This window comes from Undibacterium sp. Rencai35W (assembly GCF_049340185.1).
Classification (GTDB): Bacteria; Pseudomonadota; Gammaproteobacteria; order Burkholderiales; family Burkholderiaceae_D; genus Undibacterium.
In genome coordinates, this window is the sequence record NZ_JBMPPC010000007.1 from 1 (window position 1) to 57,671 (window position 57,671).

The 57,671-nt window shown below is 49.9% G+C and carries 55 protein-coding genes and 1 tRNA gene (1 of these 56 running past the window's edge); 31 read left to right on the plus strand and 25 right to left on the minus strand.

The genetic code is table 11. From position 1 onward, the window contains the following. Window positions 1-259: 259 nt before the first annotated feature. Entirely contained in the window at window positions 260-1,036 is a 777-nt protein-coding gene (locus ACO0K3_RS15105) for an enoyl-CoA hydratase (protein ID WP_422985978.1), read from the minus strand. A gap of 114 nt (window positions 1,037-1,150) precedes the next feature. Continuing rightward, window positions 1,151-2,353 (minus strand): murein transglycosylase A, encoded by a 1,203-nt coding sequence (locus tag ACO0K3_RS15110; protein WP_422985980.1) that lies wholly within the window; start codon window positions 2,351-2,353, stop codon window positions 1,151-1,153. Between the two features lie 12 nt (window positions 2,354-2,365). Between ACO0K3_RS15110 and ACO0K3_RS15115 the strand changes: the two genes are divergently transcribed. Beyond that, complete coding sequence (locus ACO0K3_RS15115) at window positions 2,366-2,497, plus strand: hypothetical protein (protein WP_422985982.1); 132 nt, start codon at window positions 2,366-2,368, stop codon at window positions 2,495-2,497. 73 nt (window positions 2,498-2,570) lie between these two features. Here the strand turns inward: ACO0K3_RS15115 and apaG are convergent, their stop codons facing one another. Next, window positions 2,571-2,945, minus strand: a complete 375-nt coding sequence (gene apaG / locus ACO0K3_RS15120) for a Co2+/Mg2+ efflux protein ApaG (protein ID WP_422986387.1) — start codon at window positions 2,943-2,945, stop codon at window positions 2,571-2,573. A gap of 150 nt (window positions 2,946-3,095) precedes the next feature. Between apaG and rpe the strand changes: the two genes are divergently transcribed. The 6 genes from rpe to trpC all read left to right on the plus strand — a co-directional run bounded on the left by rpe (window position 3,096) and on the right by trpC (window position 8,829). After that, on the plus strand, window positions 3,096-3,764 hold the full coding sequence (gene rpe / locus ACO0K3_RS15125) for a ribulose-phosphate 3-epimerase (protein WP_422985984.1): 669 nt from the start codon (window positions 3,096-3,098) through the stop codon (window positions 3,762-3,764). A 251-nt stretch (window positions 3,765-4,015) separates the two neighbouring features. Next, the gene (locus ACO0K3_RS15130; RefSeq protein ID WP_422985986.1) at window positions 4,016-4,687 is read left to right on the plus strand and encodes a phosphoglycolate phosphatase; all 672 of its coding nucleotides are present in this window, start codon (window positions 4,016-4,018) and stop codon (window positions 4,685-4,687) included. 236 nt (window positions 4,688-4,923) lie between these two features. Further along, window positions 4,924-6,420 carry an anthranilate synthase component I gene (gene trpE / locus ACO0K3_RS15135; protein WP_422985988.1) on the plus strand — a complete coding sequence of 499 codons (1,497 nt, stop codon included), beginning with the start codon at window positions 4,924-4,926 and terminating at the stop codon, window positions 6,418-6,420. After that, on the plus strand, window positions 6,421-6,987 hold the full coding sequence (locus ACO0K3_RS15140; RefSeq protein ID WP_422985990.1) for an aminodeoxychorismate/anthranilate synthase component II: 567 nt from the start codon (window positions 6,421-6,423) through the stop codon (window positions 6,985-6,987). Window position 6,988: 1 nt separating this feature from the next. Next, a complete protein-coding gene (gene trpD / locus ACO0K3_RS15145; protein WP_422985992.1) occupies window positions 6,989-8,026 on the plus strand; it encodes an anthranilate phosphoribosyltransferase in 1,038 nt (345 codons plus the stop codon). A gap of 2 nt (window positions 8,027-8,028) precedes the next feature. Then, on the plus strand, window positions 8,029-8,829 hold the full coding sequence (trpC, locus tag ACO0K3_RS15150; RefSeq protein ID WP_422985994.1) for an indole-3-glycerol phosphate synthase TrpC: 801 nt from the start codon (window positions 8,029-8,031) through the stop codon (window positions 8,827-8,829). A gap of 156 nt (window positions 8,830-8,985) precedes the next feature. Here trpC and ACO0K3_RS15155 read toward each other — a convergent pair whose 3' ends face one another. The 3 genes from ACO0K3_RS15155 to ACO0K3_RS15165 form a co-directional block, all read right to left on the minus strand. Continuing rightward, window positions 8,986-9,612: a hypothetical protein gene (locus ACO0K3_RS15155; protein ID WP_422985996.1), complete on the minus strand. Its 627-nt coding sequence runs from the start codon at window positions 9,610-9,612 to the stop codon at window positions 8,986-8,988. Between the two features lie 195 nt (window positions 9,613-9,807). Further along, window positions 9,808-11,715, minus strand: coding sequence for a M61 family metallopeptidase (locus tag ACO0K3_RS15160; RefSeq protein ID WP_422985998.1), 1,908 nt, complete (start codon window positions 11,713-11,715; stop codon window positions 9,808-9,810). Between the two features lie 33 nt (window positions 11,716-11,748). Beyond that, window positions 11,749-12,198, minus strand: a complete 450-nt coding sequence (locus ACO0K3_RS15165) for a DUF3429 domain-containing protein (RefSeq protein ID WP_422962017.1) — start codon at window positions 12,196-12,198, stop codon at window positions 11,749-11,751. Window positions 12,199-12,540: 342 nt separating this feature from the next. Here ACO0K3_RS15165 and ACO0K3_RS15170 point away from each other — a divergent pair, with 342 nt between their 5' ends. Then, a complete protein-coding gene (locus tag ACO0K3_RS15170) occupies window positions 12,541-15,219 on the plus strand; it encodes a PAS domain-containing sensor histidine kinase (protein WP_422986000.1) in 2,679 nt (892 codons plus the stop codon). Between the two features lie 13 nt (window positions 15,220-15,232). On the opposite strand, the gene ACO0K3_RS15175 is transcribed toward ACO0K3_RS15170, so the two are convergent. From ACO0K3_RS15175 to ACO0K3_RS15185, 3 genes are all read right to left on the minus strand, one after another. Further along, complete coding sequence (locus tag ACO0K3_RS15175; RefSeq protein ID WP_422986002.1) at window positions 15,233-15,868, minus strand: nucleotidyltransferase family protein; 636 nt, start codon at window positions 15,866-15,868, stop codon at window positions 15,233-15,235. A gap of 77 nt (window positions 15,869-15,945) precedes the next feature. Next, on the minus strand, window positions 15,946-16,662 hold the full coding sequence (locus tag ACO0K3_RS15180) for a DsbC family protein (RefSeq protein ID WP_422986004.1): 717 nt from the start codon (window positions 16,660-16,662) through the stop codon (window positions 15,946-15,948). 46 nt (window positions 16,663-16,708) lie between these two features. Continuing rightward, window positions 16,709-17,923, minus strand: coding sequence for an FAD-dependent monooxygenase (locus ACO0K3_RS15185; protein ID WP_422986007.1), 1,215 nt, complete (start codon window positions 17,921-17,923; stop codon window positions 16,709-16,711). A 149-nt stretch (window positions 17,924-18,072) separates the two neighbouring features. Between ACO0K3_RS15185 and ACO0K3_RS15190 the strand changes: the two genes are divergently transcribed. After that, window positions 18,073-18,148 (plus strand) — tRNA-Phe (locus ACO0K3_RS15190). A 98-nt stretch (window positions 18,149-18,246) separates the two neighbouring features. On the opposite strand, the gene ACO0K3_RS15195 is transcribed toward ACO0K3_RS15190, so the two are convergent. From ACO0K3_RS15195 to ACO0K3_RS15205, 3 genes are all read right to left on the minus strand, one after another. Beyond that, window positions 18,247-18,873 (minus strand): tyrosine-type recombinase/integrase, encoded by a 627-nt coding sequence (locus ACO0K3_RS15195; RefSeq protein ID WP_422986008.1) that lies wholly within the window; start codon window positions 18,871-18,873, stop codon window positions 18,247-18,249. Between the two features lie 73 nt (window positions 18,874-18,946). Beyond that, entirely contained in the window at window positions 18,947-19,435 is a 489-nt protein-coding gene (locus tag ACO0K3_RS15200; RefSeq protein WP_422986010.1) for a hypothetical protein, read from the minus strand. A gap of 596 nt (window positions 19,436-20,031) precedes the next feature. After that, complete coding sequence (locus tag ACO0K3_RS15205; protein ID WP_422986012.1) at window positions 20,032-20,322, minus strand: tyrosine-type recombinase/integrase; 291 nt, start codon at window positions 20,320-20,322, stop codon at window positions 20,032-20,034. Window positions 20,323-21,097: 775 nt separating this feature from the next. Between ACO0K3_RS15205 and ACO0K3_RS15210 the strand changes: the two genes are divergently transcribed. Next, entirely contained in the window at window positions 21,098-21,238 is a 141-nt protein-coding gene (locus tag ACO0K3_RS15210; protein WP_422986014.1) for a hypothetical protein, read from the plus strand. Between the two features lie 622 nt (window positions 21,239-21,860). Here ACO0K3_RS15210 and ACO0K3_RS15215 read toward each other — a convergent pair. The 4 genes from ACO0K3_RS15215 to ACO0K3_RS15230 all read right to left on the minus strand — a co-directional run bounded on the left by ACO0K3_RS15215 (window position 21,861) and on the right by ACO0K3_RS15230 (window position 25,931). Further along, the gene (locus tag ACO0K3_RS15215; protein WP_422986016.1) at window positions 21,861-22,250 is read right to left on the minus strand and encodes a hypothetical protein; all 390 of its coding nucleotides are present in this window, start codon (window positions 22,248-22,250) and stop codon (window positions 21,861-21,863) included. A gap of 40 nt (window positions 22,251-22,290) precedes the next feature. Next, on the minus strand, window positions 22,291-24,882 hold the full coding sequence (locus ACO0K3_RS15220) for an RHS repeat-associated core domain-containing protein (protein WP_422986018.1): 2,592 nt from the start codon (window positions 24,880-24,882) through the stop codon (window positions 22,291-22,293). Window positions 24,883-24,884: 2 nt separating this feature from the next. After that, window positions 24,885-25,235 carry a hypothetical protein gene (locus tag ACO0K3_RS15225; RefSeq protein WP_422986020.1) on the minus strand — a complete coding sequence of 117 codons (351 nt, stop codon included), beginning with the start codon at window positions 25,233-25,235 and terminating at the stop codon, window positions 24,885-24,887. Between the two features lie 315 nt (window positions 25,236-25,550). After that, the gene (locus tag ACO0K3_RS15230) at window positions 25,551-25,931 is read right to left on the minus strand and encodes a hypothetical protein (RefSeq protein WP_422986022.1); all 381 of its coding nucleotides are present in this window, start codon (window positions 25,929-25,931) and stop codon (window positions 25,551-25,553) included. Window positions 25,932-26,161: 230 nt separating this feature from the next. Here ACO0K3_RS15230 and ACO0K3_RS15235 point away from each other — a divergent pair, with 230 nt between their 5' ends. From ACO0K3_RS15235 to ACO0K3_RS15250, 4 genes are all read left to right on the plus strand, one after another. Then, window positions 26,162-26,374 (plus strand): hypothetical protein, encoded by a 213-nt coding sequence (locus ACO0K3_RS15235; RefSeq protein ID WP_422986024.1) that lies wholly within the window; start codon window positions 26,162-26,164, stop codon window positions 26,372-26,374. A gap of 355 nt (window positions 26,375-26,729) precedes the next feature. Then, window positions 26,730-26,855, plus strand: coding sequence for a hypothetical protein (locus tag ACO0K3_RS15240; protein ID WP_422986026.1), 126 nt, complete (start codon window positions 26,730-26,732; stop codon window positions 26,853-26,855). Window positions 26,856-27,320: 465 nt separating this feature from the next. Next, on the plus strand, window positions 27,321-28,067 hold the full coding sequence (locus tag ACO0K3_RS15245; protein WP_422986028.1) for a hypothetical protein: 747 nt from the start codon (window positions 27,321-27,323) through the stop codon (window positions 28,065-28,067). A 61-nt stretch (window positions 28,068-28,128) separates the two neighbouring features. Further along, the gene (locus tag ACO0K3_RS15250) at window positions 28,129-29,442 is read left to right on the plus strand and encodes an amidohydrolase family protein (RefSeq protein WP_422986030.1); all 1,314 of its coding nucleotides are present in this window, start codon (window positions 28,129-28,131) and stop codon (window positions 29,440-29,442) included. Window positions 29,443-29,546: 104 nt separating this feature from the next. On the opposite strand, the gene ACO0K3_RS15255 is transcribed toward ACO0K3_RS15250, so the two are convergent. Beyond that, window positions 29,547-30,677 carry a YeiH family protein gene (locus tag ACO0K3_RS15255; protein WP_422986032.1) on the minus strand — a complete coding sequence of 377 codons (1,131 nt, stop codon included), beginning with the start codon at window positions 30,675-30,677 and terminating at the stop codon, window positions 29,547-29,549. Window positions 30,678-30,832: 155 nt separating this feature from the next. On the opposite strand from ACO0K3_RS15255, the gene ACO0K3_RS15260 reads away from it, so the two are divergent. The 12 genes from ACO0K3_RS15260 (at window position 30,833) to prmC (ending at window position 44,425) form a co-directional block, all read left to right on the plus strand. Beyond that, window positions 30,833-31,765 (plus strand): LysR family transcriptional regulator, encoded by a 933-nt coding sequence (locus ACO0K3_RS15260; protein ID WP_422986034.1) that lies wholly within the window; start codon window positions 30,833-30,835, stop codon window positions 31,763-31,765. Between the two features lie 120 nt (window positions 31,766-31,885). Continuing rightward, complete coding sequence (locus ACO0K3_RS15265; RefSeq protein WP_422986036.1) at window positions 31,886-32,734, plus strand: hypothetical protein; 849 nt, start codon at window positions 31,886-31,888, stop codon at window positions 32,732-32,734. A 243-nt stretch (window positions 32,735-32,977) separates the two neighbouring features. Then, window positions 32,978-33,745: a septum site-determining protein MinC gene (gene minC, locus ACO0K3_RS15270; protein WP_422986038.1), complete on the plus strand. Its 768-nt coding sequence runs from the start codon at window positions 32,978-32,980 to the stop codon at window positions 33,743-33,745. Between the two features lie 65 nt (window positions 33,746-33,810). Continuing rightward, on the plus strand, window positions 33,811-34,626 hold the full coding sequence (gene minD, locus ACO0K3_RS15275) for a septum site-determining protein MinD (RefSeq protein ID WP_422957289.1): 816 nt from the start codon (window positions 33,811-33,813) through the stop codon (window positions 34,624-34,626). Window position 34,627: 1 nt separating this feature from the next. Then, on the plus strand, window positions 34,628-34,891 hold the full coding sequence (minE, locus tag ACO0K3_RS15280) for a cell division topological specificity factor MinE (protein ID WP_422957290.1): 264 nt from the start codon (window positions 34,628-34,630) through the stop codon (window positions 34,889-34,891). Window positions 34,892-35,302: 411 nt separating this feature from the next. Continuing rightward, a complete protein-coding gene (locus ACO0K3_RS15285; protein ID WP_262838145.1) occupies window positions 35,303-35,995 on the plus strand; it encodes a response regulator transcription factor in 693 nt (230 codons plus the stop codon). A 67-nt stretch (window positions 35,996-36,062) separates the two neighbouring features. Further along, a complete protein-coding gene (locus ACO0K3_RS15290; RefSeq protein WP_422986041.1) occupies window positions 36,063-37,766 on the plus strand; it encodes a FecR domain-containing protein in 1,704 nt (567 codons plus the stop codon). A 22-nt stretch (window positions 37,767-37,788) separates the two neighbouring features. Continuing rightward, window positions 37,789-40,197 carry a CHASE2 domain-containing protein gene (locus ACO0K3_RS15295; RefSeq protein WP_422986043.1) on the plus strand — a complete coding sequence of 803 codons (2,409 nt, stop codon included), beginning with the start codon at window positions 37,789-37,791 and terminating at the stop codon, window positions 40,195-40,197. Between the two features lie 91 nt (window positions 40,198-40,288). Next, window positions 40,289-41,578, plus strand: coding sequence for a glutamyl-tRNA reductase (hemA, locus tag ACO0K3_RS15300; protein WP_422986045.1), 1,290 nt, complete (start codon window positions 40,289-40,291; stop codon window positions 41,576-41,578). Window positions 41,579-41,685: 107 nt separating this feature from the next. Beyond that, window positions 41,686-42,765 (plus strand): peptide chain release factor 1, encoded by a 1,080-nt coding sequence (gene prfA, locus ACO0K3_RS15305; protein ID WP_422957295.1) that lies wholly within the window; start codon window positions 41,686-41,688, stop codon window positions 42,763-42,765. A gap of 308 nt (window positions 42,766-43,073) precedes the next feature. Next, a complete protein-coding gene (locus ACO0K3_RS15310) occupies window positions 43,074-43,580 on the plus strand; it encodes a disulfide bond formation protein B (RefSeq protein WP_422986047.1) in 507 nt (168 codons plus the stop codon). Further along, window positions 43,580-44,425: a peptide chain release factor N(5)-glutamine methyltransferase gene (prmC, locus tag ACO0K3_RS15315; protein ID WP_422986049.1), complete on the plus strand. Its 846-nt coding sequence runs from the start codon at window positions 43,580-43,582 to the stop codon at window positions 44,423-44,425. The genes ACO0K3_RS15310 and prmC overlap by 1 nt, the downstream gene beginning before the upstream one ends. A 43-nt stretch (window positions 44,426-44,468) precedes the next feature. Here prmC and ACO0K3_RS15320 read toward each other — a convergent pair whose 3' ends face one another. Beyond that, a complete protein-coding gene (locus ACO0K3_RS15320; RefSeq protein WP_422986051.1) occupies window positions 44,469-45,866 on the minus strand; it encodes an ATP-binding protein in 1,398 nt (465 codons plus the stop codon). Between the two features lie 3 nt (window positions 45,867-45,869). Continuing rightward, a complete protein-coding gene (locus ACO0K3_RS15325; protein ID WP_422986053.1) occupies window positions 45,870-46,559 on the minus strand; it encodes a response regulator in 690 nt (229 codons plus the stop codon). 235 nt (window positions 46,560-46,794) lie between these two features. Here ACO0K3_RS15325 and ACO0K3_RS15330 point away from each other — a divergent pair, with 235 nt between their 5' ends. Beyond that, a complete protein-coding gene (locus tag ACO0K3_RS15330) occupies window positions 46,795-47,676 on the plus strand; it encodes an intradiol ring-cleavage dioxygenase (protein WP_422986055.1) in 882 nt (293 codons plus the stop codon). 206 nt (window positions 47,677-47,882) lie between these two features. Then, entirely contained in the window at window positions 47,883-48,329 is a 447-nt protein-coding gene (locus ACO0K3_RS15335; protein ID WP_422986057.1) for a GNAT family N-acetyltransferase, read from the plus strand. Here ACO0K3_RS15335 and ACO0K3_RS15340 read toward each other — a convergent pair. From ACO0K3_RS15340 to ACO0K3_RS15365, 6 genes are all read right to left on the minus strand, one after another. Further along, a complete protein-coding gene (locus ACO0K3_RS15340) occupies window positions 48,300-48,785 on the minus strand; it encodes an acyl-CoA thioesterase (RefSeq protein WP_422986059.1) in 486 nt (161 codons plus the stop codon). The two genes, ACO0K3_RS15335 and ACO0K3_RS15340, sit on opposite strands and share 30 nt — an antisense overlap. A 130-nt stretch (window positions 48,786-48,915) precedes the next feature. Next, entirely contained in the window at window positions 48,916-49,740 is an 825-nt protein-coding gene (locus ACO0K3_RS15345) for a hypothetical protein (RefSeq protein ID WP_422986061.1), read from the minus strand. Window positions 49,741-49,817: 77 nt separating this feature from the next. Further along, window positions 49,818-50,444: a penicillin-binding protein activator LpoB gene (lpoB, locus tag ACO0K3_RS15350; RefSeq protein WP_422986063.1), complete on the minus strand. Its 627-nt coding sequence runs from the start codon at window positions 50,442-50,444 to the stop codon at window positions 49,818-49,820. Between the two features lie 63 nt (window positions 50,445-50,507). Further along, entirely contained in the window at window positions 50,508-50,906 is a 399-nt protein-coding gene (locus ACO0K3_RS15355) for a YcfL family protein (RefSeq protein ID WP_422986065.1), read from the minus strand. Between the two features lie 47 nt (window positions 50,907-50,953). Continuing rightward, complete coding sequence (locus tag ACO0K3_RS15360; RefSeq protein WP_422986067.1) at window positions 50,954-52,447, minus strand: COG3014 family protein; 1,494 nt, start codon at window positions 52,445-52,447, stop codon at window positions 50,954-50,956. Between the two features lie 256 nt (window positions 52,448-52,703). Next, window positions 52,704-53,726, minus strand: coding sequence for an alpha/beta hydrolase family protein (locus ACO0K3_RS15365; protein WP_422986069.1), 1,023 nt, complete (start codon window positions 53,724-53,726; stop codon window positions 52,704-52,706). A 316-nt stretch (window positions 53,727-54,042) separates the two neighbouring features. Between ACO0K3_RS15365 and ACO0K3_RS15370 the strand changes: the two genes are divergently transcribed. The 3 genes from ACO0K3_RS15370 to ACO0K3_RS15380 all read left to right on the plus strand — a co-directional run. Then, a complete protein-coding gene (locus ACO0K3_RS15370) occupies window positions 54,043-56,391 on the plus strand; it encodes a Tex family protein (protein WP_422986071.1) in 2,349 nt (782 codons plus the stop codon). Window positions 56,392-56,760: 369 nt separating this feature from the next. Continuing rightward, entirely contained in the window at window positions 56,761-57,072 is a 312-nt protein-coding gene (gene grxD, locus ACO0K3_RS15375) for a Grx4 family monothiol glutaredoxin (RefSeq protein WP_422986073.1), read from the plus strand. Between the two features lie 34 nt (window positions 57,073-57,106). After that, window positions 57,107-57,671, plus strand: the 5' portion of a protein-coding gene (locus tag ACO0K3_RS15380) for a UbiX family flavin prenyltransferase (RefSeq protein ID WP_422986075.1). Its footprint extends 23 nt past the window's final position; 565 of the gene's 588 nt are visible here — the first part of the coding sequence; its start codon is at window positions 57,107-57,109; its stop codon lies beyond the right edge, outside the window.

The following is a 57,671-nucleotide window of genomic DNA, read 5'->3' on the forward strand; positions in this document are numbered from 1 at the left end:
AATCGTTTTGTTTGTCAGCAGCAAAGAAGCGAGATTATGAAGCACTTCCTACTTTTCGTCAACACCTTTTTTAGCCGCTTTCGCTAAACACGCTTACTACGCGCACTTAACTCTTCACTTCTAAAACCTGCATTAACTGCTTCACTTTCTTTTCTTGCCTTCCCCGCCTCTCGACGGGAGCCGAACTATAGCAAATCTCCCCCTACCTTGCAAGAACTTTTGACCGATATTTTATAAATAATATGCGGCCAACTGCTCCCTACTGGTTTTTGAAATTCGCCGGACGCTTTTCCATGAAGGCTTTCATACCTTCTTTCTGATCCTCCGTACCAAAGCTGCTATGAAACAGACGGCGCTCATACTGAACGCCTTCGGATAATGTCGTCTCATAAGCACGGTTCACTGAATCTTTAACCATCATGACGATGGGCAGAGACATGGATGCAATCACCATTGCAGCGCCGATGGCTTCTTCCAGTAATTTATCCAGTGGCACAATACGCGATACCAATCCCGCACGCTCAGCCTCAGCAGCATCCATCATGCGCGCCGTCAGGCACATATCCATGGCCTTGGATTTCGAAATCGCTCTTGGCAATCTTTGTGTGCCACCTGCGCCAGGCAAGGTTCCCAATTTAATTTCCGGCTGACCGAATTTTGCATTTTCTGCCGCGATAATAAAGTCACACATCATCGCAAGCTCACATCCACCACCCAAAGCATAGCCGGCAACTGCCGCAATCACTGGCTTGCGAATTTGACGAATTTGCTCCCAGTTACGGGTAATGTAATCATTCTTATAGGCATCCATATAAGAATAATTCGCCATCGCACCGATATCCGCACCCGCAGCAAATGCTTTTTCGCTGCCGATAATTACGATACAGCCAATCGCCTCATTCAAATCGAATGCCTTCAGTGCAGCACCCAATTCATCCATGAGCTGATCATTTAAAGCATTTAAGGCCTTAGGCCGGTTTAGTGTAATGACACCGACCTTATCCTTCGTCTCAACAATAATATTTTGGTATTCCATGCAAGCCTCCTTATTTATATGAGCTATATACATTAGCTATTGATACACACTTTAAATTAACGATGACATCTGAGTCACTACTGAACGGGCCTGTCAGCAGCTTCGCAGCTAAGTTCAATTAATAGATTTCGGCAGCAATACCCACAACATGCCGCGTTGTTTCATACGACCAGCCTGCTCACCGGCTTCGTTACCAAAACCCCAAAAATAATCCGCACGCACAGCGCCTCGAATCGCACCACCGGTATCTTGTGCCACTACGAGCTTTTGCAAAGCACGTGTACTGTTAGGCTGTGTGGTCGACAAAAAGACCGGAACACCCAGAGGCAAAAATTGCGGGTCAATCGCGATTGAACGCTGTCCCGTCAAGGGAACACCCAAAGCCCCCTTTGGCCCTATCGCCGGATCAAGAATTTTTTCCTCTTTAAAAAATACCACGCTAGGATTGACGTTCAATAACTCATCCTGGCGACTTGGATTTTTAAGCAACCATTCCTTAATGCCTTGAGCAGATGCCTGCTCCAGTTTGAGTTCGCCTTTATCGACCAGATAGCGTCCGATCGATTTATATGGATGCCCGTTCTGATCGGCATACGCGAGCCTAATGACTTCATTTGTGTCGCTCAACGCAACGCGCCCGGAACCCTGTATCTGCAAAAAGAAAGCGTCGATCGCGTCATCGACCCAAACCAATTCCTTGCCCGCAATAGCAGGCAAAATCTCAGCACGCGATGCATACGGCACGACTTTATTTCCGACAACCCGCCCGCGCAGCCGCAAATTTTTCAACTCCGGATACAAACCAGACAAATCAATCGTCAACAAATCAGGAGGCGTACGATATAGAGGCGTCTGAAATGCACCGCCACGTTTTCGCGAGCCCTTTAACAAAGGCTCATAATATCCAGTAATCATACCCTCGCCAGTCCCATCGGGATTACTTACCTGATGCGGCACAAAGAAAGATTCAAAAAAAAGTCGCACAGCCGCATTATCTTTTGCCTCGACCTCTTTAGCGATAGAGCATGGCTCTTTCCACTCAGGTTTAGTGCGCAATGCAGAACAAGATGCCATAAATGCAGGCCAAGCCTCGGTCAAATCATCCTGCTGCCACCCAGGTAAAGCGCTAAAACTTGCTGGCTTCAATATGTCTGTATTTTTTATCGCCGCAGGCGTTGTCCCGGTAGTGACCGGAGCCGGTATGGCTGAAGTTACAGGCGAAATCGCCACAGACGTTCTATCAATCGGGGCTGACGTACATGCAGCCAGCAATACGGCAACAGCAGTCAGGGGTAGAATTGCGGAAAATTTCAACATAAGGAAATCAACATGTGGTTATTAGCAATAGAAGCCGGTGTAGCAATGTTCTTGCTCGTATTTATTGTCTGGTGGACGATGTTCCAGGGACGCGGCTCTGAGAAACCGCCAGTAAAAAAAGAGCAAAAATCCGATCCAGAATAGATCTGGCTACCGTCTGGCAGTCAGCGCATCGAAACTGACTCTGGTAATCGCATCAAGCTAGCCATAACGGCGACTAATGCAAAGTACGCGGCAAGGACAGAACGAACTCCGGGATCGGTGCATCAAAGCGATGGCCATCTTCCGCAACACAAAAGTAGCTCCCTTTCATACTACCTTGCGGCGTCTTCAGCTCGCTACCGCTGCTGTATTCAAAACTCTGCCCGGGTTGCAAAAACGGCTGATGTCCAACGACACCAAGCCCTTTCACTTCCTCCACATGATCTTTCGCATCAGTAATAATCCAGTGACGTGCAATCAGCTGCGCTGGCACTGTGCCGGTGTTTTTGATCGTCACCGTATAGGCAAACACAAAACTCGAATGATCAGGATTCGATTGTTCTTCTAAATATTTCGTTATTACGGAAATCTGCATTTCATACGCTGCCATAGGTTCTTTCAACGGTTCTGTTCCTTATCATGATTACGCATATTGTAGTCTGACGACGCATCGGCCACATCGCTCCTAGTCATCATTCATCATCATCTTACCGCGGGCAGAAGAGTAAAATAGCGCATCTCGACTCCACTTGCATTGACTATGACCACTTATCGTATCGCTCCTAGCATTCTCTCAGCCGATTTTGCTCGCTTGGGGGAAGAAGTTCGCAACGTTGTCGCCGCTGGCGCTGACATGATTCATTTCGACGTCATGGACAACCATTATGTTCCCAATCTGACCATCGGCCCGCTCGTCTGCGAGGCCATACGCCCGCACGTTCAGGTACCGATTGATGTACATCTGATGGTCAAACCCGTAGATCGCATTATTCCCGATTTTGCCAAAGCCGGTGCAAACCTGATTAGCTTCCACCCAGAGGGCTCCGAGCATATTGATCGTAGTTTACAACTGATCCGCGATCACGGCTGCAAAGCGGGTCTGGTGTTTAACCCGGCGACACCACTGCATGTGCTGGAACACGTCATGGACAAACTCGATCTGATTTTACTGATGTCAGTCAACCCGGGCTTCGGCGGTCAATCGTTTATTCCTCACACCCTGAAAAAAATCGCTGCTGTCAGAAAACTGATCGACGAATCAGGTCGCGACATCCTGCTGCAAGTCGACGGCGGCGTCAAAGTTGACAACATTGCCGACATTGCCCGCGCCGGCGCAGACACGTTTGTTGCAGGCTCGGCCATCTTTGGCAAACCGGACTACACGGCAGTGATCAACGCGATGCGCGCTGAATTGGCAACAGTGGGATAAATTCAGGACAAACACGCAGTGTTTATGCGCCTTATCGAGCACTATTGCCCGCAAAGGCGCATGGATACTGCGGGTTCGATCTTAGAAAATTTTCAAATTAGTTAATTCTCTCTTTCTGACAAAAGATCTCATTAGATGTACTCATGTTAAATACCGCCAGCTCATTTACATCGTTGGTTACATCGTTGCTTACTTCTTCAGCCATATCGTTTTACTAGATAAGCCCCGTCCCCTTAAGCACACACAACTCCATGCTCAATCATATCCATGCCGTCATCATTGATCTCGATGGCACAATGCTCGATACCGCACCTGATTTTCTGATCGCGATTAATCGTATGCGCGCCGAGCTGGGATTGGCACCGCTGGATATCACAACGATTACCAACTTTGTTGGTAAAGGTTCTGAAAATCTGATTCATCGCGTGCTGGCAGTGGATTTTGATGAAGCGGCTATTACCATTCGCTTTGAAGCCGCACTGGCCGCTTATCAGCGCCATTACCTTGCGATTAACGGTGATTACAGTACGCTTTATCCCAAAGTGCTCGAAGGCTTGGATGCGATGCGTGACCGCGGTTTGCGGCTCGCCTGCGTGACGAATAAGCCAATGAATTTCACGCTGCCTTTGCTGGAGAAAAAAGGCTTGCGCGACTATTTTGAAATCGTTTATGGCGGCGACTCTTTCCCACGCAAAAAACCGGATCCGATGGCGCTATTACAAGTCTGTAGCGATTTTGCGCTGAGTCCTGCGCAAGTCTTGGCCATCGGCGACTCATCGAACGACGCACAAGCGGCTCGTGCAGCAGGCTGCCCCGTGTTGCATGTACCCTACGGCTACAATCACGGCGAGGCTATACAAAATGTTGATACTGATGGTATAGTCGGCAACCTGTGGGAAGCAGCACAACTACTTTCTGCATGAAATTCACACTGAATTCAACTAACGTTCTCACTCTAACGAATGTTTCCCGATATAAAACGTCTCGCAATCACACCAGGCACCTTTGAGGCCTGGCTATGGCGATGCTGGCAATCTACCTGATGCCGCGCAGGCGTTTGCTCGCCCTTATCCCTTGAGCAAATGTCTGAACACGTTTTTTTCATCTAGTCTTATCCGCCTTCATCCTCAAATTGTATAGAGGCGGCTGAAAGCACATCATGACCGAACTCGAATTTAAATCGCTGGCCGCGCAAGGCTACAACCGTATCCCTATGATCGCGGAAGCTTTCGCCGATCTGGAAACGCCTTTAACTCTTTATCTGAAATTGGCGCAAACCCAGAACACTGGCAAGAATACCTTCCTGCTGGAATCCGTCATGGGCGGCGAGCGCTTTGGCCGCTACTCCTTTATCGGCCTGCCAGCCAATACTCTGATGCGTAGCTACGGTAACCGCAGCGAAGTCGTCAAAGACGGTAAAGTGATTGAAACCGTTGAAGGAAATCCACTCGAATTCATCGCCGAATTCCAGTCGCGCTTCAAGGTTGCGCTGCGCCCCGGATTACCGCGTTTCTGTGGAGGACTTGCGGGCTATTTTGGCTACGATGCGGTGCGCTATGTCGAAAAACGACTGGAACACAGTGCCCCCAAAGATGATCTCGGCTTACCCGATATTCAATTGCTGGTGACTGAAGAACTCGCCGTCATCGACAATCTGTCAGGCAAATTGTATTTAATCGTGTATGCCGATCCCACTCAGCCCGAAGCCTGGTCCAAAGCCCGACAGCGGCTGAAAGATTTGCGCGCCATGCTACGCCGCAGCGTGGACGCGCCAGTCACATCAGCATCCGTCCGTACCGAATCAATTCGTGATTTCGCCAAAGCTGATTACCTTAAAGCAGTCGAAAAAGCAAAAGAATACGTCATGGCAGGTGACCTGATGCAAGTACAAATCGGTCAACGCATACGCAAGCCTTATGTTGATTCACCGCTGTCACTGTATCGTGCATTACGCTCGCTGAATCCATCGCCGTACATGTATTTCTACAATTTTGGCGATATGCAGATCATCGGTGCGTCACCAGAAATCTTAGTCCGTAACGAACAACTCAGTGACGGCAATAAAAAAGTCACAATACGCCCATTAGCAGGTACGCGGTCACGCGGCAGTACACCAGAACTCGATGCACAACTTGCCAAAGAATTGCTGGCAGATCCGAAAGAAATCGCCGAGCACGTCATGCTTATTGATCTGGCACGCAACGACGTCGGCCGTATCGCGAAAACCGGCAGCGTCAAAGTGACTGACCAGATGGTGATCGAAAAATACTCCCACGTACAGCACATCGTCTCCAACGTCGAAGGCATTCTGCAAGACGGTTTATCGAATCTCGATGTCCTGAAAGCGACCTTCCCTGCCGGTACTTTATCCGGTGCGCCGAAGGTCAGAGCCATGGAACTCATCGATCAGTTAGAGCCGACCAAGCGCGGCATTTACGGTGGTGCTTGTGGTTACTTATCCTTCGGTGGCGAAATGGATTTAGCCATCGCCATTCGTACTGGTGTTTTAAAAGATGGCATGCTGCATGTGCAGGCGGCAGCAGGGATCGTTGCCGACTCTGTGCCGGAAATGGAATGGCAAGAAACCGAAAACAAAGCACGCGCTGTTTTACGCGCGGCAGAACAAGTGCAGGATGGCCTGGACGGGGAGATATAAATGTTACTCATGATAGACAACTACGATTCCTTCACCTACAACCTGGTGCAATATTTTGCTGAGTTGGGTGAAGAGGTCCGCACCTATCGCAATGATGAAATAACGCTAGATGAAATCGCTGCGATGAAGCCCGACCGCATCTGTATTTCTCCCGGCCCTTGCACGCCGCATGAGGCCGGTATCTCGGTGCCTTTGATCGAACGCTTTTCCGGGCAACTTCCGATTCTTGGCGTGTGCCTGGGACATCAAAGTATCGGTGCCGCCTTCGGTGGCAAGATCATCCGCGCCAAAGAGGTGATGCATGGTAAAACCTCGCCGATTGCGCACACTGGTGTCGGCGTGTTTAGCGACTTACCCAGCCCCTACATCATCACACGCTACCACTCACTGGCGATTGAGCGCTCAAGCTTACCCGCTTGCCTGGAAGTCACCGCGTGGGCCGAAGACGGCGAAATCATGGGTGTGCGCCATAAGGAATTTGATTTGCAGGGTGTGCAATTCCATCCCGAATCAATTCTGTCTGAACATGGTCACGCGCTGTTGAAAAACTTTTTGATCGGAAAATAAGATGACCATCTCCCAACAAGAAGCATTGACGCGATTGATCGAACACCGTGAAATTTTTCACGACGAAATGCTGTATCTATTCCGCAAAATCATGGGCGGCGAAATGTCTCCTGTGATGATCACCGCACTGACCATGGGTCTGCGGGTGAAAAAAGAAAGCATAGGGGAAATCACCGCAGCAGCGCAGGTCATGCGCGAGTTCTCGACCAAAGTCCCGCTGGCAAATACCACGAACATGATCGACATCGTCGGTACCGGTGGCGACGGCGCGCATACTTTTAACATCTCTACCGCATCGATGTTTGTGACTGCTGCGGCAGGTGCGCGTGTCGCCAAACATGGTGGTCGTAGCGTGTCGTCGTCGTCTGGTAGTGCAGACGTATTGGAATCTCTGGGCGTAAATATCAATTTGCAGCCAGAACAAATTGCGCAATCCATCGCGCAAACTGGTATCGGCTTTATGTTCGCACCGAATCATCACGCTGCGATGAAACACGCTGCGCCGGTGCGCAAAGAACTTGGCGTGCGGACGATATTCAATATCCTCGGACCGCTAACTAATCCGGCTGGCGCACCTAATATTTTGATGGGCGTATTCCACCCCGATCTGGTCGGTATTCAAGTCCGCGTATTGCAACGCCTGGGCGCGCAACATGCGCTGGTAGTGTGGGGACGTGACAATATGGATGAAGTCTCACTCGGTGCACCCACCATGGTCGGCGAACTGGTGAATGGCGAAATCCGTGAATATGATATTCATCCCGAGGATTTTGGCCTGAACATGGTCTCCAACCGTCAGCTCAGAGTATCTGGCGCAGAAGAATCCAAAGCCAAAATCATGGAAGTCATGCACAACGTACCTGGTGCTGCGACCGATATCGTGAGCCTGAACGCCGGTGCGGCGCTATATGGTGCAGGTATCGCCGACTCGATCGCCGATGGCGTCAAAAAAGCACAAGCAGCCATCGCCTCCGGGGCTGCTCTCGCGAAGCTGGAGCAATTAGTACAGGTCACGCAGCAATTAGGTAAAGGGGCGTAATCGTGTCAGATATTCTGAATAAAATTCTGGCAGTCAAAGTCGATGAAGTCGCTGCTGCTAAAAAAGTTCAACCGTACACTAGCCTGCGTGGCGAAGTAGAAAGCGATACCGAAGCACGTACAACGATACGCGGATTTGAAGCCAGTCTACGAAATAAAATCAACGCCGGTCAGGCAGGTGTGATTGCTGAAATCAAAAAAGCGTCACCGTCCAAAGGTGTATTACGTGCTGACTTTAAACCTGCTGACATCGCGGTAAGTTATGCAGACCACGGCGCAGCTTGCCTGTCTGTGTTGACCGATGAACAGTTTTTCCAAGGTGCGCCAGACTATCTGAAACAAGCACGCGCGGCTTGCCGCATTCCCGCTCTACGCAAAGATTTCCTGATCGATCCTTATCAGGTATATCAGGCTCGTAGCTGGGGGGCCGACTGTATTCTGCTGATCGTCTCGGCACTCGATCACGGTCTGATGGCAGAACTCGAAGCTTGCGCGCATGAATTGGGGATGGATGTGCTGGTCGAGGTGCATGACGGCGAAGAACTCGACGCCGCCTTAAAACTAAAAACCAATCTATTAGGCATCAACAACCGTAATCTGCGCACTTTTGATGTGACGCTGGATACAACGATTGGTTTATTGCCACGCATCTCACCAGACAAATTAGTCATCACCGAATCGGGCATCATGGGCAACGCCGACGTCAAACGCATGCGGGATGCAAACGTCCATGGCTTCCTGGTTGGCGAAGCATTTATGCGGGCAGAAAATCCTGGGCTAGAATTACAGAAACTGTTTTTTTAATGTTGGTTAATGTTGATTGCGCAGTATTCATGCGGCTGATGGCGTGTTTTTGGCCTGCGAGGCGCATGAATACTGCGTGATTACATTGAAATTTAATCTCATAATTTGACGTCAGAGATACAGAAGCACGGCCCGAACTGGGACAGCGCTATAGCGCTACCACTTGCATCCTTTGCCCTTGATCGTATCGACCAGAACGGGTGCAATGATCAGCAACCCCTTCACCGTGACATTGCCGAATTTCATCCCTTCCGAACGCGCCATCATGCAGTCCTCACGATGTGCTTTGTCCAGTTCGGTTTGTAGTTTCATTTCTGGCGTCACGGTTATTTGCGCCAGTTGCTGTTGCTCCATTAAATCATGCTGACGCGTCTTTTCGCTTTGCTGAAAGTGTTGACGGATGCGTTCCAGATCTAAGGCTGAACTAGAAGCTGAGCTACGGGCTGAACCAAGCGCCTGAGCAGAGACTTTTTGGTCTTGATGTTCCGGATCTCGTGTGTGCTGCGGCGGTTGATCAACGCTGGGACGATCAGAGGCAGAATTCGGCGCGATTGCCCCACGTGTTTTGCGCTGAACAGCAAGAGAAGTCGCTTGCTCCGGTGCTGACGCAGACAATGGCGATGCTGCGTCTGGCCGGAGCTGCAATAGCGGTAGATAACACATACTTTTCGCCTCTGAATACACTACTGGCTCACGCATCAGAAGCAGTAAGCCCATGTGCAAGAGAAAAATCGGTAGCAGGATCAACAGACGCTGGCGATTGAAGGAAATTGGTTTATGCATCAGGATTTTCTGGATGATAAATCTCTGATATAGATTGCTTTAAAAAGTTTCCAATTAATCACATAAATATGCTGTTCGCATATTGAAGATTTCTCTATAAAAACAATAAAAATAGGGAGTATCCATAAAAAAATGGCTAATCCGCTCGTCTGATATGCGGATTAGCCATCTATATTCCCATACTACTACTCAGTATTATTTCTTCACGGGCTTTTGATAACTAGGCCGATGAGTTAACAAACGGGCTTTACTGTTCTCTTGTAAAGTCAGCGACAACGCAGGGATATCGTCGGCTTGCAGCTTGGCATGAACTAGCAGCAACTCATCACGACGGAAGGCATGCAATTGCACAGTCTCACCTACCGCATAACGACTCAGAGCGTTCGACAATCCATCGGCTGCATCGGCTGCGGTCACACGCAAATCATTGATGGCAATCAGAACGTCACCAGCGGATAAACCGGCGCGATGCGCGGCACGCGTTTCGTGGACATTCGCGAGTTTGCAATCATTGCCGTCTTTCGCCACGCGCACGCCGAGTGAGGCTTTGGCACGCTTGGCTCCTTTGCTTGCATCATTGAGTATGACACCAAAGTCTTCATACAAGCCCGCCAATGGCAGGTCATCGGTACCGCGTACAAAGCGGTCGAGAAAACGCTTAACCTTGACGCCTGTGGCTTGCTCGATGATCGCTTCGATTTCTGTTTCACTGAGACCTTGCTGTTTGCCGGACAAGGTTTTTTCATAGAAATCACGGCCGTATTTTTGCCATAAAGCGCGCATCACATCGTCTAAGGATTTTTTACCTGCGGTCTCTGCACGAATCATCAGATCCAGTCCCAGGCCGACTAAAGAACCTTTGGTGTAGTAGCTGACAATCGCATTCGGTGAGTTCTCATCCTGACGATAGTATTTGGTCCAGGCATCAAAACTGGAGTCAGCAACGCTTTGTTTTTTGCGTCCGGATCCGCGCGTCACCATATTGATGGTTTTTGATAGCAGTTTGAAATAACTGGCTTCATCAATCATGCCGGAACGTACCAGCATCAGATCGTCGTAATAACTGGTGAACCCCTCAAACAACCAGAGCAGGCTGGTGTAATTCTCTTGCCGCAAATCGTAATGGGCAAATGCTGCTGGCTTGATACGCTTGACGTTCCAGGTATGGAAATATTCATGGCTGCATAAACCAAGGAAGCTGCGATAGCCATCACTCATCTCAATCTGATTCTTCGACGGCAAATCAGCGCGATTGCAAATCAAGGCAGTCGAGGCGCGATGTTCCAGTCCGCCATAGCCATCACCGACAGCCATCGTCATGAAAACATAGCGATCCATCGGTGCGCGTCTGGCCTTTGGCTCAAAGAAGCTGATTTGCGCTTCACAGATTTTTTTCAGATCAGCGACGATGCGCGGCAAATCCAGATTCGGCACAATGCCCGTCACGACAAAATCATGTGGCACGCCATGGGCATCAAAACTCGCCATGACGAAATTGCCCATCTCGACCGGATGATCAATCAGCTCATCATAGTTGGCAGCAATATACGTTCCAAAGCCATAGCGCTTGGCTTTTAACTCCGGCAATGCTGTCGCGACGCGCCAGTTTTTGCATGCGATGTCATCCGCACGCTGAATGTCCACGATATGTGGCGCCATCTCCTGCCCGGCAACTTGCAAAAATACGCTGGTGCCGTTAAAGAAGCCGTGTTGCTGATCGAGATGCGCAGCACGTACCGACAAGTCCCAGGCATAAACCTCGTACTCAATCGTCAATGCGCCTTCGCAGGGAGCGGCTTGCCAGGTATGCTTATCACGCTTTTTCAGCGGCACTTTTTTACCTGCATTGTGCGCATGGATCTGTACGATATTGCGAGCAAACTCGCGGATCATATAGCTGCCAGGAATCCAGGCAGGTAGCGTGAGTATTTGCCCCGCAGGATCGGGGCGGGCGATACTCAGACGCACCTGATACAAGTGTCCGGCCAGATCTTTGGGGACGATATGATAGTGAATCGCGGAGTCAGTGGCGGCCTGGTTGGCCTTGGCTTGGCTCTTCGCAGTTAATTTGACAGAGGTCTTCTTGTCAGCGGCATTGGTCATGCTCTTTATTCTTTCTTGAAACGGTGATAATAATTAACGCACATTCGCGGCAACAAAAGTCAAGGCCAGCGCCGTCACCACCACGACGGTCAGGCGTAGCCGCAAGATAATAAACCAGTCTGGCAATTCGTAGCTGAGATACAGACGTTTATCGACTTGATAGGCAACGACAAAACCAACGATCTGCACCAGAAAACCGACACCCATGTTCACCATTGAACACCAAGCAATCATGGTCGGGATTACCCCCCAGATCAGTGCCTTACGGGTATCGGCTGTATCGCGATTCTGAGACATCAGAGCGACACCCCAATGCAGTCCTCCTAAAAACGACAAGATGATAATGCCGTAAGAAAGTTGCGCCTTGATAAAGTAACCCAACCAGTCAGGGTGCACGATCCAGCATGCCAGACTGAGCAGAATAAAAGGAATCAAACCGGAAAAACCGAGTTTATTCACCAGTTGTTTATTTGGAATATCCATTAATGATGTCGTTGTCTGCTTCGATTGTTAGTTTTATGAGCGCATTCTGTGTGCACCGGGCGAATCATCAAATTGATAAAACGCTAGCTTGATATTTTTTATGCTGCGACATAAAAGCCGATATTTTATGTGGATTTACCGACATTAGATATATTTAGACTAAGAACATCGCTAGCAAATGTCGTCGAGAGATGCCTGAAACAACGCTTTGTTCGTTAAAAATGGTGTACTGGTCACTTTTTATATGATTTGGCAGTTAAGATAAGAAAAAAATCAGGCATTGCTGGTGCTGATTTTATTTTTACTATTTACTCTCTGGCGACGCCCTCCCACACTGCGCAAATGACAGCTTTCAGCACGCCACTCCCTACGCATCAATCGGTCAGATTGCCTGTTGTGATGCGGCGTATTCTGGGAATTATCACCTTGCTTATCGCCGTACCGGCACTAGCGGTACAAGACTTGTCACGCCCGGTCAACATTACTGTCGCAACGGATAGCTTTGTGCTGTTCGGCATTGACGATCAGTTAATCGCAGTCACGCTGATCAGTCTGATTACCTTATTTGGCATGTTGTTATTTCTGATCCATATCCGAAAGAATGGACAGAAAGCATTAGAGCGTAGCGAAAATAATTATCGGGAATTATTCAATTTCAGCAGTGAAGCGATTGTGATCCGCGATCTGGAGAACGGTGATCTGATCGATATCAATATGCGCTTTACTGAGCTATACGGCTTCACAAAGACAGAAGCAAGCACGCTAAATATCGAGAGTTTCAGCGCGAATTATCCACCCTACACCGAAACCGAGGGACAGGCCTGGCTCAATAAAGCCATCAACGACGGCCCGCAGCTTTTTGAATGGCATGCACGGCACGCCGACGGCTGCCTGTTTTGGGTAGAAGTCTCCTTGCATATCGAAGAGCTCAACGGCAAACGCCGCTCCATCGCATCTGCCAGAGATATTACTGATCGCAAGCTGGCAGTCGCTCGTGTCAGCGCGATCGAACATCAGATGCAGCAGACTTACCAAAGCCTGCCAGTGGCGTTGTTCACCATCAATGCGGGCCATGTCGTCACGCAGTGGAATGCCTTGCTGGAGCAAATGACCCATACCAAGGCCGGTGACATCATAGGCACGACTCAGGCGTGGCGCGGCTTTTATCACGACGCACGTCCATGTCTTGCCAATCTGATTTTGAGCGGCTTGAGCATCGAGGCGATACAGTCACATTATCAAAGCAATGTTTTTTTAAGCAAAAACGTGGTCGGTGCGATCGAGACAGAGGGCTACTTTAGCCGTATCGGTGAGCATGGCAAGTGGCTGCATTTCACGGCCGTGCCACTGGTCGATGAGGTCGGCAATACGGTCGGCGCTTTAGAGACATTAATCGATATTACGGAACGAAAATTTGCAGAAATCGCCTTGCAAAATAGTGAGGCGACTTATCGCACGCTGATTGATCATGCACCTGAAGCGATCCTGGTACTCGATGTCGTCCAGAATAGATTTGTTGAAGCGAACCGGCATGCAGCAAAATTGTTTGGCTACTCGCAACTGGAGTTACTCAATCTCAATGCGCGGCAACTTAGTTCAGTGTTACAAGAGGATGGACAGGACGCCGCCGAGGTCATCAGAGGACATGTGGCATCCGCCTTATCGGGGCAGGACGTCCGTTTTGAATGGCTGTGTAAAAATGCAGGCGGCGCATCGGTTCCATGCGAAATTCAGCTCATCAAACTCCCTGGCAAACAAGAGGCTCAGCTAGTACGTTGCAGCATCCACGACATCACTGAACGGAACGCGGCGAAGCTCGCCATTCTGCGGGAAAGAAACTTCCTTGAGACCTTGCTCGAAGCGATGCCTATTCCGATTTTTTATAAAGATCGTGAGGGACGTTATCTCGGTTTTAATGACGCCTTTCTCAGCATGATGCATCTGCGCAGAGACGATATTATTCATAAAAAACTGGAAGACTGGGTAGACCAGGAGAGGCTTGCGTTTTATAGAGAAAAAGATCTGCAGCTATACGGGACTCAGGAAAAACAAATCTTCCAGCGACGCATCAATGAAACGTCCAGTGATCCCCGTTACGTGATTTTCCATCGCGCTGTCTTCAAAAATCAGCTGGGTGAGGTCGATGGCATGATTGGTGCAATTCTGGATATCACTGAATTAGAAAATACCAAAATCGCGCTGGAAAATTTGAATCAGGTGCTGGAGCATCGCGTCCTCGAACGCACGGAAGAATTGCAACAGGCGATGGAGCATCTGGTGCAATCCGAGAAACTCGCTGCGCTAGGCAATCTCGTCGCTGGTATCGCGCATGAACTGAATACGCCGATTGGCAATATCGTGACCGTCGCATCCACTTTAAAAGATGAGAGCACCGCGTTCCTGACTCAGCTCAATAGCGGCCAACTAAGGCGCAGTGAAGCGATTCATTCTGCCGAACTCATGAAACAAGCGGGTACGATGATTGAGCATAATGCGATACGCAGTGCGAAACTGATTTCTGATTTTAAGCAGGTCGCTGTCGATCAGTCGAGCGCACGTCGTCGCCTGTTTGATCTGGAAGCAACTATCAATGAAGTCATGACCACGCTGATGCCCATGCTCAAGCGCACCAGTCATCACGTCGATATCCAGATTCGGGAAAAGATTCAGCTCGATAGCTATCCGGGGCCGATAGAACAGATCATCACGAATTTAATTTCGAATTCTTTACTGCACGGCTTTGATCGTACGGAAAATGGCAAGATCACGATCTCAGCTCACACATTTGACAATGAGATTCTGCTGGATTATCGGGACAATGGTCAGGGTATGGGTGCCGATACCCTCGCACATTTATTCGACCCGTTCTTTACGACCAAACTTGGTCAAGGCGGCAGCGGCTTAGGTTTATATATCGTGTACAACCTGGTCACAGGTGTACTGGGTGGACGCATCACGGTGAACAGCAGTCCCGATGCGGGCGCACATTTTGCAATCGTCTTGCCGCAAAGCGCACCTTAAGTTTGAAACGAACTTAAGGCAGCAAATCTTCTGGTCGGTCGATGTCTTGCAAAATCCCCGGATCATCGACATCGATTTCAACAACAGGATAGCGTCGTAATAAATCTCTGGCACCCTGGTCACCGGACAACAAAAGCAACTCTGCCAAATGGGTACGCGAAAATGCCACGGGATTACCGCGCTTCCCCTGATAACACAACACGGCAATATCGGCACCAGACTCTAAAGCATATAGCAACTGACAGATCGTTGACGGCTGCACATAGGGCATATCCGCTAAGGCAATGACCCATCCTTGATAATCGAGACTCTGTTGCAAGCCATACACCAACGATGCCGCCATCCCCTGCTCTGCATGCGGGCAAACACCAATGTAGCATCCTGTATCTCGCAGTGACTGTGCAAGAACAGTCGTTGCCGGAGCTTGGGGGATTGCAGAGATTGAACAAGCTGAGGATGCTGGAATAACTGCCATGCTATCAGGCAGCGCCGCCAATAAGTGCCTGGCGCTGCTGACTGCCACGGTCTGCTGATCACTAACAGGCTGCAACAATTTGTTGCGCTGCCCGCTCTGATCAAACCGCCGGCCTTGTCCCGCAGCGAGCAAAATACCTCGCCACTTTTTGAGGAACTGTTGGCTCTCACTCATGCAGTAATATTAAAGAGGCTGAAGTGGCGGACGTAATGAAAGTGATACGAACGAGTAATCACTCTTAGTAGTCACTCTTATTTCAGGCTAGAGAATTTCTCTTCCAGACCTTTGACATCAACAGCACCAGGAATACGTGAACCATCGGCAAAGAAAATCGTCGGTGTACCATTAATACGTAACTTCTTACCGAGTTCAAAAATTTTCTCGTTCGGTGTATTACAGTTCGCCGCTGCAGTCGGTGCGACCTTGCCGTTCAACATCCATTCATCCCATGCTTTATTGCGGTCTGCAGTGCACCAGATGTTTTTAGATTTAACGCTGGAGTCTTCCGACAAGATGTTGTACATGAAAGTGTAAACCGTGACGTTGTCAACATCCTGCAAATTCTTACGGAAACGCTTGCAGTAACCACAGTTCGGATCTTCAAAAATCGCGATCACGCGTTTGCCATTTCCTTTAACTGTTTTAAGCGCCGATTCAAGAGGCAGGTCAGCAAACTTAACCCGGCTGAGTTCATCGACACGCACCTTGGTGTAGTTCGTCGCATTGCGGGCATCAATGACATTACCGATAAACAGATACTGGGCTTTTTCATCGGTATAAATGACATCGCTACCGACTCGCACTTCGAACAATCCTGCATAAGGGGTCTTGGTCACTGAATCGACTTTGGTGCCGTCATTCAAGCGAGGCTCTACCAATTTTTTTACAGCGGCTTCTTGAGCAGTCTCTGCCATGACACAAGTTGCCGATAACATCAGCAAAGCAGCGATAAGTGATTTGATTTTCATTAGTGTTCGTGTCCGTCAATTAAATACAAAAAAACAAAATAGGATGCTATTTACCCATTGCATGAGAAATCAGCTTTCTCTTTATGACAGGCAAACTATCCAGCAAGTTCAATCCCAGATTACGCACCAGACGCAGCGGCGCCAGATCAGTACCAAATAATCGTGCCAGACCATCTGTCGTCAACTGCATTAATGCCACCTCTTCCGTGCGTGCGCGCTGATAACGGCGCAAGACACGCGCATCGCCACAATCGCGATGCTCTTCACGTGCGGAGAGTACCGACAATAAAGCCTGTACATCACCAAAACCCAGATTCATCCCATGTCCGGCCATCGGGTGCACGACATGCCCGGCATCGCCAATCAAAGCCACCCGCGCTGCGATCATCGAATGTGGTCGCATCAAACGCAAAGGAAACGCTTTAACCACCTCTGGAACCAAAGGTGTTAAACGCCCGAGCACCTCACCACAATACGCAAATAAACGATCCGCCAGCGCCGTTAAAGGCTCACGCAACAACTGCTCAGCCAAAGGATCAGGTGCAGACCATACCAGAGACACGCGCTGCCCCGGCAGAGGCAAGAGCGCAATAATACCCAGATCCTCAACAAACCATTGATGCGCAATCCCGCGATGCGGTTTTTCACAAGCGAAATTCGTCACAACTCCCTGCTGCCCGTAAGAGCGATAGTCCAGTCCGATATCTGCCTGCCCGCGCACCCATGACTGAGCCCCGTCAGCACCGATCAACAAAGCGGTAGTTAGCTGATCACCCTTCTCAAGTTGAATACTAACTTCAGTGTCATTTACTGACATACGCGATGCACGTCCGGCGACTTGCGTAATGTTCTGCGCAAACTTCAATGCATTATCTAAAGCCTGGTTCAGATTTTTATCCTCAACAATCCAGGCCAGCTCTTGTACATGCGCGCCATACGCATCAAAGCCCAACTTACCATCCGACGCCGCGTTACCGCCAAACACCTGCATCGCCTCGACATTGGCAATCCGCTCATGATCCAGCGCACCCCAGACTTTTAAATCACTCAGCAAATCATGCGCCACGTGATTGAGCGCAAACACCCGCACATCCCAATCCTCAGAAACAGGTGCCGCAGATGCCGGCAAATGAGAAGGCGCATGCGAAGGTGCGAGCAAAGTCACACGCAAACCTTGCTGAGACAAACCCAAGGCAGCAGCTTTACCAACTGCACCATCACCAACAATACAAATATCGCTATGCACAGATTGAGTCGCCATCGCGCTATAAACCTTACAAACAGAGAAATAATCACTCCATTATACGGCAGCCAAAAAAGCAGCGAATTGACTCACAACAGGATGAGGGCGCAAGTTAATTCATAAAAAGCTTGCATATTAACGCCCACATCTCTATAATTCTTGGTCTTGGCCTGGTAGCTCAGTCGGTAGAGCAGAGGATTGAAAATCCTTGTGTCGGTGGTTCGATTCCGCCCCGGGCCACCAAGGAATATGCGGCTCACAGCAATGTGAGCCGTTTTTTTGCTCCGCAATTCTTGGCTTGCTCCGCAATTTCCATTTCATTCTTCAATTTTCTAAAATTATTACCTTGTCGGATTAACACGATCACCACGTCTTTTTTTAATGTAATGCTCTGTCATGGACAAGTTCTTGTGGCCAAGTTGTTTTTGCGCAGTTCTGATATCCCCACTTGCATCCGCGGTATCTGTTCCGGCCTTGGCGCGCAAATCTCGCAATTGGTACCTGTGCCTGAGTCCATGGGCTCCAGTTGACCAAGAGAACTCACTAAAAGACAAACGCGAAAATTGCTGCGAAAAGTTGTGACCTCCCACAATTCCATAGAGTTTCATGTAATGAATTCCCCGCGAAATTTTTCTTATTGGTGTCGGAAGTCTATGGTGCTCAAGTTCATCTGCAAGAAGCATTGACACACAAATTTTTCTTCGCAATCCTCCCTTTCCAGTTACAACATACTCAATAGAATTTTGAATTCCTACGAAACGCTCAGGCACCCAATCTCGACGATCTTCTGTGATTTCTGAAGCGCGTGAAATTGTATCTAGCTCAACCGCACGCAGTCCGCAGGTCGCCGCCAATCGAATTGAAAAACCAAGTTCTTGCGAAGCGACGTTTTGAAGATATCCAATTTGCTCGTTGCGATATGCCCGAGGTACGAGTAGCGAGTCGACAATACTGGCTATGTAATTCAACTTCAATCCAAACACGAGGGAAATGGATTGGTACGCATGCTAAGCTCGCTCCAGTAGTCAAAAGCACATATTTTCAGGGCTTCCTAGCTCTATCGCGACATGACAAAGAATGCTTGCCATCAGATGGCTTACACGTTTTAAAGTCAATCTCAAATTGACGTTGAATCTTTTCCAAATTATCCACCATTAAACTGGGAGTGCACCGCGCTGTACGCCAACAAAAATATTGAATTGCAACTTCACGTACCTTTGTAGCAGTAGTCAAAAAATATTTTTCAATAGCACCTGGACTCGTATTCAAAAACTTCACTTCCTTGGCGGCTATCAGTCGCTCATCCGAAAAATAGGAAAATAAGTAGATCACAGCCTCATCGTCATAGCCCGCTATTTCATCGAGAGCAATTTGTTGCCGCTCTGGAGTTGTAGTCATCTCATTAACCAGAAACTGAATTCGCCCCTTAGAAGGCGTCTTAGCTAAAGCGAAATCTGGCACTACTGCTATTGCACTAAATAGTGCAAACAAAAATATCACTGAGCGAATATTTAAATTCAACTTTGGCACTATATCCTCCCGTATTTTCAATCTTTCGCACAATGCGAACCTTCTCATAAAACTATTGACGACATTTTGACGACTTTCTTAGTTTAGTGCCAACAATCTCCACCCTTTGCCATACAGCCTTGAGGACTAGTGTTGGATCCGAGTCTTGCGACGCGGATCCAGCTGCACCGCTATTGATTGGAGTTAGGTAAGGGCGTCCATATGTTATGACGTCATTTACGTTTCTTTCGTCAACTACACCGTCCGCCTCCGCCATAATATTACCTTCCCATTTAGGAGAGGGCTTCCCGTCAGAGAAGTATTTATCCACGGGTATTCCATGTCCACTAAGCGCGCTAAGTGAATCCCTAATTGGGTATTGCCCCAAGCCGCGAGCAAACCAAAGCCATTCACGTCTTGCAGCGCCAACGGCAAACACTGGCAGGCCTATTGCAAGACGAATCGCGCGACGCCAGGCGCATAGTTAGTTGCATGGTTTTTCCTTAGCAGCTAAGTTAAAAATTCAGGAACCTCCCTATAACCCCAGCGGCTAGCTGGGGTTAGGGGAGGTTTTTTTTATTTAAAAAAAGAAGAATAAAAAAATAAGACCAACTAGCTTAGCCCTTCCATAAACCATCGAACCGATCCATGGAGAGCTTGGTGTATGCCACGGTATGCTGGATGTTTTTGTGGCCAAGGTAATCTTGAATCACTCGCGTATCGACCCCGTCGTTGGCCAACTTAAATCCGCAACCGTGGCGCAGCATATGAGGATGGATACGCAATTCGAAACCAGCTTTCTTCTCTAAACGCGCCAACGTTTTCCGAAAGCCATCTGTCGATAGTGGCGCTCCGCGTTCTGAAGTAAAGATGTACGGAGAACCCCGCGCGCTGTGGATGGTCGGCATCCTACGCTCGTGGCCACCACAACCAACATGCTTGGAGCATGTCGATTTTGGTGACCACATCACGTTAGGATGTGACTATGGATGCCGATGTTGCTTGGCATCTTTGATGTGCAAATACGTTGAACGTTTTTGCGTTACTTCTTTTACTGCGGCTGAAGTTGTGATGTTGAATCAGCGCTCAATTGCTTGAACGCTGTTCTGATTTGCCGTGAGGCTGTGATGACATTCGACCCGCGATTTTTTGCTTGTCTAGTGTCGGTTGCGCTTGTGTTCTACGTAGGCGCAACTTGGGTTTTCCCAAGCTTTTAGCCCGCTGCAGCAATGGGTGTCTGCAACTGATGATTTAAGTCCCTGAGGACTCCTGTAGAGAACCGAAGCTCCCTATGAACGAAGCGAGTTACCTCGCGAAGATACTGCTAGTTTTTGATACTTCCCTGCCACCAGCTAAGCAGTACTTGATGAGATTGCAGAATAATTCAGGATTTCACACTCGTCAAACACTGTCCGATTTACATCTGAATTTGTTTAACGAGTGTGGTTTTTTAACTCAAGTCTTGTGTATCTAGGGCTCAAATTCAAACAAATGTATGAAGGTTAGAACTGACCCTTGCCTCGATAGCGCACCAGCTAACGGCGAAGCGCGGCGGCATGCGACCTTAGGAGCACGCACCGTGACCCCATTCTGTTTTTTGTTTGACGTGGTTTTGTGCTGGTGTTTACGCGAGCGCAGTGACTTTGTTTTTAAGCTTGGCTGCAATGGTTTTTTGTTGCGGCCATGCGCTTTTTTTCTTCAACTGACTACTGGCGTAGCGCAGCAGCAAGCGACGTAGGAGCGCGTGCCGTAACCCTGACTAATGCCTTGCGCATCGAAGCGCACCGATATAGCTTGGCAGACGTGGAGGGGCGTAAGACATAACGCCTCATTATGCGAAGTTGACTCACCAAGTGCAGCGCAGCGTAACGACTGGGGCAATTTTGTATAATGCCGCGTTATGTTAAATGGTGGCTTTATCGCCATTTACCCCGGAGGGGCTGTGCTCTTGCGTTGCTGTTTTCTGACTGCCGACACCGTGCGGGTGTAAGCGACGAAGGAGCGCACTTTCGTTACTCCGTTTAGGCTCTGCTGATCGTCGAAGCCGCGAACATCAAGCACGGTTAGCGCGAGCCTGGCGCAGTGTTTGCACCGTGCGCCTGTTCAGTTTGTTTGCGCGGATTGCAAACAGTGTGACAGGCGGTTTGAGGGCTTTGCTGCTGGTCGTTTTTGCTGCTTCTGAACCATTCCATTCGGCGGAATACGCTTCGCTATTCGCGCCCTACGTATTACGCCTTACGGTCTTACGTATTACGCCTTACGGCCTTACAAAAGCTTACGCCTTACGGCCTTGTGACAGGCGGTTTACTTGGTGTGTTCGTTCTTAAAATATGGCACTTCAAGACTTGACCCCAGTCTTTGTGCCGAGTAACTCAATGGCTGGAGTGGTGCAATAGATAAAGCCCATTGCACCTTACCAATCCCTTACGCCTTACGGGCTTGGCTTCTAAACTACGATAATTTCCCCACCGGAAATTTGAATTAAATATGACTCGTAATCTGGCGACGAATCTCCATCAAATAAAATATACTCACCATGTTTAAAAAGTATTTTAAGCGATGCTTTTTTTACCCTTTGTACCGAATCTATATCAGCCATCAGCAAATCAACTAGAGCTGTCATTGAACGGGGATTTTCAGCCTCACACTTACCTAAACGTTCTCCGCAAAAATAAGTTGCATTACCTTTAATACAGATATTAATAGTTGAAGAACTTCCAGCCGTTGTTTGAGGCTTTGCAAACCTTAAGTTTGTCGTAAACGCGCCTATGCCAACCTCACCTAAATAATATCCAACCAATTGATTTTCATCAAAATTCTCCGGCAACTCATACATCGATCAAATCTCCTTTAAGTTACGATAAAAATTTCCACATTTATTCTGTGGTGGGATCTGGTGGTTTCGGAGGTTCCGTTGGTTTTTGAGGCCTTGCTGGAGGAACCGAATTTGGTGGCAATGGCACGTGCGTACTACCTTTTCCACCTGGCTTGCCAGTTTTTGGGTCAAGAGGTTGTCCATTTGGCCCCGTCCAAACCCAATATCCATCTTCCAACCCAGGGACAGGACTATGCCCAGGTGGCATTACGCGAATATTTTCACCATTTGCGGGATCGGTTCCTGGTGGATAAAAAATTTCTCCGCCTTTTGAGCCAGGTCGACTTTCCCAATCACCCGGAATTACCGGCGCTTGAGGAGGATTTGTATTGGGTTGAATATTTGTTGGGACTTTAGGGCCACTAGACTGCACAGGATCTTTATGAATCGCATCATATATTTTCCGTCCAATCCAACCTCCCAATGCACCAGCACCAAGTCTCGTTGCAACATAAACGACTGCTGTATATTCCAGTCGGACTAGAACTAAGGCATTCCGTCCATCAGGGTCAACATACTTATACGGATTATTATTCGCATAAGTATATCGATTGAAACTTGCTCCAGTATTCGCATCAGTCAGCACTGGATCTTCACTCAGGAACCGAGCCGCCACAGGATCATAATACCGCTGCTGCATATACGTCAAACCGGTGTCAGCGTCATTCACATGCCCGGTAAATCCTATCGTCGGTGTATCACTCCCTGCTACCGTCATGCCATAGGCTTCGTATTTGGTCTGGCTGATTCTTGTTCCGCTTGCGTTGGTTTTAGCGACCGGACTGCCTAGACCATCGGTGTGGATGTAGGTGATGACTTTGGTGCTACTTGCGACATTGACGACAAGACTGATGCTGGTACTGGCAACCGTCCCTGCTGGGGTTGGGGTGGCAGTTAGGCTGCCGCTGTAGGTGCCGGCTGTGGTTCCTGTGGTGGTGATGGTGACGCTGCCGCAACTGCTGTTGGCGTTGCAGGTGCTGGCGCCGACGACTTGGGCGCCGCTGATGCTACTGTAGCTGATGCCAGTGGCGGTGGTTTGTCCTGTGTTACTTAAGGTGCAGGTGATGCTGGCGTTGGCGGGGGCTGTAACCGGGTTGTTGGTATTGAGGCAGTTGCTGAAGCTGAGGCTGGGGGCGCTGGCGGCGGTGACTTTGAAGTTGATGTTGGCACTGGCAGTGGTACTGGCGTTGAGGTTGTCTTTGACGGTGACGAGCCAGGTTTCGGTGAAGTTGTCATTGGCAACCAGACTGGCGCTGACGGTAGGGTTGCTGATGCTGGCGTTATTGATCGTGCTGCGAGTGCCTGCGGTTTTGCTCCAAGTGTAGGAGTAGGGGGCGGTGCCGCCATTGGGGGTGGCGGTGAGTTGCCCACTGGCGGTGCCGGCTGTGGCTAATGTGAGGTTGAGCGGACTAGGACTGATGACGGCGCTGAGAGCGGCGGCGACTGGGTTGACCGTGAGGTTGATGCCGGTGCTGCTGGCAGTGCCTGCAGGAATGGGGGTCGCGGTCAGCGTACCAGTATAAGAGCCTGCGCTCGTGGCGGTGGTGACTTTGACAGTGCCGCAGGTACTGTTGGGGCCACAGTTGGTGGGACCGGTGATGCTGGAATTGGCAATAGTGCTGTAGCTGATGCTGGTGATGGCGGTTTGTCCTGTGTTGCTTAAGGTGCAGCTGGTGCTGGCAGCGGCCGGACTGGTAGTCGGGGTGATGCTGCTGCAGTTGCTGAGACTCAGTGCTGGGGCTGTGGCGGCTGCGCTAACTGTCATGCTGACGGCTGCTGTGGCGGCGGTGCCTGCGGGACTGGGGGTGGCGGTGAGCGTGCCGGTGTAGCTGCCTGCGGCGGTGTTGCTGGTGAGGGCGATGGTGCCGCAGTTGTTGCTGCTGCCAGCACAGGTGCTGGGTTGACCGGATAGGGTGATGCCGGGAAGGCTGTTGTAGGTCACGCTGCTGGCGGTGGTTTGTCCTGTATTACTGAGGATGCAGCTTTGGCTGGCCGGTGTGGGGGCGGTGCTGGTGGTGCCGGTATTGCAGCTGAGGCTGAGCGCGGGAGGGGTTCCTCCAGCGATAGTTTGAAGATTTTCTGTGACGACGGTATCGCCATTGTCATTGCTGGCGGTGTAGGTACAGACAGACGGGTAATTGATCCATTGCGGATTGGCGACGCCATTAATCGTGCCGCCATTGCCAATGAGCTGTCCAGTGTCGGCATAGCCTGTTCCGGAGGAGACGCAGGTCCATTGCACACTGCCGGCGTCTGTGCTCCATAGCATGGTGTAGCCTTGTCCGGCGATCAGGGGTTTGGGTGTGCGCTGGATACTGAGTTTTGGTAAGCCTTGGACAACGGACGGTGTGGGGTTGTTGTCAATGACGCCGGGTGTGATGGCTGGTGTGAGTGCCGGTGTGATGGAGGTACCGGGATTCGACGGTGTTCCCAGCTTACTGCCGGTGTTGGTCTGGGCTTGGGCGGTATTGTGCCCTGCGATCACATTGATGACACCACTGCTGAGTAGGAGGGCGATGGTGAGGACCGCGGCTTTGCTTAGAGAGCGTCGTGTCTTTGGCTGGGGCGTCGCTTTTAATGGCGTTCTTGGCATTGTTAGCGGATTACAGTAACCGCATCTATTTGAGTATCGTCTTGAACTAATCGCAACTGTTTTAACAACTGACTATTGAGATCCCATTCAATAACGGTGTTCTGAAGTTTCATGTTTTCGGTTGAGAATTCACCATTAAGAAATAAAGGAGTTCTCATCTCCACACATTGGCTCGTCTCCAACCGAACTATCTTAACACTATGTAAAAATGCCTCAAAGAGATCTAAATTAAATATTTCCTCTTGGGTGTTTATTATTACTTCGTCATGAAATTCAATTAAATTATTCGGTATATTTATTACCTCGTCAGTTAAATGGCTAAACAAAACTAAAAGATTTTGCGATTTTTCCAAACGGCTCCGATCAATGCAATAAAACCTATTTAGCCAATCAAACGCGAAGGGGATAAATTGACCTGCATAATAGGGAAATATCTCAGCAATTTTGTCTTTTCATATTGATATTTCATCTATTTTCAATATTCTATAAAGTCCAGAATTGAAGGAAGCGCCCTCAAATAAATTAAACAACTCAGACAGCCCATCAATATCAGCAAACTCAATCGATAGGGAATTCTTTTCTAAAGAATTTTTATTTGGTTGATCTTTTTTAAATTGTTTTTGAAAATTTTCATACATATCTTTTACACCTCTATGTTTATTTGATTTTTACATCCCTATTATCGGAACCTGACGAAATTTTCCCGGTGGCGGTCTATTTTCGTATGGAGCTTTAGCAGGAACTTTAGCTTCGTGCAAAGTATCTATAAAAATATCAATCGCTGTTTTAATATCACCTATTGGAGATATGTCTACGGCAAATTCAGCAACATCGGTGATTGTAATGTTTGATGCGGCTGACGCTGTTTCCGCGTAGAGAAGTGTTACCGCTGTAACGATAGTCCCATATGGAGCGTTTCTTAATTGGTTACCTATTTGAGAGCCAAAACTTCTGTTCACTGAAGAGTCTAAAGGACCTAAATTGCTAAGCTCGTTTCCGCTACCAAGTTGCTTATCAAGTTTGTGATCAACATCCTTTCCCTTTTCCACCGTTCCTTCGAAGAAACTTTTTGCAGATGGTCCCTTTTTTATCGGAGTTTTGCTAGCAAGCCCTTCTGCTGCTGATTTGCTTAAATGAGCCGCTTTCGCTTCTGCCTCAATAATTTGAGCTTTATTCCATGTGTTTTTAATTTTGATAAATAATTCAATCGTTTTTTCTGTAGATTTCGGACTTCTACCATCGGGATCAACGAATGAATAAGGTTTGTTAAGGACACAAAATGTACGCCATCTTTAAGCATATCAAATTAATTGCCTTGCAAGACTTACGACTTTATTTCGCTCCATTTATTGGGGCTGTTAAGGCAGTAAAAGTCGAATTAGCTCGCCCTAAAAGATCGGGCATCAAAAACATCGTTGCAGATGACATCCGATTATTTTTCTCTCCTTTAATAGGAGCTATCGATGAAATTAAACGAGAACTTAAGCGATGATTTGCGTCTAAGTAGCTACCCAATGGTGAGCATGCATTATCGATGCTTGCGATGGATTCTATGCGACGTGGAAGTAAAAACAAAGGGATTCGACAAGATGTAGTGAAATGGTTAAAATCCGCGGAAATTGCCTCAGACATAAAAATTGTGTCGCTGTCAGATAGATATTTTGAAATTCATGTACAGCATCCAATTACCAAAGAATACGCAAATTTCGCAGATGTGGGATATGGAAATAGCCAAGTAATACCGGTACTTGTCGCAGGATTAAATTGCGTAGTGGGAGGGCGAATGGCAAAAAGCAGGCTATCGCGTCAAACTCATTTTTCTGCAATTAGTGAGCACCGAAGAAGCCATGGCCCGTGTCGCACAACGAGTAAAACAAGGTGGTCATCACATCTCCGAAGACGTGATACGACGCCGCTTTGTTGCTGGCAAGAATAATTTTGAACAACTCTATGCGCCTATCGTGGACGCTTGAGCTTTTTATGACAATGCCGGTTCCGTACCGGTCCTCATGGACTGGAACGAGCAAGTATAAACAAGCAACCCATAGCACAAGCCAAGGACCGCGATTTGCGCCTTTCTCAGGTCGCCATGCAAAGAGCCGCGAAGCGTGCGCAGTATCTGGCAAAAGCAACTGGCACTGCGATTGTCATCAGTCGTGAGGCGTCATTGAACACCTAACACCTAAACCGCAAGAAAATATGACACCGAAATAGACACGAATGTTGAAAATCTCTTTGCCTGTGGTGCAATTCCGTCCCGGGCCACCAAGTATTGAAGCCGTTTAACAAAGAAATTTGTTAAACGGCTTTTTTTTGCATCCCCGTCCCAACAAACAAATCTGTCACATCACGCCCCACTTTCTATTTTCACAAGCTAGATGCATACTAGGCACCTAGCCAGCACACGTCCTCCGCAGCAAAATCACCTGGAAAATCTCATGACAAAGCGTTTCGTTTTGCTCTTTTTTCTTTTGGCTGTCAGCCTGAACGTATGGGCTGATCCTGGTTATTATGTGGTGACAGTGTATGACAACAAGGATGAGAAATCGCTTGATTACCGGTATTGGGCGGTCAGTCGTGCTAACGGTGCGGAGACAATCTGGCCCGAGCTGGGGTTTGGGTATGGCGTTACTGCGCGTTGGTACACCGAGCTATATGCGAGCGCTATCGGGACGTCGAAATCAGATCTTAAACTTAGTACCTGGAACTGGCAGAACGATTATCAGTTGACGCAGGGACAGTATCCGGTCGACCTCGCTTTGCACACTAACTTTATTCGTCCGCATGATACTGCCGATGGGTATACGTTTGAATTTGGCCCTGCGTTGCAAACGGATATGGGCAAGGTGCGCTTGAACGGTAATGTCTTTTTTGAGCGTAGCTTTGCGTCGGAAGAATCTTATGGCAACGGACAAGCTAATGCGACGCAAATGAAATATCAGTGGCAGGTCAAATACCGTTGGATACCGTCCTTCCATATTGGTTTACAGGGATTTGGTGAACTCGGCGACTGGGATCATTGGGCGTCGCGTGATCAGCAGTCGCATCGTATCGGGCCTGCTTTATTTGGGTCATTTGAACTGATGTCCTCGACTAAATTTGCTTATCAGGCTGCATATTTGAAGGGCTCTGTTTATGGCAAACACGCTGACATGTTCACGATGCGTTTGCAGCTTCTGTTTTAACTGTGATTGTCGTTCCACTACCTCGCTAATTCAGCGCCGAACATCCTTTTGGAGAAACTATATGAGTGTACGTTTGTCGTCTTTCGCTGTTGTATTCCATGTGGCTCAACAATTTATTCTTGGCGTCTCGCTGATGACCGTATCGGCCATCGGTATATCCGGTGAGACTCCCCAACCTCTGATCGCGGTGAAAGCGGCGCACATGTTAAATGTCAACGACGGCACTTTCATTGACCAGGCCATCGTACTGATACGTGGCGATAAAATTATCGCCGCTGGTAACAAGGTACAAATTCCTGAAACAGCACAAATCATTGACTTGGGAGATAAAACACTATTACCCGGCCTGATCGATATGCATACGCATCTGACGGCAGATCCCGAGAACAGCGGCTACTCTAGTATTGCACTGTCCGTACCCAGACAGACCTTGATCGGCGCACGCAATGCCCGGCTCACCCTGAATGCAGGATTTACTACGGTTCGCGATGTTTATGCCGAGGCTTACTCGGATGTTGGCTTGCGTGACGCGATCAATGCGGGGGACATCCCTGGCCCGAGGATGATGGCGTCTGGTCCTGGCATGGGAATTACGGGAGGTCATTGCGACGATACGATGCACGCGCCGGAATATCGCCTGACATCTGGCGGCACTGCGGATGGTGTCGCGGCCGTCACGCAAAAAACCCGCGAGATCATCAAGTATGGCGCCAGTGTAATCAAGATTTGTGCAACCGGCGGCGTACTTTCATTTGGAGACGATCCCAAAGCATCGCAATATACGCTGGAAGAGATGAAAACTATCGTCAGCGAGGCTCATCGATTAGGTAAAAAAGTGGCAGCACATGCCCACGGTGGCGACGGTATCAGACTTGCCGTACTGGCTGGCGTGGATTCAATTGAACATGGCTCCTACATCGATGACGAAGGTAGCAAGCTGATGAAGGAACATAAGACCTGGCTAGTGCCGACCTTGTATCTGGGCGACTGGCTCATCCAGCATGCGGAAGAAATCAAATTACCTAAAGCTTTGCTAGAAAAAGCCAAAATCGTCCTGCCAGATGCCCGCAAGCACGTCGCTCGTGCAGTAAGTCTAGGCGTACCGATTGCGTTTGGTACCGATGCTGGCGTGTATCCACACGGCCTGAATGCGAGAGAGTTTGCTGTGTATGTGCAAATCGGCATGACGCCCATTCAGGCGATCAGATCAGCGACCATTAACGCATCAAAGCTACTTGGCTGGGAAGATCAGGTAGGCTCGATTGATGTCGGAAAATTTGCCGACATGATCGCAGTAGATGGAAATCCTTTAAAAGATGTGACTGAGTTAGAACGGGTTAAATGGGTGATGAAAGCTGGTGCGGTGATCCGATAATCTGACCAGATTCGCTTAATAGAACTGCTTAAAAATACGCCTGCTTGGACACTTAGTTACTTAGCAAATTAGTTGCGGTGCAAATAGTTTTACATTCATGATGATCAAAACAGATAGCTCACCACCTGATTGATCATCATGCCTCCGGCCATCAACCACACAAAGAGTGCCCCGCCCAGCAATAATGGTTTGCTGCCGGCCTTGCGTATCATACTGAGATTCGTGCTCAAACCTAAGGCAACCATTGCCATCGCCAATAAACACATATCCACCTGCTGAATCACATTAAGCCAATGCTTAGGTATTGTCAGAATCGAATTGATTGCAACCATCAACACAAAAACAAATGCAAACCAAGGAACACTGATGATCTGCACCGGTTTCTGATGAGTCATTACCGATTGATCAGACGGCACTCTCTTTTTTGACAAAGTCAGTGATAATAAAAACAGAAACGGCGCCAGCATCATAACTCGCCCCATCTTCACAACAATGGCTGCATGTTCAGCCTTCTCACCTGCTGCGTGAGCAACGGCGACAACTTGTGCGACATCATGAACTGTCGAGCCAACAAAAACACCAAAAAATTCTGCCCTAACAGAGACTAGGTGCAAAGACAGATTCCAATGGTATAAAAGGGGATAGAGCAAGGTTGCCATCATGCCAAACATCACGACGGTAGAGATTGCTACACTGACCTCTTCCGGTTTAGCGCTGACGACATTCTCTGTTGCCATGATCGCTGCCGCGCCACAAATAGAACTCCCGGCACCAATTAAGATTGCTGTATTTTTATCCAACCCCAGCAACTTCATTCCAAGAAAAATACTCAGGCCAAAAGTAGTGCTCAGAACCAGCGAATCTATCAAAAAACCACTGATACCGACGTCTGCCAGGTCCTGGAAATTTAAGCGAAATCCATACAACACGATCCCCAGACGTAGCAAATGATGCTTTGAAAAGCGAATACCTTGTGCGGATTGAGGCGCACCAGCAATGGCGGTCGTGTTACCAGTGGCGATACCTGCAAAAATTGCCAGGCTCAACACGCCAAGACCATGTTCAGTCAACCAGGAGAATCGGCCTAGCGATACTACAACAGCGCTAATCATTGCGACTAGCAATAGTCCGGGAAGATATGGCCGAACAAGCGCTGCAGACAATTGATGTCGATGTAAGCAATTAGCGATACGCATCGATATTGTTGTGCTAGCAGAGTGAAATATGGAAGACATAGTGAGCTTCTGATTGGTACAGCATAATTTTTGAGTGATCAAACAGATCAAGATAGCGCGCAGTGTATGCCACTTCAATTAATAGATAAAACAATTCATTTATCTATAATCAAGATGTAAAATAGGTAAATTATCTACGATCAACCTACATCTAAATGCGTCTGACCTTAAGGCAACTACAGATTTTTCTGGCCATCGCCCAGACTGGCAGCACATCGGCTGCCGCTGATGAGGTTAATCTGTCGCAATCTGCTACCAGTGCCGCGTTAAATGAACTTGAGCATGGATTGGAGATCAGTCTGTTTGACCGCATCGGCAAGCGTCTCCAGCTCAATGACAATGGTCGTTTGCTCCAGCCTCAGGCAAATCAACTGCTTGATGCTGCACGCGTGATTGAGCAGCAATTTAGCCCGGGCTTCGCGCAATCCGGTGCAGGATTGCGGCTAGGTGCAAGCACTACTGTGGGCATTTACGTGTTGCCCGCCATTCTCGCTAAAACACACTCCGACTCGATGAGCTATCCGAATGTGACGATTGCCAACACGGCAGACATTGCGCATGCCGTCGCGAATTTCGATCTGGATCTCGGTTTGATAGAAGGTCCCTGCCATCAGGAAGAGCTTTATGCAGAGCGCTGGATCAGCGATGAACTCATTATTGTCTGTGCGCCAGAACATCCCATCCTGAATGGCGGTGTTGAAGCAAAAGTGCCTCTCAAGAATTTACGCAGTGCCCAATGGCTGCTGAGAGAGCCGGGTTCGGGAACGCGTGAGACAGTGGAGCAAGCGCTGTTACCACACCTACATCATCTGAATTGTATCGGCGAATTCGGCAATTCGGAGGCAATTAAATACGCCGCAGCCGAGGGACTGGGCATCGCTTGCTTATCACGCCGCGTTGTTGCGGACTTATTGAGCATGCGTAAAATAGTCGAGGTAAAAACCACACTTCCTAAACTTGAAAGAAATTTTTATCTGATTCATCACAGACATAAAATACTATCTGCGCGCCTGCAAGACTTTTTAACATCGTGCCGCAAGATGTCCGCACCAGATAAGTCTATCCGAACCGAACACAAACAGGAATAATGCAACATCTTCCTACAGATTGATCACCATCCGTCAGCATGACAATCATAGATGACTGCTATGAATGGCGGTCTTAAGTCAGTGCACAACCTTTCAGAAAATATTTAACCAGCATCACCCATGACCATACAAATTAACAAAGAAATTAAAGCCTATATTGATCCGCTGACAACCCATGAATATGAGGCACTGGAACGTAGTATTTTGCGCGAGGGCTGTCGTGATGCCCTGATCTTATGGGGTGATACGCTAATCGACGGCCATAACCGTTATGCAATTTGTCAGCAACATAATTTGCCTTATAAAACAATACAAAACACTTCACTCGATAGTATGGAAGATGTCATTCTCTGGCTGATCGACAACCATATCGGACGCCGCAGCGTCACGGATTTTCAGCGTGGCATGCTGGCATTACGCAAAAAAGAAATTGTCGCCGCACGCAATAAGCCAGCGAGCGACAATACGGCACCAACGCCCGATGAAACCCCGGAGCCAAAGATAAAAAATACGCGCGAAGACATCGCCAAATCCGCCGGAATCAGCAGCAATGCCATCACGCAAATTGAGAAAATTCAGAAGGCGGCAAGCTCCGCATTAGTCAATGCGGTCCGCGCTGGAACCATCTCTATTAGCGCCGCCGCGGCTATTGCCTCCTTACCGGAGGCGCAACAAGCCGACGCCGTCGCAGGCGGCCGTAAAGAGTTACAACAGGCCGCCAGACTTGCGCGCGAGATCAAAGCAGCAAGCCGGCCTGTCAAATTAATAAAAAATGAAGCTCCGGAACATAGCACTTCACAAGACGATGCTCAGGTGCAAAGTATGGATAGTAATCCTAGCGCCTCAGCGGCTCTTGCGGATCCGGCCGACATCGCAGTCCTGCAACAAAAAATAGCCGAACTGCATGCCGAGAATATGGCTCTTAAAGCGCGCGTGGCAGAACTGACCTTGGCTTTAAACGCTGACTAAGGCTCTCGTCGCGACGACAAAAACGACAGATCGGCTCGATAATTTGCATAGGTTTTTGAAAAAAATTCTCCGGCAAAGGCAATTGCCAGCCTATTTTTTAATCGGATTGCAAGCGGATTTCGCTTATTTTTTTTGCAGTTTTAGCGAGACTTAGACCACAACGACCGGGATAAGTCTTTTACAATAGCCGTTATTCTTTCGCCTGTTCAGACCGTCGCATTGCCACCTTACTGATTATTTACTATGCAAAATAGCCTGACGCACAAGCCTGTTGAAATAAAAATTTCTACCGTTGTCGCCGTTGCGATTATTTTGCATGCCGCGCCCATCGCTACGCTGGAAGCCGCTTTGAAGCAAATGACAGCGGGTACGCCAGATTTTTTTGACGACGAGTTTGCCGTCATCGATGTAGAAAATATCGCCTCAGAAAAACTAGACTGGCCAGCACTGATCAATTTATTTAAATCGTTTGGACTCAATCCGGTCGCCGTACGCAATGCGCAGGAAAGCGATTACAGCACAATACGCAGCCACGGCCTGAGTATCGACGTGGTCAGCAAGCCACGTCCAGAACTCACCAGCCCGACTCCGGTTACGACAGCGACTGCAGTGGAAATCGTCGCTGAGAAACCGGTTCCCGCGACAGCACCACAAATTATCCACAGCAATACACCGGCAATGGTGATCGACACACCGGTGCGTGCGGGGCAGCGTATTTACGCGCGCGGGGCAGATCTGATCATTACCGCATCGGTCAATAATGGCGCCGAGGTCATTGCTGATGGCAGCATTCATATCTACGCACCCTTGCGCGGGCGGGCTCTGGCTGGTGCTACGGGCAATACCGATGCGCGTATTTTTGCACTGTCAATGGAGGCTGAATTGGTCTCTATTGCAGGGATCTACCGCACGTTTGATGATGGCTTTCCGGCACTGCTGCCTAACCATCCCGTACAAATCAAGCTGATTGGTGACAGTATTGAAGTATCATCCGTAAAATCAGCTGGTTAATTATTTAACATTATTCCATCACCGCTATCAGTAGTTTGATTGCTCAAAAATTAAAGGAGTTCTTTGTGGCAAGAATCATCGTTGTGACATCCGGTAAGGGCGGCGTAGGAAAAACGACTTCCAGTGCCAGCTTTGCGTCTGGTCTGGCCATGCGGGGACACAAAACCGCCGTACTCGATTTTGACGTGGGTCTACGTAATCTGGATTTGATCATGGGCTGCGAACGGCGTGTCGTCTATGATTTAGTGAATGTCATCAGCGGCGAAGCAAGTCTGAATCAGGCACTGATCAAGGACAAGCATTGCGATAATTTGTTTATCCTGCCCGCCTCGCAAACCCGCGACAAGGACGCGCTGACAGAAGAAGGCGTTGAGCGTGTCTTAACGGATCTCGCCAAAATGGATTTTGAATACATCATCTGCGACTCGCCTGCTGGCATTGAACGCGGTGCGGTCATGGCGCTGACATTCGCTGATGAGGCGATCGTCGTGACTAACCCAGAGGTGTCTTCCGTACGTGACTCCGACCGTATTCTGGGCATCATTCAAGCGAAGTCAAAACGCGCGCAGGAAGGCGGCGAGCCCGTGAAAGAACATCTATTGATCACCCGCTACTCACCAAAACGTGTTGAGGCTGGTGAGATGCTGTCCTACACGGACGTGCAGGAAATTTTGCGCATTCCTCTGATCGGTGTGATTCCAGAATCAGAAGCGGTGCTGCATGCATCAAATCAAGGTAATCCGGCCATCCATATGAAGGGAAGCGATGTGTCGGATGCATACGAAGATGTGATTTCACGTTTTCTCGGTCAAGAAGTGCCCCTGCGTTTTATCAATTACGAAAAACCAGGTCTGCTGCAACGGATTTTTGGAGGTAAGTAATATGGCCTTGCTATCTTTTTTATTCAACAACAAACCTAAGAGCGCCAATACCGCCAAAGAGCGTCTGCAAATCATCATTGCGCGTGAGCGTACAAGTCGTGAAGGATATGATTTTTTACCTGCTTTACGAGAAGAGCTGATCGCAGTGATTTCCAAATACACCAAAGTCAACGCAGACGATATCAAGGTGTCACTGGATCGCCAGGGTAATCTGGAAGTTCTGGATGTCAACGTGGTCTTACCTGATGTAGAGCTACGTAGTTAATGTAACCACACCAGAGCGGCAGATAATGCTAATCGCTCTGGTGTAATCTGACGCAACTAAGTGAGTCACTGATAAATCGTCTGTTGACCAAGTCCAGATCCAAACTTAGTTCAATCCTTGTAAGGTATTTGCACAGCCTTTGTACGGTACTTGTCGGGTACTTGTCCATTTATCATTCACACGGATATACCGATCACAGCAAACGTTTGCGATAGCTTGATAGATATTTAAGATAATAATTTCTATATAGAAATATTTAGTCGTTTTTATGTGCCAAAATAGCATCAAAATGAAGGAAATGCCTATTTTTTTTGCTCATTCTTTCTAGCTTGCCTAAAATCATTCTTGTGTTAGGTACAATGCTGTATCTTTACTACTCTACGATTGCTCAACCCCAATCTGCGTGCACTTATGAGAATTGCTGTACTGGACGATGACAATAATCTGCTTGAGCTGGTATGCACCATCTTGACTGCGGCTGGTCATACTTGCCATCCATTCCTCAGCGGCAAGGAGATGCTGCATAATTTGCGTCGTGATAGCTACGATATGCTGATTCTCGACTGGCAAGTACCGGATTTAAGCGGCACAGAAATTCTGCACTGGGTCAGAGAAAAACTGTCTCCTAACCTGCCCGTACTATTCATGACCAGTCGTTCTGGCGAAGATGATATCGTTGCAGGCCTGGCCGCTGGTGCGGATGACTACATGATCAAACCAGTACGACGCAGTGAACTGGTAGCACGCGTGCAGGCGCTCTTGCGCCGTGCCTACCCATCGCAAACGGTTTCAGAACATCTGCAATTCGGCATCTACAAGTTTGAAACGCGCGCGGGTCGTGTCAGCATCAATGATGTCCCCGTCGAAATGACACAAAAAGAATTCGATCTCGCGCTGCTGCTGTTCCGTAATCTCGGACGTCCTTTATCACGTGCCTATATCCTCGAAGCCGTCTGGTCGCGCGACATTGACATCCCTTCGCGCACAATGGATACGCATATTTCCCGCGTCCGCAGCAAGCTGGAATTACGGCCTGAAAATGGCTACCGGCTCGCGCCCGTCTATAGTTATGGCTATCGCCTCGAACAGGTAACAGCCGAGTAATATCCTGCCAGACTCACCTAGCGGCTTAGTCGTGCGAGTCTGGCAGCTGTCCCTTCCGGAGTTTTTCATGCTGACCCTTTCACGCCTGCCGCTGACGCGCACTTTGCTGTTATCCCTGATGGTCAGTTCTGTCGTCGCCCCCCTCCCCGCTAATGCAGCTAGATCTGCCACGAACAAAGGTGAACCAGGCTCCGTTCTCAGTACACCGCCCAATATGACTTATTTCGCGTCCGAGGGTGACACGCTGTCTTCCATCGCGAAACGCTTTACAGAAAAAACACAAAACTGGTCGATACTCGGCAAAGTCAATCATATCTCGAATGACCGCACTATTCCGGTAGGGTCATTGATTTTGATTCCATTTGAGTTACTGCCGGAAGACCCCAGCGAAGCCAAAGTCTTAGCGCTGGCAGGCAGCTCCATAGCAACGACATCGAACGGTACGGAAAGCCCGGTTTCACTTGGCAACGTGTACAAAGAAGGCACTCAAATCACCACTGGTAAAAATGGCTTCCTGACGCTCGTGCTACCGGACGATTCACGTATCTCCATCCCGTCGAATAGCCAAGTCACACTGAGCAAATTGCGTATGACCAAATATACGCAAAGTCCGCGTACTGAGATCGCGTTATTGCAAGGACGGGTCGAATCCACAGTCACGCCGCTGGAATCGAATAAAGGCCGCTTCGAGGTCAGATCCCCGCTCGCAGTGGCAGGTGTGCGCGGTACGCATTTCCGGGTTGGCCTCAACGACAATGGCATTGCCAACGAGGTCTTGTCAGGTGGCGTCGCCGTCGGCAATACAAAAAAACCCAATACGCTGGTACTGCCAGCGGGTAAAGGTAATGTGGTCAGTCAGGAAGGCGTAGGCAAACCCGTTGATTTATTACCACCACCAAGTCTAGTCAGCGGCTATCAGTTACAGGATCGCCCGACTATCGTCTTTACTCTGGATAAGACAAAAGAAGCGGCGAGTTATCACCTGCAAATAGCCAACGATGCACAAGCACAAAATATCGTGATGGAAGCACGTTCAGCAGAGAACCGTTTTAAATTTGATGGTCTGCCTGACGGTAATTACTTCGTACGCGCCAGTGCAATCGATACACTCGGTCTGGAAGGTTTACCGCTGACACAGGCGTTCACGTTAAAAGCACGTCCAGAACCCCCATTCAACGTGCAACCGAAAGCCAAATTACGCGCAGAAAAAGTTGATTTTGTCTGGACCGAGTCTGCCGACGCCAAGGCCTACCATTTGCAAGTCAGCAGCGACGCCTCATTTAAACAAATCGTTCTCGATCAAACCGAGATCAAAGAAGTACAGTTCAGCGCCGACAAGATCGCTAATGGCAAATATTACTGGCGTGTCGCAACGATTGCTCAAGTCAATGACAAAGCCGATCAAGGCCCTTACAGTGATGTACAAGCATTTACCCTGATGCCGCCACAGACCATGAACGCGCCGGCCGATGATGGCAGCAATCAATTGTCATTCAATTGGCCATCCGAACCAGGCCAGAAGTTCCTGATTCAGATCGCCCTTGATGCCGCATTCAACAATGTCTATCTGTCCAAAGAACTGGATCAGGCAGAGTTACGCATTCCCCGCCCTGATTCGGGGCTGTATTTCATTCGCGTGCGTGCTACCGATGCGGATGGTTATGTCGGTGCCTTCACCGCCACGCAAAAGTTGAACATTTTTACCCGCTGGACCACCAGTAGCGGAGAACCGATTCAATCCGGCAGCGGCATTGTCAAGCCAGGATTTTAAGGATTAGCACGCCAACCATCCGATGAATACTGAACACATCAAGGTAGAACGTATCGCCTTACGTGAATGGCTGATGATCAGTTGTCTGATGTTGTTACTGACGGCAGGTCTGGCGTGGATGGCGACGCTGAACCGGATTGACTTGAGCCTGTACGATCGCTTCATGCAAGCCAATTCAGTTCCGGCACGTGATGACATCATCATTGTCGGCATTGATGATTACAGCCTGACAGAACTGGGCAAGTGGCCATGGCCAAGAGCAAGACATGCTGAGCTGCTACAACAACTCTCTGCGGCCAAACCTCTGGCGATAGGACTCGACGTTTTTTTCCCAGAGGCAGAACCATCGAGTCTTGATGCCTCATCCAGCGGAGACCAGCAACTTGCTGCGGCACTCAGCGCCAACAATCTCACGGTACTACCGGTGTTTTCTGAAAACGCAGGCAAAGGTCTGAGTGTCGGCAAACCTATTCCGGCGCTCGCCAGCGCTGCACGGCAACTCTCGCATATTCACCTGGAATTGGATAAAGACGGCGTTGCCCGCAGCGTATTTCTAAGGGAAGGCATGAACGGCGAGATGTGGCCGCACATGGCTCTGGCAATGAAAGACGTCGCCCATAAGATTGCTCCCGGGACTGAAGCCAATTTGCCCGGCGCACGTCTGTCCGCAGCTCTCCGCGCCGATTCGACTAAGTCAGGCAACGGTCTCTGGCAGCGTGATTACCAGATGCATATTCCCTTTTATGGCAGCAGCGGTCACTTCAAATCGGTTCCTTATGTCGCAGTTTTACGTGGTGAGGTGCCGGCCGATTTTTTTAAAAATAAATATGTGCTGATCGGGCCGACGGCGGTCGGCATGGCGGATTCCTTCCCTACGCCCGTATCTGCCAACGAGGGCATGATCGCCGGGATCGAGATCCATGCCAATATTCTGGCAAGCTTGCTCGACGGCCGTTCTGTGCAGATGGCATCGAATCTGGAAGCCAGTTTGTATTGCTTGTGCCCGGTACTTCTTGCGATGCTGGCCTATTTGTTTTTGTCACCGCGACTCGCCTTATTGACGACCTTCTTTTTATTTATCGGCGTGCTGGCGGCTAGCTATCTGGCCATGCGAAGCGGCCTGTGGTTACCTCCGGCTGCGGCCTTAGTCTCGTTGATGATTGCTTATCCGCTTTGGAGCTGGCGCCGCCTTGAGGCAGCAATACGTTATCTCGGTGAAGAATTCATTTTGCTCGATAACGAACCCCATCTGCTACCGGAATTAAAAGCCACAGACGAGGAAGAAAAGCGTCCAGTACAAGACAGGCTGGAACAACGCATCGATGCCATGCAAGTCGCAGCACGACGGGTACGGGATCTGCGGCAGTTTGTCAGCGACAGTCTCAGCAGCCTGCCGGATGCAACCCTGGTCACGACTACCGACGGCAATGTGCTGCTATCGAACCAGATTGCCAAGACCTATTTCGCCAGCATCGGCGTGCCGCAAGTCAACGATGCTCTGGTTCCTTATCTGTTCGCCAAGATGAATCCTCCGCAGCTACAGGAGCAACTCCCTGGCGACGCATTTAGCTGGTGGAATTTACTGGATTTGCAAAAAACTACCATCATGGTCAGCGGGATCGAAGTAGTCGATCCGCGCGGACGGGATTTACTGATCAAGAGCGCCCCTTGCTACTCGGGTAAAAAAGAACTCGTTGGCTGGATTGTCAGCCTGATTAACATCACGGCGATTCGCGCTGCCGAACGCAGCCGCGATGAGACTTTGCATTTTATTTCGCATGATATGCGGGCACCGCAAGCGTCTATCCTCGCCTTATTGGAGCTGCAACAGGATCCTGCAACGGCACTGCCACAAGACGAATTTCTCAAGCGCATAGAGAAAGCCTCACGCATCACGCTCGGGCTGGCGGATAATTTTGTCCAGCTAGCACGTGCCGAATCACAGAATTATCATCTTGAAGATATGGATTTTCAGGATGTCTTACTCGATGCCAGCGAAGAGATGTGGACACTCGCCAAAAGCAAGCACATCAAGATCGTCACCCAGATCCCCGAAGGGGATTATCCGGTTCGTGTCGACCGTGCTCTGATGACACGGGCATTGACCAATCTTTTATCGAACGGGATCAAATATAGCCCCTCCGATACCACCATTACCTGTAGCCTGGAATATGAAGCGGGATTAGTCGAAGCAAGCGTCATCTGCACCATCAAAGATCAAGGTTACGGCATCGCCAGAGTAGATCAGCCAAAACTATTTCAGCGCTTTCAGCGTTTCAAACATGGTGAGCAACCCAAAAACGATGGCGTTGGCTTGGGGATGGTCTTTGTAAAAGCCGTTATCGATCACCATCATGGTCAGATCAGTTTTGTCAGTGCACCCAACGAAGGCACGACATTTCATATCAAATTGCCAGCATTTAGCGTTTGATCTCGCGCAATGCGGTCGTCTACGCCAGAAAATCTTTGCTCTGACGCGTTATAATGCAGACTTCCACCTTGATCTTACGCTGCGTTACGCCATGCAACTCCTAGCCGTCGGCCTCAACCATACGACTGCGCCGCTTTCACTCCGTGAAAAAGTCGCGTTCTCTCCTGACCAGATCGGCCAGGCAGTGGTTGCTGCGCGCTCCTGGTTTGGTCGTGAGGCAAGCCAGCATGATGCTTTTCATGCAAATGTAGAGGCCGCTATTTTATCGACCTGCAATCGCACTGAAATGTATGCGGCCAGCCACGTCGATAATCCTGTTGATGCCACCGCCCATTTTCTTGCGGACTTCCACAAACTGCCTTACTCAGAATTACGCCATCACCTGTACACACTACCGCAGGACAATGCTGTGCGTCACGCGTTTCGCGTCGCCTCCGGTTTGGACTCGATGGTTCTCGGCGAGCCACAAATTTTAGGTCAGATGAAAGATGCCGTGCGTCAGGCTGATGCCGCAGGCGGACTAGGCACTTATCTGCATCAATTATTTCAGCGTACCTTTGCCGTCGCCAAAGAAGTCCGCAGCACCACCGAAATCGGTGCGCATAGCGTCTCAATGGCCGCCGCCGCGGTACGCTTGTCACAACGTATTTTTGATACCATTTCTGAGCAGCATGTGCTGTTTATCGGCGCGGGCGAAATGATCGAACTATGTGCGACGCACTTCGCCGCACAGAATCCTAAAAGCATCACGATAGCCAACCGTACGCTCGAACGCGGCGAAGCACTTGCCCATCGCTTCAACGGCAAAGCGATTCGCCTGGCTGAATTGCCTCAGTGCTTATCGCAATTCGACATCATCATTTCCTGTACTGCGTCCACCTTACCTATTATTGGACTGGGCATGGTAGAACGCGCTGTTAAAGCGCGCCGCCACCGCCCTATCTTCATGGTCGATCTGGCAGTACCGCGCGATATCGAAACAGAGGTCGGCGCACTTGATGACGTATTTCTCTACACCGTCGATGATCTTGGCAATGTGGTACAGACTGGCATAGAAAACCGTCAGGCAGCTGTCGCTCAGGCAGAAGCTATCATCGAAACACGCGTACAGTCATTCATGCACTGGGTCGATGGGCGCATTGTGGTGCCTGTGATTCAGGATCTGCATGAAAACAGCGAGGCAATGCGCCTGCTGGAACTCGAACGTGCGCGCAAAATGCTGGCACGCGGCGATGACGTAGAAGCGGTGCTCGAAGCACTCTCCAAAGGTCTGACTGCTAAATTTTTGCATGGACCGCAACAGGCACTGCATCAGGCCAGCGGCGACGAACGCGCTCGTCTGGCAACCCTGCTGCCACAGTTGTTCCGCACTAAGCGTTAGCGACGCCTGACAGCCGCCAGGCCATCGCGCCCGGCACTCTATTCGATGCGACGATCTGCTCGTACATCCTCCGATATTCCCCCGTATTGATTAAATTAGGTAAGACAATGAAACCATCGATGCTTTCAAAACTCGATCAATTGGCAGAACGCCTGGTCGAGGTCGGCCAACTCCTGAATCAGGAAGGCGTCACCAATGACATGGACAACTATCGCAAGCTGACGCGCGAACATGCCGAACTTGAACCGTTGGTTGAGCTATATCAAAATTATCAGCAGGCGCAAGCCGATATCGACTCTGCACAGGAGATGATGGCCGATCCTGATATGAAGGATTTCGCGCAGGAAGAAATTAATGCCGCCAGACAGCGCATGGAAGAATTGCAAGTCGACCTGCAAAAAATGCTGCTGCCGAAAGATCCGAACGATGAGCGCAATATCTTGCTCGAAGTTCGCGCTGGTACCGGCGGTGACGAAGCGGCGCTGTTCGCAGGTGATCTGCTACGCATGTACACCCGCTTCGCAGAGCGTAATCGCTGGCAAATCGAAATGATGTCCGAATCGCCATCAGAGCTTGGCGGGTATAAAGAGGTCATCGTACGTATTGCCGGTTTCGGCGCTTATTCCAAATTAAAATTCGAATCCGGCGGTCACCGCGTCCAGCGTGTTCCCGCTACCGAAACGCAAGGCCGCATCCATACCTCGGCCTGCACGGTAGCCGTCATGCCAGAGGCAGATGAACTCGCAGACGTGGTCATCAACAACGCCGACCTGCGCATCGATACCTTCCGCGCATCAGGTGCCGGTGGTCAGCATATTAATAAAACGGATTCTGCCGTGCGTCTCACGCATTTACCGACCGGTATCGTGGTCGAATGTCAGGATGGCCGCAGTCAGCATCAAAATAAAGCACAGGCAATGCGCGTCTTGGCGACCCGTATCATGGATGGTCAGATGCGCGAGAAGCAAGCAAAAGAAGCGGCGACCCGCAAGAGTCTGATCGGCTCAGGCGACCGCAGCGAACGCATCCGTACCTATAATTACCCGCAAGGCCGCATGACGGATCACCGCATTAACCTGACTTTATACAAACTCGACTTCATCATGGATGGCGAGCTGACAGAATTGACAAACGCCCTGGTTGCGGAACATCAGGCCGAGTTACTAGCGGCATTAGGTGATGACTAAAATGATAAATAGGGGGAGTATATGTATTGATATCTGTATTCCGCACGTTACATAAGCGGATTAAAGGATTGATATCATATACCTCACCCAGTATATCGATAAAAAATTGGCATCTACTCTGATCGTGATCACTCGCAGCGCTCTGCCAGCTATCACTTCGCGCGGCGAGATCGACAGTATCTGCGGACGAATCTGAGAGTCAATGAAGCCGCTATTTTGCTATTCGCGAACAAATACTACGTTTAGTCACAGAACCAATTGCCGCTTAGGGTATCCTACGGCAAGTTCAATTATTTCCTCAGTTCGCCATGACCCGCACAAAAACCATTCTAATCTCTGTCGCCACGATTTGTATTGCCCTGCTCGGCTTTGCCCTGTATCTGCAACTTGTAAAAAACATGCCGCCCTGCCCGCTGTGCGTCATGCAGCGTTATGCGTTTATTTTCATTGCGATATGTTGCCTGATCGCTCTTGCTTTGCAGGGTCAAGCCCGTCGCATCAGCAGCGGCCTGGCCTTGCTATCCTCACTCAGCGGCCTGGGGATCGCAAGCAAGCATCTGTGGCTACTCGCCAATCCTGAACTGACTTGCGGCATCGATCCTTATGAAACTGTCTTAAACAAGATATTTACGGCGCAATGGCTGCCTATCATGTTTAAAGCCGACGGCTTGTGCGAGACACCTTACCCGCCGATTATCGGTCTGTCGATTCCTGGCTGGGCAGCGGTATGGTTTGGCGTCTTCACCATCGCGCTATTGTTTGCCCTGCTGCAAAAAGACAATACGCAACGCGGTTTATTTGGTCGTCACCGCTAATGACACACTGGATCCATGAAGGTATCAGTATCGGTGCCTGCCAGACAGCCAGTCCGCTCGATGTGGTTGATACGCGCATCCTGATGATGCATGCGCTGGGACTGACCCGCATCCAGCTGATCACGCAATCGGAAGAGCGCCTCGACGCAGCACAGGCCGCCAGACTCGATCAACTTCTGGCACGCCGTTACGACGGCGAACCTATCGCGTATCTGATTGGTGAACGTGAATTTTTCGGCCTGCCTTTCCATGTCACCAGCGATGTGCTGATACCACGTCATGAAACCGAATTATTGGTCGAATTGGCCGTTGAGCGCGCGCCACAACAGGGTCGCCTGCTCGATATAGGGACAGGATCTGGTGCCATTGCCATTGCGATTGCGCACCAGCGACCTGATCTGACGGTCACAGCAACCGACATCAGCACGGCAGCAGTCGCCGTGGCACAGCAGAATGCCGACCGCAATGTCCCGAACAGCAAAATGCGCCTGCTACCAAGCGACTGGTTCTCGGCATTAGGCGATGAGCAATTCGATACCATCGTCAGTAATCCGCCCTACATCGTCAAAGACGATCATCATCTGCAACAGGGGGATTTGCGCTTCGAACCCATCATCGCACTCACCGATCAGGCCGATGGTTTAACTGGCTACCGTATCATCATTCAAGGTGCGGCACAACGCCTGAGCGCGCAAGGCTGGCTGTTGATGGAACACGGCTATGATCAGGCACCGGCAGTACGCGAGTTACTGACGCAACACGGATTTATCGAGGTACAAAGCTGGATCGATCTGGGTGGTATTGAGCGCGTTACCGGCGGCAGATTGCCAGAAAATCCAGCGTAAATATACTGGTAGAAATGCGTCTTCTTACCGACGCATTTCACCATCACAGAGCCGTCGATTTTGCCAGAACCGGCAAGATAATTTCGACGCATAAACCACCTGGCGCGCCACCGGCTTGCGCCAGATTACTCGCGATGATGCTGCCGCCATGTGCAAAGATCACGCGCTGCGCAATCGCCAGCCCCAGGCCGTAACCATCCGCATTTCGCCCCGCTCCGGCAGCGCTGTTTGCACTGGCATTCGCGCCTCGGAAAAACGGCTCAAAGATGGTTTGCAGCTCAGACTCTGGCACGCCTTTACCTTCATCGAGTATCCGTACTCTGAGTTGCTTAGCGCCCGCTGCACTTGATTGCGTCACTGAGAGAGGCGCCGCTTCCAGCTGTGCTTCCAGACGGACAATGCCATTGTCCCTGGTATATTTGATGGCATTGCGCACGACATTTTCTAAAGCCCGGTACAGCAATTCATAACGGCCTCGCAGCAATACATCCTGTCCCATTACACTACCGGAAAACACCAGCTCCTTGCTCTGCGATTCCGCCTCGAAGCCTGCGTTATCGACAATCTCGGCCAGCAATTCATCCACCTGAATACTGTCCATGCTCGCCATGACACCGGCTTCAATACGCGACAAAGTCAGCAGTTCACCGACCAGCTTGTCCATGCGTACACCTTCACGCTCTATCCTGTCCATCGAGGCATCGACCCGCTCGGGCTGTTGCCGCGCCAGACCAATCGCGGCCTGTAACCTTGCCAGTGGCGAACGCAACTCGTGCGAGACATCATGCAAGAGGCGGCGCTGACTTTCCATCAGGTGAGCGAGTTGCTCTGCCATGCTGTCAAATTCGCGTCCCAGATCTGCCAGTTCATCCTGCCTTCTGCCCATACTGGCACCGACTCTGGTCTGTAAATTCCCCTCGGCCAAAGAAATAAATGCAGTACGCAAATGACGTATCGGTTTCGACATATACCAGGCCAGTAAAGCAGCAAACAAGAGGCTTGCCAGCAATACTGCCGCCATCGGAATAAATACATCAAACTCGCGCGGCCAGCGCGGTGAGGGCGGCGGCATGCCATGATCGCCCCCTAACCTGTCGTCGTGCCGGAATCCCGGATGATCGAGGTGTTCGGGCGGCTCAGGATGCGTGATTCCAAGACGATTATTCCTGTCTGGAGGGGAAATATGGCGAGGCAATAATTCCGGTCGGTCCGGCCGGGCTTGTAGCTCTCCCGCAGGCGTAGTATCTGGCGGTGTGACATCTGACAAAACATCAGGCGGCAATACCATCGCCGGATGCTCTTTTGCGTATAGCAAATCGGCCGCCGCATGCGCTTCCTGCTCACGCTGATGCTTGAGTGACAGAGTACTGCCGATACCGGCAATTGCCGTTAATTGCGCCAGCCAGATGAAGAAGAAAAATTTCCAGAACAGGCGACCCACCGCTTACTCCTTGGTCAGCATATAACCTTGCCGATACACGGTCTGAATGACGGCGCGGCCATCGGTTAATGGACCCAATTTTTGGCGAATACTACTCAGATGCACGTCGATATTGCGGTCAAAGCGCGTCAGGGGGCGCCCCAGGCCTTGTTCGGATAAATCATTTTTGCTGACGGTGCGGCCCGCATTTCGGGCGAGTATTTCCAGCAGGGTAAATTCAGTACTAGTGAGTTCCAGAGGCTGTCCGCTCCATTCGGCGCGGCGCTGACTTTGCCAGATGCTCAGGGCACCGACCACCAGTGGCAGGACTTGTACGTCGCTACCGGGCGCACTCTGAGTCCGGCGTAAAATCGCTCGGATACGAGCCAGCAACTCACGGGGCGTGCACGGCTTGGGAACATAATCATCAGCCCCCAGTTCCAGTCCAATGATACGGTCAACATCATCCCCTTTGGCAGTCAGCATCAGGACCGGCATACGACTCTGGGCGCGGATGCGGCGCAACGCCTCAATCCCGTTCATATACGGCATCATGATGTCCAGCACCACAATCGCATGATGACCGGTCAAAGCCTCACTCACCGCTTGGGCGCCATCATGGACCACAGTAACGACATAGTCTTCACGCTCAAGGTATTCCCTGAGCATATCAACCAGTTCGACATCATCATCGGCGAGCAGTACCTTGGTCATTGCATTGGCTAGAGTAGATTTGTAACAGGGTCATCATACCGAATTTCTCCCGTAACGACGTGCACAAAGACCCGGGAAAAGCCTGATTTACCCAGATTTACAGTCACACCGGACTCACCGGAACGGGCATCTGTTGCAGATTTTTACCGGCCTTTACGCCGCCTTAACCTCGTTTTACAACTCTCCGGCAGACAATGCAAGCATTCCCCACCATACATTACTCAGAGGAGATCACATGGACTCACACGACCACGGCTTGGCGCATGATCTTACGACCTTGCTCAATACGTCCCCCAATCGCCGCCAGCTATTACGCTGGCTCTCGGCAGGGGGTGCAACAGCCTTATCAGTGATGGCATGCGGTGGCGGCAGTACCAGCGCCAGCAGTACAACAACATCTACATCGACCACTAGCAGCACAACAAGCGGTACCAGCACGGGGACATCCACCGGGACAGCGACCGGCACAAGCTGTGCCGTGATTCCGGAAGAAACTGCCGGCCCCTATCCGGGTGATGGCTCCAATAGCAGTACCAATGGTATTGCAAACGCCCTACTTCTGTCTGGCATCGTGCGCAGCGATATTCGCGCCAGTATCGCAGGCGCCAGCGGTGTGGCAGCGGGTGTACCACTGACCATCAAGCTTCAGGTCGTCAACACCAAGTCAAGCTGTGCAGTACTTTCCGGATATGCCGTGTATCTGTGGCACTGTAATCGCGATGGTCTGTACTCGATGTACTCAGCCGGCGTCACTGGCGAAAACTACTTGCGCGGTGTACAAGAAACCGACAGCAGCGGCAACGTCACCTTCACTACGATTTTCCCGGGTTGCTACGATGGTCGTATTCCGCATGTGCATTTTGAAATCTATCCAAGCCTGGCTAAAGCGAACAGCGCATCGAATAAGATTAAAACCTCGCAATTCACCTTCCCGATGGCAACGCTGAACGAAGCGTACCAATCGACAGGGTACAGCGCCAGCGTAACCAATCTCGCCAAGATATCGTATGCGACCGATAACGTATTCAGCGACGGAACCAGCCTGCAAATGGTCAGTGTCACCGGTAGCGCCGCGCTCGGCTATGTCGTTACATTGACGGTCGGTGTGTCGGTATAAGTCGGTGCAATTAAGCTAGAAGTAAGCTACAAGTAAGCTGCAAGTAAAATACGGAAAAACGCTGGCAGGTACTACTCAGAGCAAAAAAATAAAACGGCATGCATAACCACCATGCCGTTTAGCTTTTCAACCAGGGATGCAGAAGAATGCGGCACGTGATCGACAGATGGCGCTGATAAGGACGAACATTCCGTTAAAATAAACGGATGCATATCTCTACCGATCAATCTCTCCTAGACATCCCGCTGATCCACGACTTTTTGTCGCAACATACGGCGTGGGCCAAAGGCATCCCTCTGGCAATCGTAGAACGTTCGTTGACTCACTCACTGTGTTTCGGCGGTTATCTCGGCAGCCAGCAAATTGCCTTCGCCCGCGTGATCAGTGACTACGCCACTTATGCCTATCTGATGGATGTGTTTGTCTTGCCAGATTACCGTGGGCAGGATCATAGCAAGCAACTCGTCAGCGCGATCATGGCGCATCCGGACCTGCAAGGCCTGCGCCGCTTTATGCTCGCCAGCAGTGATGCGCGGGGCTTATATGAAAAATTCGGATTTAAAGCCCCTGCCAAACCAGAAACACTGATGGAAATTAACCGGCCAGGTATGTATCAAAAAAAACTAGCTGACCGGCACGGTCGCTGCAGATGAGGTGGAATCGATCACCACCGACAAATACGCATCACAAAATTCTGCGGGCATCCGTCTGGCCTTACCGCTACTGACTTCAATGCAGACAAGATCCCAGCGACCACGCAAAATCACCGCCTGATCGCTGTCACGTATCAACTGAAACCGCCGCTCCATCGTCAACCTGCCATCACTTGCGGTCAGCCAGGTTGCCAGCGTTAACGACTCATCCAGCAGCGTGGGCAAAATATAATCATATTCAGCCCGCCGTATCGCCATCGCCCTGTTCAGATGCTGGTAGTCTGCGAGAGTCAATCCAAGCTGCTCAGAATGAGCCCAGCCTATCGCTTCACACCATTGCACATACACAGCGTTATTCGTATGATTGAGACCGTCGATATCGTTCACGGCTGGCGTGCGTTTCAGCGTAAAAGCTTGCGGATAATCCCACGGCATAGCGGTACTTTCTGAATGCATATTTGGGTTAATGTGAGTTGACGGGAGTGACGAAGTTTAGCTCAAATTAGTTAGCATAAAAAAAGCCAGCGCGAGCACTGGCTTTTTTTATTGGCAGATGTAACTTCAGTCAACGCGAAGTTATTTATATTTATTTATATATCGTCACTGGTTCAGGTGCTTGTGCAGGAACCGCTGGTTGTCCCATCCCATTGCTGTTCATGGGACGATTGGCACCACGCGGCATACCGAATTGCACCATCAATTCACCGTAGGCTGCGTCGGCCAGACTGCGTGAAGTCTCTTGCATGACTTTGCCGCGATTGAAGGCAACGCGGTCACCAGCGCGGCTCAGGATTTTGGTGTCGACACCGGAACCGCTGGCACTGAAAGCTGCTTTGACTTCGTAAGTTTTGGTGTTGATCAGACTAAAATCAGCAACCAGATCGAGCGACAAGCTGGCCGTGATCGAATTGCCGTATTGAAGCTGGTTACTTTCTTGACGGAACTGGATGTTGCTGACCGTGCCGAACAGGACATAGTCAGCGCCTGGGTACATACCTTGTTTAATCCGGCCGATGATGTCGAAGATTTTTTCCATTGGCTTGCCTACATACGGACGAGCCTGGATCAGATGAACCGCACCGCCTTTGATCAGTGCACCTTTAAGATCGGCAGTATAAGTTTTCAGTTCGCCGCGGTCGATGTAGGTATAAAACCCCTCGGCTTCGTAGTAATTACTTTCGCTCTTGGCGTTATAGCTGCCACGTGCCGAATAGCTGTGATCAGTTTCGCGTTCGCTGGAGCGGGCGTTGACGCTGCTTTTACTACTGGCGGAAACAACGCGAAAATATTCACTGACTTTTTCTTCATAAGTCAGATCAGTGACCGCGATTTTTGGCATGTCGGCAGCATAGGCAGACAAGCCGGAGGCAGCGCAGAACAAGGCTGCCAAGATTTTTTTTGCATTCAACATAGTGATCCTTTTTCAACTTGGCTATGTCGGTCTAACTAGATAACACGACATAGCAATGTGTGACGTAACGGTCGAGATTATTGACGCTTGGACGTTTTACGAATTTCTTTTTCATCTTGCCATTCGATGGAACCGTCTTCGATGTCATACAGTTTCAAAGTCATTTTGTAGAATACATCTTTGGTGTTGGCGTTTTGTTTAACGATGGAAACGATCTCGCCTTCCAGTGAATATTTGGCTGCTTGCATGTTGCCGACCTTCGCTTTACCCTGGGCTTTATACAGGCCGCTTTGGTTCTGGCGTTGCAACTCGTCAACGCCTTGCTGCATCTCATCGGCGCTACGGGTGAATTTCACTTTTTTACTTTTCACTAAAGCCGTCTGAATCGTGTTCATGATCGATTTAGTATCGATGTATTCGCTCGTCTTGTTACGCACACCGGCCAGCGTCATGGTTGGACGATTTGCCAGTGCAGGATCTTCGAGCAAAGAGCCGACCATTTTTTCGGCAATCATTTGCAGATCTGTAGAGCCGAATTCGTTGGTCACGGTTTCTACTGCTTTGTTATCGCCGTAGCTGACCTGACGGGAAAAACTGACTGTGGGTTGTGATAGTTTTGTCTGGCATGCAGTCATTGGCAATATAACGATTGCCATGGCGCAGCAAGCGCGTGCAAGAGAGAACATGGAGGAAATGGATGTCATGATAATTCCTGAAAAATAAAGCGATTACGATACAAATAAATGACTGGCTGATGAGGATAAAAATCAGCGTGGTTCGGAACTCATTTCAATTTTAAAATCCGTTGCCTGAGGACCGTAGGCAGTGCTTTTAATAAATTGCGTTTGCTTGCCTAAGAAGGTCATTGGCTTCCACACTTCGCCATCACCTACTTGCATGCCCGCTGCATCAGTCCAGCGGAAGCGGTAGTACAAACGCAGGTCTTTGACATCCGTGTTGGTCACTTCTGCCTGTACGACCATCACGTCGTTTTTGCGCTGTGAACGCAGATCAACAACCTGCAAGCCTTGCAGTTCGCCACGCACCATCAGCTTGGCTGCAATGCCGGGAGAAATTGCCGCTGGTACCGAGTCACCGGCAAATGCGCTTTGCACAGCCAGGGCGAGTCCCGCAATGATAAAAATTTTTTTGAATGAGGATGTCATATATATGTCCTAAGTAATTTTATGCTTACTGCTTACTTGATACTGATTTACTGCTTTGCAGGTGTCGCAGGCGTTGTCGCTGCGGCATCGGCTTTTTTCTTTGGCGGGACGACTTTCTTTGTGGCTGGCTTGGCAGCAGTTGCTGCTGGCGCTGGCTCTGTCTGTGCAACAGCGACTGTACCAAATTTTGCTGTACTACCTAAGTAGGTTTTATTGGAATACATACGGACCGGCACCACCATGTAGCGGCCATCCACTGTGATGCGTTTGATTTCACTCGAATAACTACCGAAGTTCACATCATAATCACCAGGCGGAATAAAAGCACGAGCAACGAATACGCGCTCTGGCAGGCTACGCCACATGCGGTCATCTGCCGGGCTTTCAGTCGCTGCAACGGCGACGTTGGCAGCGAGACCAGCGAGCATGCCAAAGTTTTTGTTCACCTGATCTTGTACCAGCGCCTTGGCAATCGCACGGGTTGCTGCGCGCAACTGGATACCTGGCAACTCATCTTTCAGCGCTTTACGTGCCATCACATTGAAGTCGGTTACTAGCGCTGTCTGCAATACTTGGTCGCCGACTTTGATGGTATTGATTACCGGTGCATCTTTATCCGGATAAATCGCCGGGAAAGCAAATGAGACCGTGACTAGTCCGCGCGTCGTCGGTATAGGGAATGCTACTTTTTGCGAGAGACGCGCCGGTGAGTGACCTGCCTCGATGACGAACAGCACATCGGTCACACCTTTTTTGCGGCGGAAACTGGTGCGCTGATCGAGACCTTTTAAACCATCTTCGAGCACCGGCAGATCCGGACGTAATTCATTGGCTTTACGATAGCCCGGCGCCGCCAGACCCGGCTCATTCAGTGCTTCGTAGACGAAGCCTGCGAGATAGTGGCTTAAGGCATTTTGATAGCCGTTTTTCAGCTTTAAGACTTCCGGATCATTGAGTGTTTCTACCGGGTAGCCGTTGAGCTCCTTGCTGCTGGTGGTGACGCCTTTTTCCTTGGCTTCTTTTTCAGCATCGGCAGTTTCTTTGGCACGGAATTCGGCGATCACTGCTTCGCGTTCATGGGTACGCTTGATATCGACGCGGGCAGTATCGAGGTCGCCCAGATTCAGGCGATTCATCGCCATGCGCGTAGTCAGCATGACTTTTTCGTAATCCTGACCTTCATAATCACGGCTGTTATCGCCCATGATCAGGGCACCGACCTGGCCCATCAGTTTTGCCGGATTACTCTTGGCAGTTTCTTCCCACTCCTTGACTTTGACATCGGCAACAGCGAATGCCGCCAAGCTGTCTTCATAGCGATTGCCGATGCGCATCAGCTCGCCTTTTTCCAGATTCAGCAACAGGTCGTTCTTGCTGCTGCCGGTGGTCTGGGCTTCGACCTGTTTAATCGCATCCTCGATGCGCCCTTCTTTGGCGGTCGCTAATGAGGAAGCAACTTTGCTGTCATGCGTCGGGGAGGTAACGCAACCTGCCAGAACAAGCGCGGCAATGATAGGGGTAAATGCAATAGATAGGCGCATAGTCATCAGTAAGTGGGCTGCCGCCGATATATCCGGATCCCATCGCGGGGTCCCATCGGAGGTCGCAAAATCGTTATTGTTATCGGAAATGAAACGAGTAAGAGTATATAAAAAATTAAACAGATTAGCTTGTCTTTTTTGCTATTTAATTCTGAGTATTATTAATTACTACTGAAAGTAGTGATTTGAATCAATATTGAGCTAATTTATTTCACTTAACTGAGTATCTGCGAAACCTGCAAACCCACCAAATATCTCAGGACTTTTCGAGCCAGAGATCTATTTGATGCAGACAATCAGGCAAATGTGCGCCGAACGGACTGCGCAAGCCGTGATCAGCATCGGGATAGATATGCAGTTGTAGATTAGTTTTTTTTAATGCCCGGAACTGCTGCTCCAGCCAACCAGCCGACTCCACCGGCACAGCCTGATCGGCACTCCCCATGCAAAGCAAAATAGGTTTATTCAGGCTCAAGAGGTTATCGCTGTGACGCAATTGACTTAACTCCTGCCAGTACTGACGACTGCGCCCGTTGATCAGGATCTGTCCCCCAGTAAGTGGAATGAATGCGGCGGTGAGTGCGGCACTGCCTGATGTCTTGTCTACGATCTGAGGCAAAGCGCTGAGCAGCGCCTCATCGATACGCTGCACCTCCTTGAGCAATCCAGCATCGCCAGTCTCATTGCGCTGATTTGCCAGTAAACGAAATGCATCCAGCGGCTGCATGCCACCGTTTGAAATCATCACCAGATGCGTGATAGCAGGATGCGTCGCCGCCAGCTGGGCCGCCAGCTCCGCGCCTTCAGAAATTCCCATCATGACGATGCGGCGCGGATGTTGCCCCTGACTTTGCAGCAAGCGCAACTGGGCTTCAATGAATTCATTCTGATCTGCTTGCCAGCGACTCAGATGATCATCGCGGATAAAAGCATCACTGCATCCGGTATCGTCTTGCTGGCTATGTCGTTTTTGTAACATCAAAATACGCAGAGTACCGGACTCACCTTCCAGCCCGCGAAAATAGTCGGGGAGATATTTGCCCATGCTGACACAACCGGAACCGGGCACCACGAATACCAAGGTCGCCAACGATGCCGCGGCAGTAACGGATTGAGCCTGATTGGATTGACCGGCGGTGAAAAATAAGTGGTTGTCGATGCTAAAAAACGTCGTTCGCCCGCCATCCGCAAAGTCAAAACGCTGAGCTGAGGGGCGCGCGGAGGACGTCGTCACATTGACGCAAGCGGTCAGCAAAGCCAGGCATGAGACTAAGGTCAAGCACTTGAGGCCAGATGACAATCTGCTTGTTATACCCATTTTTTACCCATGTCTGATCTTAAATTCATTATGTAAAATACATTATTTAATTATATACTGGCACTGAGTATGTGATGTATTTAACATGAAGGCCAATAAATCATTGCGGATAAAGGCACATACAACAGATACTCCCCTATTTTTAATAAAATTACGTTTCACTACTGCGAGTCCCGCCGACTGTCAAGACTGGTGCAATCACGCAGAGCGCGTATCATCTGCGACTTGATTTTAATTATCCGAGTTTATTTTTACCCAATTATTCACACCATTATTTATGCTGCCTTCGATTGAACAACGTCTCGCCCTGGAACTTGCCGCCAAACCTGTGCAAGTCGCCGCTGCCATTACTTTACTGGATGAAGGCTCGACCGTGCCGTTTATCGCACGCTACCGTAAAGAGGCGACGGGTGGACTGGACGATACCCAATTGCGTTTATTGGAAGAGCGTCTGCGCTATTTACGCGAACTCGAAGACCGTCGCACTGCCATCATTTCGTCGATTGAAGAGCAAGGCAAAATGACGCCTGTGCTACTCGACGCAATCACGCATGCCGAAGACAAAACCCGCCTGGAAGATTTATACCTGCCTTACAAGCTCAAGCGTCGCACCAAGGCGCAGATTGCGATTGAAGCGGGCTTGCAAGATTTAGCCGATATCCTGCTGAGCGATCCGACCAGAAATCCAGAAGACGAAGCTGTCGCTTATTTAAAACCACCTTTCAGCACCAGCAACGGCGACAACCCCGGCGTAGCCGATACCAAGGCCGCACTCGATGGTGCCCGCCAGATTCTGATGGAACGTTTTGCCGAAGATGCCTCGCTGCTGCAAGCGATCCGCGAATACCTGCTAGATCACGGCATCGTCGAATCCAAAGTCGTCGCAGATAAAGAAGAGGCCGGCGCCAAGTTCGCCGATTATTTTGATTACGCCGAAACGCTGGGCACGATTCCATCACACCGCGCCTTAGCCCTGTTCCGCGGACGCCGCGAAGAAATGCTGACAGTTACACTGCGCCTCGATACTGAGGAAGAAAAACCAAAATGGGATGCCCCGCTGAATCCTTGTGAAAGCCGCATCGCCGCTAAATTTGGCGTCAGTAATATCGGCCGTCCCGCCGACAAATGGTTAGCCGATACAGTGCGCTGGAGCTGGCGCGTCAAAGTGTTCATGCATCTCGAAACCGAACTGATGGGCAGCCTGCGTGAAAAAGCTGAAGTCGAAGCAATCAATGTCTTTGCACGCAATCTCAAAGCCCTGTTGCTAGCTGCACCCGCCGGCCCGCGCGCTACCATGGGGCTCGATCCCGGCTTACGCACTGGCGTCAAAGTCGCGATCGTCGATGCGACCGGCAAGGTCATGGAACACGCGACCATTTACCCACATCAGCCACGCAACGACTGGGACGGCTCACTGCATGTATTGGCGCAGTTGGCGGCGAAACATAATGTCTCTTTAATCTCAATTGGTAACGGTACCGCATCGCGCGAAACCGACAAACTCGCACAGGATTTAATCAAGCTCAAACCCGAACTCAAACTGACAAAGATCGTGGTGTCGGAAGCCGGTGCATCCGTCTATTCTGCCTCTGAATTTGCCTCGAAAGAATTGCCGGATCTCGATGTTTCTATCCGGGGTGCCGTATCGATTGCACGTCGCCTGCAAGACCCGTTGGCCGAGCTGGTGAAGATCGATCCGAAGTCGATTGGTGTCGGTCAGTATCAGCATGATGTCGGCCAGTCGCAGCTCGCCCGCTCACTCGATGCCGTAGTTGAAGATTGTGTGAATGCGGTCGGTGTCGATGTGAATACGGCCTCCGCACCATTGCTGGCACGCGTCTCCGGCTTATCGTCATCAGTAGCGCAAAGCATCGTCAATTATCGCGATGCAAAAGGCATGTTTGCCTCACGCGCCGATCTGCGCTCAGTGCCGCGTCTGGGCGATAAAACGTTTGAACAGGCCGCTGGATTTTTGCGCGTGATGGGTGGCAATAATCCTCTCGATGCGTCCGCAGTCCATCCTGAATCCTATCCGCTGGTAGAAAAAATTCTGGCGGACATCAAGAAGGATGTGGCGGGTGTGATCGGTGATGAACGCTTGCTAAAATCACTTAGTCCCGCAAAATATGCGGACGAACAATTCGGCATCCCGACCATCACAGACATTCTGAAAGAACTGGAAAAACCTGGTCGTGATCCGCGTCCGGAATTTACGACCGCGACCTTCAAAGACGGCGTCGAAGAAATCCGCGACCTGCGTCCCGACATGATCCTGGAAGGCGTAGTCACCAACGTCGCGGCATTCGGTGCATTCGTCGATATTGGCGTGCATCAGGATGGATTAGTGCACATTTCTGCACTCTCCAACACCTTCGTCAAAGACCCTCATACCGTCGTCAAAGCGGGACAAGTCGTCAAAGTCAAAGTATTGGAAGTTGATGAAAAGCGCAAACGTATTGCGCTGACCATGCGCCTAACAGACTCTGCGCCGCAAGCGGGCAGTACGCCGGAACAAAAAGCCGATCGCAACGACGCCAAACGCCTGCAACAGCATCGCGGCCAAGCCGCGTCTACGCCGCCAGCGAATAATGCGATGGCAGCAGCGTTTGCCAAATTGCGGCCTTAAAAATGCAGATACCATTTGCTGACGCCTTGCAATCAGGCGTCAGCAATAGGTCTTTACTCCATCGCAATCTATTCAAATGAGAAGAGCGCGTCTCTTCACAGCAGTGCGAAGAGCTCGACCCGACCACGCCTCTCTCAAAGTTCAGCTCGGCCCAATCTAGCTGAATTCCATGTCATCACATATACTCCCCTAATATTGTTATAAAAACGGCCGAATCCACATATTACGATTGGGCTTTTAGATAATACTGAGGGAGAGTATTTAATTTTTCCCAATAAAAGCCACATCAACCAAGTGTACCGATAGCACTGCGGAGCCGCATCGCAGTTTCCTTTATAATGACGCCATATTATTAACCAAGGAATAGCTATGAGCGACGTTCAAGCCTGGATCAAAGACACCGTATCCCAAAACCCTGTTGTGCTGTTCATGAAAGGCACGGCGCAATTTCCGCAATGCGGCTTTTCCGGCCGCGCAATTCAATTACTGAAGGCGTCCGGCGCAGACAATCTGGTGACCATCAATGTATTGGAAGATGCGGCTGTGCGTCAGGGCATCAAGGATTTTTCTAACTGGCCAACGATTCCTCAGTTGTACATCAAAGGCGAATTCGTCGGCGGCTCGGACATCATGAATGAGATGTTTGAAAGCGGTGAATTACAAGCACTGATCAAAGCCTGATTCCGCCTTACTCCATCCTATTCAATATCAGCATATGAGCACACCACAACGCCTGATTATCGCCATCACCGGCGCAACAGGCGCGGTGTATGGCGTCCGGCTACTGCAAGCGATCCGCGATTTACCCGGGGTCGAGAGTCATTTACTGATTTCCGAAGCGGGCACACTGACCTTGCATCAGGAACTGGAATTACGCCGCAAAGATGTCGAGGCACTGGCCGATGTTGTTCACAACGTCCGCGATGTCGGCGCCTGCATTGCCAGCGGCTCATTCCAGGCCAGCGGCATGATCATCGCACCATGCTCGATGAAAACCCTGGCATCCGTCGCTCACGGCCTGTCAGACAATCTGATTACCCGCGCTGCAGACGTGATCCTCAAGGAGCGTCGTCGCCTGGTCCTGATGGTGCGTGAAACACCATTCAATCTCGCCCACCTGCGCAATATGACTGCCGTAACCGAAATGGGCGGCATCATTTTCCCGCCACTACCGGCGTTCTATCAAAAGCCCGCCTCCATCGATGAGATGGTGCAACACACAACCGCCCGCGTACTGGATCTGTTCGACATTTCTACCGAACTCGCTCCACGCTGGAATG

Coding starts and splice junctions, on each gene's coding strand:
- ACO0K3_RS15345 (WP_422986061.1), bottom strand. CDS start 49,740: ATGTTGAATGCAAAAAAAATCTTGGCAGCCTTGTTCTGCGCTGCCTCC.
- ACO0K3_RS15285 (WP_262838145.1), top strand. CDS start 35,303: ATGAGAATTGCTGTACTGGACGATGACAATAATCTGCTTGAGCTGGTA.
- ACO0K3_RS15175 (WP_422986002.1), bottom strand. CDS start 15,868: ATGAGTGAGAGCCAACAGTTCCTCAAAAAGTGGCGAGGTATTTTGCTC.
- ACO0K3_RS15245 (WP_422986028.1), top strand. CDS start 27,321: ATGACAAAGCGTTTCGTTTTGCTCTTTTTTCTTTTGGCTGTCAGCCTG.
- ACO0K3_RS15130 (WP_422985986.1), top strand. CDS start 4,016: ATGCTCAATCATATCCATGCCGTCATCATTGATCTCGATGGCACAATG.
- ACO0K3_RS15250 (WP_422986030.1), top strand. CDS start 28,129: ATGAGTGTACGTTTGTCGTCTTTCGCTGTTGTATTCCATGTGGCTCAA.
- minE (WP_422957290.1), top strand. CDS start 34,628: ATGGCCTTGCTATCTTTTTTATTCAACAACAAACCTAAGAGCGCCAAT.
- ACO0K3_RS15310 (WP_422986047.1), top strand. CDS start 43,074: ATGACCCGCACAAAAACCATTCTAATCTCTGTCGCCACGATTTGTATT.
- ACO0K3_RS15105 (WP_422985978.1), bottom strand. CDS start 1,036: ATGGAATACCAAAATATTATTGTTGAGACGAAGGATAAGGTCGGTGTC.
- hemA (WP_422986045.1), top strand. CDS start 40,289: ATGCAACTCCTAGCCGTCGGCCTCAACCATACGACTGCGCCGCTTTCA.
- ACO0K3_RS15155 (WP_422985996.1), bottom strand. CDS start 9,612: ATGCATAAACCAATTTCCTTCAATCGCCAGCGTCTGTTGATCCTGCTA.
- ACO0K3_RS15325 (WP_422986053.1), bottom strand. CDS start 46,559: ATGACCAAGGTACTGCTCGCCGATGATGATGTCGAACTGGTTGATATG.
- minC (WP_422986038.1), top strand. CDS start 32,978: ATGCAAAATAGCCTGACGCACAAGCCTGTTGAAATAAAAATTTCTACC.
- ACO0K3_RS15255 (WP_422986032.1), bottom strand. CDS start 30,677: ATGTCTTCCATATTTCACTCTGCTAGCACAACAATATCGATGCGTATC.
- ACO0K3_RS15330 (WP_422986055.1), top strand. CDS start 46,795: ATGGACTCACACGACCACGGCTTGGCGCATGATCTTACGACCTTGCTC.
- ACO0K3_RS15290 (WP_422986041.1), top strand. CDS start 36,063: ATGCTGACCCTTTCACGCCTGCCGCTGACGCGCACTTTGCTGTTATCC.
- ACO0K3_RS15235 (WP_422986024.1), top strand. CDS start 26,162: ATGTACGCCATCTTTAAGCATATCAAATTAATTGCCTTGCAAGACTTA.
- ACO0K3_RS15335 (WP_422986057.1), top strand. CDS start 47,883: ATGCATATCTCTACCGATCAATCTCTCCTAGACATCCCGCTGATCCAC.
- ACO0K3_RS15160 (WP_422985998.1), bottom strand. CDS start 11,715: ATGACCAATGCCGCTGACAAGAAGACCTCTGTCAAATTAACTGCGAAG.
- prmC (WP_422986049.1), top strand. CDS start 43,580: ATGACACACTGGATCCATGAAGGTATCAGTATCGGTGCCTGCCAGACA.
- ACO0K3_RS15360 (WP_422986067.1), bottom strand. CDS start 52,447: ATGCGCCTATCTATTGCATTTACCCCTATCATTGCCGCGCTTGTTCTG.
- ACO0K3_RS15355 (WP_422986065.1), bottom strand. CDS start 50,906: ATGACATCCTCATTCAAAAAAATTTTTATCATTGCGGGACTCGCCCTG.
- prfA (WP_422957295.1), top strand. CDS start 41,686: ATGAAACCATCGATGCTTTCAAAACTCGATCAATTGGCAGAACGCCTG.
- ACO0K3_RS15210 (WP_422986014.1), top strand. CDS start 21,098: ATGCGCTTTTTTTCTTCAACTGACTACTGGCGTAGCGCAGCAGCAAGC.
- ACO0K3_RS15295 (WP_422986043.1), top strand. CDS start 37,789: ATGAATACTGAACACATCAAGGTAGAACGTATCGCCTTACGTGAATGG.
- grxD (WP_422986073.1), top strand. CDS start 56,761: ATGAGCGACGTTCAAGCCTGGATCAAAGACACCGTATCCCAAAACCCT.
- ACO0K3_RS15205 (WP_422986012.1), bottom strand. CDS start 20,322: ATGCCGACCATCCACAGCGCGCGGGGTTCTCCGTACATCTTTACTTCA.
- ACO0K3_RS15140 (WP_422985990.1), top strand. CDS start 6,421: ATGTTACTCATGATAGACAACTACGATTCCTTCACCTACAACCTGGTG.
- ACO0K3_RS15115 (WP_422985982.1), top strand. CDS start 2,366: ATGTGGTTATTAGCAATAGAAGCCGGTGTAGCAATGTTCTTGCTCGTA.
- trpE (WP_422985988.1), top strand. CDS start 4,924: ATGACCGAACTCGAATTTAAATCGCTGGCCGCGCAAGGCTACAACCGT.
- ACO0K3_RS15180 (WP_422986004.1), bottom strand. CDS start 16,662: ATGAAAATCAAATCACTTATCGCTGCTTTGCTGATGTTATCGGCAACT.
- ACO0K3_RS15370 (WP_422986071.1), top strand. CDS start 54,043: ATGCTGCCTTCGATTGAACAACGTCTCGCCCTGGAACTTGCCGCCAAA.
- lpoB (WP_422986063.1), bottom strand. CDS start 50,444: ATGACATCCATTTCCTCCATGTTCTCTCTTGCACGCGCTTGCTGCGCC.
- ACO0K3_RS15165 (WP_422962017.1), bottom strand. CDS start 12,198: ATGGATATTCCAAATAAACAACTGGTGAATAAACTCGGTTTTTCCGGT.
- apaG (WP_422986387.1), bottom strand. CDS start 2,945: ATGGCAGCGTATGAAATGCAGATTTCCGTAATAACGAAATATTTAGAA.
- ACO0K3_RS15220 (WP_422986018.1), bottom strand. CDS start 24,882: ATGCCAAGAACGCCATTAAAAGCGACGCCCCAGCCAAAGACACGACGC.
- ACO0K3_RS15215 (WP_422986016.1), bottom strand. CDS start 22,250: ATGTATGAGTTGCCGGAGAATTTTGATGAAAATCAATTGGTTGGATAT.
- ACO0K3_RS15260 (WP_422986034.1), top strand. CDS start 30,833: ATGCGTCTGACCTTAAGGCAACTACAGATTTTTCTGGCCATCGCCCAG.
- trpD (WP_422985992.1), top strand. CDS start 6,989: ATGACCATCTCCCAACAAGAAGCATTGACGCGATTGATCGAACACCGT.
- ACO0K3_RS15240 (WP_422986026.1), top strand. CDS start 26,730: ATGGCCCGTGTCGCACAACGAGTAAAACAAGGTGGTCATCACATCTCC.
- rpe (WP_422985984.1), top strand. CDS start 3,096: ATGACCACTTATCGTATCGCTCCTAGCATTCTCTCAGCCGATTTTGCT.
- ACO0K3_RS15170 (WP_422986000.1), top strand. CDS start 12,541: ATGACAGCTTTCAGCACGCCACTCCCTACGCATCAATCGGTCAGATTG.
- ACO0K3_RS15265 (WP_422986036.1), top strand. CDS start 31,886: ATGACCATACAAATTAACAAAGAAATTAAAGCCTATATTGATCCGCTG.
- ACO0K3_RS15110 (WP_422985980.1), bottom strand. CDS start 2,353: ATGTTGAAATTTTCCGCAATTCTACCCCTGACTGCTGTTGCCGTATTG.
- ACO0K3_RS15185 (WP_422986007.1), bottom strand. CDS start 17,923: ATGGCGACTCAATCTGTGCATAGCGATATTTGTATTGTTGGTGATGGT.
- ACO0K3_RS15340 (WP_422986059.1), bottom strand. CDS start 48,785: ATGCATTCAGAAAGTACCGCTATGCCGTGGGATTATCCGCAAGCTTTT.